The organism is Acetobacter persici (assembly GCF_018256955.1).
GTDB lineage: Bacteria > Pseudomonadota > Alphaproteobacteria > Acetobacterales > Acetobacteraceae > Acetobacter > Acetobacter persici.
The window spans coordinates 57672-115342 of record NZ_JAERKU010000009.1; the positions used below are offsets into that span (position 1 = coordinate 57672).

Genomic DNA, 57671 nt, shown 5'->3' on the forward strand with positions numbered 1-57671 from the left:
ATTGTCGCCCTTGCCATTGCCGCGGCAGGGCTGGCGGTGCTGGCCGTTATACTGGGCGGCTCTCTGGAGAGTGCGGCCCGTTCCGGCTCCCGTGAGGATGCTCTGGCCCGCGCCCGCTCCCGGCTGGAGGGTGCGCTGGTGCTGACGCGCCCCGTTATCGGGCGGCAGGAGGGCGCTGATCCGGACGGTTATCGCTGGCTGATGGAAACAAGGCAGATCGCAACGCTTCCATCCGGTAATGGTGCGCCGCTGGCCTTTTATGCAGTGGATGTTGAGGTGCTGTGGGGCAGCGGTGCGCGTGTGCATCTGACAGGGCGACGGTTTGGGCCGCCTGTTGCTCCATGAAAATGTTCATGCAGACCAGTCGTTTTGCCTGCGGAAAAAATGGTGTGCAGGCCGGGTTTACCCTTCTGGAAATGCTTGTGGTCACAGCGCTTCTGGGATTGCTGTTTCTCATGCTGTCCGGGGGTGTCACTTTCGGGTTGCGTGGCTGGGCACGTCAGCATGCCGAGCAGGACCGGATTGCGGAACGCGTGGAAACAGACGCGACTCTTCGGAAGCTGCTGGCTGCTGTTACGCCAGATGAAGGCGCCGTAACAGGGGCTGAGGACCGGCTGGCTCTGACCACGCTGACCCGCCTGCCTGACGGCAAGGAGCATGAGGTGAGCATTGGTCTGGGTGTGGACCGTAAGAGGCAACTGGTTCTGCGCTGGCAGATCCATCATCGTCCCGGCTGCGCGCCGGAGGAACGCCCGCATGAAGAAATTCTTGCCAGTGCCGTTTCCGCCCTGCACGTACGGTACTGGGGAGGATCTCCGGCGAGCTGGCACACCACATGGAGCGGCACGGCCCCGGTGCTGTTTGGGGTGAGGGTGGTGCCAGAGCGTGGCACGCTCTGGCCTGAGATAATAATCAAACCGTTCAGAATAGATGGAACTGCTGATGAGCCGTAACTATGGGACACGGGTGATGGTGGGAATAGGAGTTTTGCAAAGCGTGTGGGCCTGCACGCCTCCGGCTTTCTCGGCTTCTGCGCCCCCGGCAGAAAGGGTTGCATCTGAGGATTCGGTGAAAACGGTGCTGGGTCGGCCGCTATTCGCGCCGGACAGGCGGCCGGATGCGACGGCCGCACAGGCTGAGTCTTTGCCGGTGCTGACTGGTATTGTTCATTCTGCCGGGCAGGACGGCGCTTTGTTCCGGGGGGCGGGGAGTTCTGTCGGGCATCTGGTGCGGCAGGGGGAAAGTGTTGCGGGCTGGAGAGTTGTTGCTGTGACACGGGAGTCGGTCACGCTGGAGCGCGGCGGGCAGCAGATTGTCCAGCGGCCGGATTTTCAGCATCATCTGGATACGGAAATGGCCGATCATTCACCGGCGCCTGAGACGGCAGAATAAGCTAAGAAACGCGTTACATGGCATGTTAGTAATATTTATGAAGATCTTTCATTTTTCATAAGATTTTCTGACTCAACCCTACGCCTTACTTGTCCCCTGTTCTCAAATTTCTGAGAGTGGGTGAGAGATTTTAAGAACCATTCTTATTTACGCGGAGGCAATTGTTCCGTTGTCATAAGTTCTTCATGAAACAGTCACACATCAACTTGAAAACAAAGGCTATTGAGCGGGTGGTTTAGCAATTATGCGCTCTGTTAGAGGGTTTCGCAGCCATCAGTGTCCAGACCGGCCTCCTTTATCGGGTGCCGGTATTTTCATGGTGCGGCGGGTCCTGAACGGAGGCGGTACAATACGAAAGGTGACCTAACGGTGTTCGCCAGGCCCATGAAAGTCGCATTGTCGGCTCTTCTTTCGCTGTCTATTTCTCTGCCTGCCATGAGCAACGCTGCCGGTATCCGGGCCTCCCGGTCCGTGCATCTGCCGGCATCCAGCTTCGCCACCAAAACGCCCATCAAGCATCTCGTGGTGATTTATCAGGAAAACATCTCGTTCGATCACTATTTTGCAACCTACCCCAAGGCTGCAAACCCGAGTGGCGAACCCGCCTTTACGGCAGCCGCAGGCACGCCGCAGGTTAATAACCTGCAGAATGCCAACCTGCTGGACCAGAACCCCAACAGCAGCAGCGCAAACGGCAGCGCCGCCGCTCTGCCGTTCCGTCTGGACCGCACACAGGCTGCTACCGCTGACCAGAACCACGCCTACACGCCGGAACAGCAGGCAACGCATAACGGCGCAATGGATCTGTTCCCCAAATACACAGGTCGCGGCACCTCTGGTGGCGTTGGCGCTTTTGGTACTGCAGGTCAGGTTCTCGGCTATTATGACGGGAACACGGTCACCGCATACTGGAATTACGCTCAGCATTTTGCCATGAGCGACAATAACTATACGGACACGTACGGTCCCTCCACGCCGGGTGCTCTGGAAGTTGTCAGCGGCCAGACAAATGGTGTGCAGTCCATCGTGGGTTCCAAAACGTCTTCTTCCATCATTGCGGATGGTCAGGGCGGTTACACGATGATCAATGACGTGGACCCGGCGTATGACGTCTGCTCCTCCAAATCAAACGCCGTGCTGCTGAACGCAAAGAACATTGGTGATCTGCTCAACACCAAAAACATCCCCTGGGGCGGGTTTATGGGCGGGTTTGACCTGACAAGTGCCAACAGCGATGGCACCACAGGCTGCCAGCGCCGCACCTATTCTGATGTCGTGTCTCAGGATGTGACGGACTACATTCCGCATCACAACTGGTTCCAGTATTTCGCGACAACGTCCAACCCGCAGCACACGCGCCCCTCTTCCATGGCGGCAGTGGGCTACAGCACGGTTGCAAATTCTACGGCGGTTGAGCCTGCCAACCATCAGTACGATCTGAACGATTTCTATGCCTCACTGAAGTCTGGGAATTTCCCGGCAGTGTCTTACATCAAAATGCCTGCCTATCAGGACGGCCATGCCGGGTATTCTGACCCGCTGGACGAACAGGCTGGTGTTGTAAAGCTCGTCAACTTCATCCAGCAGCAGCCGGAATGGAGCAGCACGGCTGTTATTATCGCGTATGATGACTCTGACGGCTGGTATGATCACCAGTATGTCGCTCCGCAGCATGGGTCTTTTGATGCGACAGCGGATCAGGTGAACGGGAGTGGTGTTTGCGGCACGACCGGCAGCCAGCCTCTGGGTATCAGCGGTCAGCCGGTTAACGGGCGTTGCGGTCCGGGCACACGTCTGCCCTTTATCGTGATCTCTCCGTATGCCAAGGCAAACTCTGTCAGCCACACGCTCTCCACGGAAGCTTCTGTTGTGCGCTTCATTGAAGATAACTGGCTGAACGGTGCACGTCTGGGCGGTGGGTCTTTTGATGAAACATCCGGCAGCATTGAAGATCTGTTTGACTTCACGCATCAGCGTTCCGGCCAGCTTCTGCTTGACCCTGCAACGGGCAGCGTGCTGACCGATACAATCAGCAACTAAAGAGCCGCTTCAGGATGTAGCCGGAATGCTATAAGGCGACATTCTTAGATTTTAGATCAGATTTTTGGAGCAACCGGCGCGTTTTCTGGCGTCGGTTGCTTTTTTTTGTTTGGGGGCTGAGTGCCTGGAACGTCCTGTTTTTAAAGCGTTCCGTTTTCATAAAGACGTCATGGAAACGTCACACCAATTCGCCGCAAATCCTTTTAGAAGTTCCGGCAGAAAAATGTGCCTTTCGTGTGAAGGTGGCGGCTTGAGTGTGTCTTAGAGCGCTATCTGAGCCGATAAACAGAAGAGTTTTTTCTTTATGATGACAGGATTTTCAGTCTCTGACGTTGCCGCCAGCTTTGTGTTGCTGGAAGGAAAAAATTTTCGGATTTCAAAAGTCATTGTCAAAGAATTTTTACAAATTCAGAATTTTTGAAAATCTGATGTGATCTGATTTTTATAAGGCTCCCGAAAGGGTCGCTATCTCGACTGCGCCTACCAGACTTTGTCCCGTTTTTCCCCTGCGCCGCATGGCCTCGCACCCGGTATCGAAAGAAAAGAGCATGGATAACGTTACGTCACGGTCCACACAGACGGAAACCGATACAGCCGCGCAGTCCGGTGCGGTTGTGAACAACGGAGAAACCCTCGAGATTTCGGCTGGCGTCAGTTCGTCTTTTGTTACAGTCAACACCGGCGGTCTGGTGTCTCTCTCAGGCTCTCTGTCCGGTGCAACGGTTTCCGGTGGTGAAGTCGATGTGTATTCCGGTGGCGTCGCTTCCGCAGCCAGCCTGACAGATGGTGGCAGCCTGTTTGTAGAAGAGGGTGGCTCTGCGGTGTCGGCTTCTGTCGGTTCCGGCGGATATCTGGAAGTGGACGCAGGCGGGACGGCAAGCGGCACACAGGTCAGCAGTGCGGGCATCCTTGATCTTGCAGACGGGGCCGTGGTCTCTGGCACGACGCTGACGAACTCTGCCACGCTTTATGCCGGCTCCGGTGCAACGGCCGTTGGCACGGTTGTGCAGGATGGTGCGTCGCTTCAGGTGCAGCAGGGCGGCGTTGCCAGCGGGACGGTCCAGCAGGGCGGCAAGACGACGATTTTTGCGGGGGCTTCCGCAGCCGACACCACGGTCAACGGTGGTGAACTGGAACTGTTTGAGAGCGCCACTGCGACGAACACCACGGTGGCTGGCAGCGGCACTCTGACTGTATCCTCCGGCGCGGCCGCATCCGGCACGACAGTCAATACTGGCGGTCTGGTCTCCGCCTCTGGCACCCTGTCCGGTGCAACGGTCTCAGGCGGCGAAGTTGATGTCTATTCCGGGGGTGTGGCTTCCGCAGCCAGTCTGACGGACGGTGGCAGCCTGTTTGTGGAAGAGGGCGGCTCTGCGGTGTCGGCCTCTGTCGGTTCTGGCGGATATCTGGAAGTGGATGCAGGCGGCACGGCGAGCGGCACACAGGTCAGCAGTGCGGGTATCCTTGATCTGACAGATGGGGGCGTGGCGTCTGGCACAACCCTGACGAACTCTGCCACGCTTTATGCAGGCTCCGGTGCAACGGCCGCTGGCACGGTTGTGCAGGACGGTGCGTCGCTTCAGGTGCAGCAGGGCGGTGTTGCCAGCGGTACGGTGCAGCAGGGCGGCAAGACGACGATCTTTGCGGGGGCTTCCGCAGCCGATGCTACGGTGAACGGTGGTGAATTGGAACTCTTTGAGAGCGCCACTGCGACGAACACCACAGTGGCTGGCAGCGGCACGCTGACTGTATCCTCCGGTGCGACCGCATCCGGCACGACAGTCAACACCGGCGGTCTGGTTTCCGTGTCTGGAGCCCTGTCCGGCGCAACAGTCTCAGGCGGCGAAGTTGATGTCTATTCCGGGGGTGTGGCTTCCGCAGCCAGTCTGACGGACGGTGGCAGCCTGTTTGTGGAAGAGGGCGGCTCTGCGGTGTCGGCCTCTGTCGGTTCTGGCGGCTACCTTGAAGTGGATGCAGGCGGCACGGCGAGCGGCACACAGGTCAGCAGTGCGGGTATCCTTGATCTGACAGATGGGGGCGTGGCGTCTGGCACAACCCTGACGAACTCTGCCACGCTTTATGCAGGCTCCGGTGCAACGGCCGCTGGCACGGTTGTGCAGGACGGTGCGTCGCTTCAGGTGCAGCAGGGCGGTGTTGCCAGCGGTACGGTGCAGCAGGGCGGCAAGACGACGATTTTTGCGGGGGCTTCCGCAGCCGACACCACGGTCAACGGTGGTGAACTGGAACTGTTTGAGAGCGCCACTGCGACGAACACCACGGTGGCTGGCAGCGGCACTCTGACTGTATCCTCCGGCGCGGCCGCATCCGGCACGACAGTCAATACTGGCGGTCTGGTCTCCGCCTCTGGCACCCTGTCCGGTGCAACGGTCTCCGGCGGTGAAGTGGATGTCTATTCCGGTGGTGTGGCTTCCGCAGCCAGTCTGACGGATGGCGGCAGCCTGTTTGTGGAAGAGGGCGGCTCTGCGGTATCCGCGTCTGTCGGGTCTGGCGGATATCTGGAAGTGGATGCAGGCGGCACGGCAAGCGGCACACAGGTCAGCAGCGCGGGCATCGTTGATCTGACAGACGGGGCCGTGGCGTCTGGCACGACGCTGACGAACTCTGCCACGCTTTATGCTGGCTCCGGTGCGACAGCGGTTGGCACGGTTGTGCAGGATGGTGCGTCTTTTCAGGTGCAGCAGGGTGGCGTTGCCAGCGGGACGGTGCAGCAGGGCGGCAAGACGACGATCTTTGCGGGGGCTTCCGCGACCGATACGACTGTTAATGGTGGCGAACTGGATCTGGTGGAAGGCGCTACAGCGTCCAGCACTACCGTCAACAACGGCGGCACACTGACTGTGGAAGCTGGCAGCACGGCCTCAGGCGTGACGGTGCATAGCGGTGGGCAGATTGAAGTTTCGGGAACGCTGTCGGATGCCACGGTGGAAAGTGGGGCGGCTCTTTCAGTCACGTCCACAGCAAGCATTTCCGGCATGGTTGTCAGCAGTGGTGGCAGCGTGCAGGTTCAGTCCGGTGGTTCTCTGGCCGGTGTACATCTGAGTGCTGGCGGTTCTCTGGATCTCGGCTGGCTGGCATATGACAGCAGCAACACGGCCAGCATTGATGCAGGCCATACTCTTGATCTTTCCAGCGGAACAGGCACCAGCGCCATTGCAACGCTGGAAGGTGATTATAGCAATGACTTCTTCGTTCTTTCAGATGATGGGCACGGCGGCACGCTTCTGACGCTGGAAGAAGGCACGCCATGCTATTGCCCCGGCACGTTAATCCAGACGGAAACAGGGGAACGCCCTGTTGAAACGCTGGAAATTGGTGATCGTCTTGTCACGCGTGATGGCGCACTGCGCCCGATCCGCTGGATCGGCCGCCGGGCGTATGATGGTCGTTTTGCTGCCGGACGCACCGATATTATGCCGGTCAGAATTGCTGCGGGTGCGCTTGGAAACGGCCTGCCGAGGCGGGATCTGGTGATCTCGCCGCTGCATGCCATGTTCCTGCTCGGCGTGCTGGTTCCGGCTCATGCGCTGGTGAACGGGCAGACCATCACGCAGGCAGAAAATGTCAGCGTTATTGAATACATCCACATAGAGTTGGAAACGCACGACATTATTTTTGCAGAGGGGGCGCCCTCTGAAACTTTTGTGGATGATGGCAGCCGCGGCATGTTCCATAACGCGCATGAATTTGCGGAGCTTTACCCGGATGCAGAACCGGCGGCTCCGCGCTATTGCGCGCCGCGTGTGGAAGATGGCGAGGCGCTGGAAATTGTCCGCCGCTATCTTGCGCCAGCAGAACAGCCTGCCACGGCGTCCGCTGAGCTTTATGTGGATAAAGTGAGCCGCAGCCGTATTTCAGGCTGGGGCTGGGACCCTGCACAGCCGGATGGCAAACTGCGTCTGAAAATTTCTGCCAATGGTGTGGTGCTCTGCTATGCCATGGCAGACCAGTATCGTGCGGACCTGAAAGCCGCAGGCAAGGGCGACGGTTTCCATGCGTTTGAAGTCGATCTGCTTGGCGGTCTGACAGAAGAGCAGAGTGCAAATCTGTCTTTCACAGTGGTGGACGTTGTTCCGGCGTCTCGCGCTGTGGCCTGACGTAAAGCCGGACAGGCATGAAAGCACCTTATATTGTCCCGGCACACCGCTCGGTGTTGCCGGGATATCTGGACTTAGCGACACGGACCCGTATTGCAGGCTGGGCGCAGCCTGAAGCCGGGGGAGAGCCAGTCGCCCTGCAAATCCTGGATAACGGGAAACCTGTTGCACGGGTTATTGCCAATCAGGCCCGGCCCGACGTTGCGCGGGCCGGGTTTAGTGAGGTCCGGTGCGGGTTTGACCTGCTTATTCCCGCGTCCCTGCCTGTGCATGAGCGCCATGTTATTCAGGTTCGGCGGGAAAGCGACGGCTCTGAACTGAGTGGGTCTCCGGTGGTGATTGAAGCTGCCAGAGCATTAGATGAAGACTTGCAACGTCTTGTGCGTCAGGTTGCACAGGGTGCGCAAACAAATACCGAACGAGAAGATATTCTGGCCTTTCTGGCCGATGTTGCAGACAAACTCCTTGCCTCGCATGCCCGGACGGAAAGCGGGCAGGAGCAGAGGGAGCGTTACAGCCGCCTTGCGCGCCGTTATGGCCCGGCCATCCCGCAGAAAACCAGAACGCCCCGTGCCCTGATTATTGATGAAAACCTGCCGGTCTCGGGCCGTGATGCAGGGTCACAGGCTATTTTATCGCATGCCAGAAGCCTGAAAGAGCTGGGCTACAACGTCAGTTTTGTTGCGGCCAGTGATATGGACCCAGACAGGTCCGCCTGCATGCCTCTGGAGCAGGAGGGACTGACTGTCTGGCACGCGCCCCATTACACGTCTGTCGAGGATCTCTTACGCCGTCAGGCCGGAGCGTTTGACATAGTGTATCTGCACCGTATTGGTGTCGCGACCCGTTATCTGGCTCTGGCCCGGCATTATCAGTCCGGCGCGACAGTGCTGTATAGTGTTGCGGACCTCCACCATCAGCGGCTGAACGGGCAGGGTGTGCTTGAAAAACGGCCGGAACTGCTTGCGCTCAGCCGGTCTGTCCGTTTGCAGGAATGTACGGCGGCCTGGCAGGCAGACGGAGTGCTGACCCACTCACCGGAGGAAGAAGCATGGCTGAGCAAGGCTGTGCCGCAGGCGCGCATTGCCTGTGTTCCGTGGGCTATTCCTGTCCGATCTCCGGTAAAAGATTTTAAAAAACGGCGGGATATTGCTTTTATCGGGAATTACGCCCACGCGCCCAATCTTGATGGAGCGCGCTGGTTTGTTGAGACGATTTTGCCAGAGTTGCGTGCCAAATCTCTAGATCTGACTGTCTGGCTGGTGGGGGCGCATCTGCCTCCGCATCTGTGCTGGCCCGAAGGTGTGCGCGTTGTGGGGCATGTGGAGGATCTGGATAAAGAGGTTCTGGACCGCGTGCGTCTGACTGTCGCTCCGCTGAGATTTGGAGCCGGAATTAAAGGCAAAGTTCTGGAAAGTTTTGCCGCCGGTGTTCCCTGCGTCATGACGCAGACAGCGGCGGAAGGGCTGAAGCTGCCCCGTGCGCTGGCCTCGCTGGCGACGAAAGATGAAAAAGGACTGAAGGCCTGCATCCTCAGACTATACGCAGACCCGGAGCGCTGCCAGTCTCTGAGTGAGAAAGTACAGGCATACGTCGCTGCGACATTTAGTGAAAAGACAACGACGGACGCCCTGCACGCAGCGATTAAAATGGCTGCACAGAAAAGAAAAATTGCGGAACAGCCGGCTTAGAGACGCAGCGGCTTCCCGCAGAAACTCTCTCAGTGGTCAGGTTGTCATGCACTGTCATGACACAGGTACTGACCGGCCTCAGACTGGCGGCAGCCTCATGCCGGATCAGAGTGCTCACGATTATGCGTCTTATATGATATTGATTCTCAATTGCGTTTATGGAAAGGTTTCAGCCATGTAACGCGCACAGTCTCGCTGCGCTTCTAAAAGTGCTGGTTTTTCAGGCATTTTATAGGGTGGGGTCTTCATGTTTGTCGCTATGAACCGCTTTAAAGTCCATCCGGAAAAAGAATCCGCGTTCAAAAGCCGCTGGCTTGACCGGGACGTGCTGTTAAAGACTGCTCCGGGATTTTTAATGATCCAGTTTATGCGCGGCGAAACACGCCCGGACTACATCGCCTACGCCTCGCAGACGGTCTGGGCCTCACGGGAGGCGTATGAAGCATGGCGTCAGTCCGATATTTTTCAGACAGCACATAAAGGGATGGGGCAAGGCGAAGTTCTGACGCTCGAAAAACGCGAGTTTAGTGGATATGAGGTGCTGCGCACTGTCTCCGGGCAGGAGGAAGCAGCCTGATGACCACGCAGCAGATCCCGGCGAAACACCGTCTCCAGCTTTCGGCCGCGTCCCGGTATTCCCGCCGTGCTTTTGGAACCCTGCTGACTTTTGGTGTGGCCTCGGTCTGCCTGCCCCGTGTCGGGCTGGCTCAGCAGGCCACGGGGACAGAGGCTGGCCGCATTGTCACGGACTGTCGGGGGCGGCGCGTTACGCTTCACGGCGCAACAAAAATTGCCAGCATTGGCGGCACCATAACGGAAACGCTTTACGCGCTTGGCCGGTCACACGACATTCTGGCGGTGGATCAAACGTCCACATGGCCAGAGCAGGCACGAAAAGAGAAAAAAGACCTCGGCTATATGCGTGCCATTTCCTCCGAGGGGGTCTTGTCCCTGCGCCCGGATCTTGTGCTGGCTATGAACGATGCAGGCCCGCCTGCGGCGATGGATCAGCTTGTGGCATCTGGTGTCCCCCTTGTGTTTGTGGACGCCACGCCGTCCCCGGAGGCTATCGAGGGACGCACCCGTTTTCTGGCGGATATTGTTGGCGCGCAGGCGGAAGGAGACCGGCTTGGCCAGTCGATTGCCGCACAGTTTAAACAACTGGACGCATGGCGGGCGGAGCATCCCGCAAAGCCGCGTGCGTTGTTTATCATGCGCATGACCAATAATCGCCCGATGGCCGCCGGCACAGGTACTGCGGCAGATGCCATGATCCGGCTTGTCGGCGCGGTTAATGCGGGTGGTGGCATGCAGGGCTATAAAATTGTGGATCAGGAAAATCTGGTCGCTCTCAAGCCTGATATCATTCTCCTTATGGATCAGACTGCGGCGGCTATTCGCGCCGATCTTCTGGCAGACCCCGGCTTCCGCCTGACGCCTGCGGGCCGGAATAATGCGTTTGTCAGTATGGAGGGGGAGCGTTTGCTGGGCTTTGGCCCGCGCACACCGCAGGCCGCCCTTGATCTGGCAAAAATGATGGCTGCGGCAGGCCATCCCGCATGAGTCTGGCGCGGCGGCGTGCTGTTCTGTTTCTGTGCGCGTTATGTCCCGTCCTGATTGTGGCTGTCGGCATATCGCTTAATGTCGGCGCAACCGGCGTGCATCTGACGGCTTTGTGGCACGGCGGGCTGCAAGGCGGGATAGAGGCCGGGAACAGTGCGGACCGCGTGGTGCTGACCCAGATCCGTGGCCCGCGTGTTGTGATGGCGGCCCTTACGGGTGCGGCTCTGGCTGTCGCAGGGGCTGTGATGCAGGGGCTTTTCAGAAATCCGCTGGCGGACCCGGGGTTAATCGGGGTGTCTTCCGGTGCGGCTCTGGCGACGGCCTGTGTGCTCGTTCTTGGCGGAGCATGGCTTGATCTGGGGGCTGGTGGCGGGCATGTCGCGCTCCTCAGCACAGCGTGGGCTGTGCCTCTGGCAGGGATGCTCGGGAGTTTTGTTGCCGCGTGTGCGCTCTATCTGTTTGCAACACGCGGCGGCGCGACGTCTGTCAGCATGATCCTGCTGGCCGGGGTGGCTTTTAGTGCGTTTTCTGGCGCGCTGACGGGAATCCTTATTTTCCGTGCGAATGACACAGCCTTACGGGATCTGACCTTCTGGACCATGGGCAGTTTTGCGGGCGCCACATGGCCGCGCATTGGTCTGCTATGTCCGTTTTTGCTGGTGGCCGGGTGGGTTGCCGCCTGTCTTGCATTACCTCTGAACGCCTTGTTGCTGGGGGAGAGTGATGCGCGCCTGATGGGCTACCCTGTTGAGCGTATCAAGCGGCTTGCCATGTTTGCGGTTGCGTGTGCTGTGGGGCCTGCGGTTTCTTTTGTCGGGGCGATTGGCTTTGTGGGGGTTGTTGTGCCGCATCTGGTGCGTCTGGTCACCGGGCCGGATCATCGGCTGGTGTTGCCCGGCAGCGCCTTGCTGGGGGCAATTTTACTCATAGCGGCTGATACGCTGGCGCGCGTTATCGCCATGCCCGCGGATGTGCCTGTGGGGATTGTGACAGCGGTTTTAGGAACGCCTGTTTTTGTCTGGCTGCTGACGCGCGTGCATGACCGGGAGAGGCTGGCATGACGCTTTCTCTGCGCAATGTCGGCTGGGGCATCCGGGGTAATGCCATTGTGCATGACGCGTCTCTGGATTTTGAAGGAGGGCAGCTTACAGCGCTTATCGGCCCGAACGGCGCGGGAAAAAGCACGCTGCTTCGCCTGGCCAGCGGCCTTCTGCCAGCAACCAGTGGCACTGTGTCTCTCGGTGGTGCGCCTGTGGCGACACTATCAGCCCCCGGACTGGCGGCCAGCCGGGCGATGCTGATGCAGGATTCCCCCCTGCGGGCCCAGTTTACATTGCGGGAACTGGTGGCGATGGGAAGCCATATTTCAGCACCCTCCCTGAGCCACGCGACGCGCATGGCCCTTGCGGAAGCCTTGCTTGAGCGGGTGGGTCTGGCGGCCTTTGCCGGGCGGGATGTTATGGGCTTATCCGGAGGCGAGCGTCAGCGTGTTCATCTGGCACGGGTGCTGATGCAGCTTGAAGCCGCCGTGCACGATACTGGCAAAGCACCCGGCTTTTTACTGCTGGACGAACCAATTTCAGCGCAGGACCTTTCCCGGCAGCATCTGGTGCTTAACCTTGCGCGGGCCCATGCGCAAAAGGGGGGAGGCGTTGTGCTGGTGCTGCATGACCTGAACTGGGCCGCAGCCTGTGCTGACCGTATTGTTGTGGTGCATGAAGGAACGATCCATGCGCAGGGGCCACCGGAACAGGTGTTAACCAATAAACTCGCCTGCCATGTCTTCGGGCTGGAGGAGGGGCGCGTGCGTCAACATGCGGTGTCAGGAAAGCCGTATATTCTACCGCACGATATGATGTGCGGGTCTTTATCATAAGGAAAGAAAAAGAGTATGTCTCAGTATATCGCCATGAACCGCTTTCTGGTTGCTCCTGAAAATGAAGAGGCTTTTCAGAAACGCTGGCTGGACCGCGAGGTTTTGCTCAAGACGGTTCCCGGATTTATCAGCTTCCAGTTTCTTCAGGGGCCGGAAAAAGAGGGCGTAAGGCTTTATGCGTCTCACACAGTCTGGGAGTCTTATGATGCCTTTGTCGGCTGGACGCAGTCTGAGCAGTTCCGTCAGGCCCATGCCGGGGCAGGGCAGGGGCGTGCTCTGACGGCTGGCCCCCCAGTGTTTGAAGGCTTTACCGTTATGCAGGACGTAACGGTCTGATTTTTATAATCTGGTTTGTCTGATGTAAAATGGCCTGAAACTTTATAGACTTTCAGGCCATTTTTTATGCGTGTGCTTAGGTCGAAACCGCGCTGAGGGAGCCGGGTGCTGTCATATAGTTTTTGACACGCAGGAAGCCTGCCCGCGCGCCGGTTGCCGCAAGAACAGGGTCAAACCCGGCGTGGTCAATAGCGCTTTTAAAGGCGTTCCAGGAGGCTCCTCTGCCGCCGGGATCAGCCGCCAGATGCCGCGCTCCAAAATTCTCGGTAAAGCCTAGATTTTCTACCAGCTTCATAAGGAAGTTCGCTCCCAGCTTTGAGCCTTCCGCTACATACAGCCATCCCGCAGCAGTCGACGCATCAGGGATATCCAGAGTGGTTTCCTCATCAGGGAAGGGCAGGCCAAGATCCTGCATGTCCTGACAGACATGGGCAAAGCGGTTTCTGGCTGCCAGATCAGGAATAATTTCTACCAGCTGAACATGATTATACGCGGCGTTCACGTCTCTGTGAAACAGATACTGGAGTTTTACAAAATTCCTGTACTTTTCAGAGCTTGAGAAGAGACCATGCGCCATGATGCCTTTATCGAGGTCTTCATGCAGCGTGTGCGTGGCATCTTTAAGCCGGAGAGACAGGGAGAGCTGGTCAGACGTTCTGGTCATGAGGCGTGTCCTTTACGACAGAAATGCATTCAGAAAAGCGCGACGGTGTGGCTAATTTAACGCAAATGAGAATCATGCGCAATAAGCGCTTGATGGGGCACACTCTGCCGTGCATCATAAATTAATAATGATTCTCATTAACCGCATTTATGGATGTAGAATGACACCGCTGCCTCTTTTTCGCCGGGCCGTGCGTTACCGGATGCTGGCAACAACCGCTCTGGCCTATGCCTGCATAACTCCCGCTTTTGCCGCGGCACCTGATGCCACTCCCCCCAGATCAGAAACCGCTGTGAAGGCTGGCACTGGAGAAAAAACATCACAAAAAAAGACCGCCAGCCCTCAGACAGTCATTCTGGGGCCAGTCAGAGTACGTGGCAAAGCGGATATTCTGGACTCCATGAAGTTTGATCCTGACAAGGATCACAGCGCAGTGGGGAAGGCAGGGGTGCTGACCACCACCACAACGCTCAAAACACTTCGTGACCGGCAGATTGACAGTCTGGAAGACTTTTCCCGCCGTGTGGATGCCTCGGTGAATTACAGTAGTGGCAATTCCAGCATCAACATCCGTGGGCTTGATCAGAACCGGATTCTGACCACCATCGACGGTGTCCGTATGCCCTGGGCAAATGATGGGGCTTATGCAGGGTCTTTCAATTCTGCGCAGGGGGGCGTGAGTAATTTTGACTTCAACTCCCTTGGTGCGATTGACGTTGTTAAAAGTGCTGATTCCAGCTTTTTTGGTACCGGGGCGCTGGGCGGCGTCATTGCGTTGCGCACGCTGGACCCGGAGGATCTGCTTAAGCCGGGTAAAACCTTTGGTGGCCTGACCAAGCTGACCTACAACGGCGCAAGCGAGGCGGCTTTGCTGAATCAGGCCTTTGCTGCCCGCTATAAAAATACGGTTTTCCTGCTTCAGGGTGGCTATCAGAATGGCAGCCAGATCGGCAACCACGGTGATATTTATGGGTATGGCCGGACGCGTACGGCAAAAGATCCCTCCTCCTATGATCAGGGCAGTTTTCTGGGCAAGATCCGGCATTATTTTGCCGGTGGGCACAGAGTTGGTCTGACCGGGGAGTGGTTTGACCGGAATACGGATGAACACACCAGAACATCCGAGACAACGGCCACAAACGTGTATCGTACCCGCAGTGAGAACCAGCGGTCTCGCGTATCAGCCAATTATGATTATCAGGCCAAAAGCCCGACAGCATTATTTAGTGAAGCGCATTTTCTGGCTTACTGGCAGAGTATCCAGACGGATACGGATATTACAAACCGTGACCCTGCCAGACCGCGCGCCTATGTTCATCAGCATCTGACACTGCCTGTAGAGTCCTATGGTGTCACGGGTTCGGCCACAAACAATATTTTCACCGGCCCGTTGCATCATGTGCTGACCTATGGCGGAGAGGTATTCCTGACGGACACCTACCAGACGCAGACAGGCCAGCGGGCCGTTTCAAGCGCTTATACGCATGATAATTTTTCCGATATGCCTAAAGTGCATGGCACAGATATGGGTGCTATTGTGCAGGACCGCATTGGCATTGGTCGTGGTGAATGGCTGCATATTACTCCGGGTTTCCGGTTTGATTATTTCCAGCGTGACCCGCAGAATACAGCGTCTTACAGGGCCAATGCCGGATATGCGGGCTTGCCTCACGGGGCGCATGGTTCGCATTTCTCACCCAAAGTTCTGGTGGAAGCCCGCGTGGCAAAAGATGTTGTTCTGTATGGACAATATTCCGAGGCCTATCGTGCTCCGTCTGCCACTGAGGAATATCTGAACTACAGCACGCCACCGGTTTATCAGGTTGTCGGGAACCCTGATCTCAAGCCCGAAACCAGCAGAGGCTGGGAAGTCGGGATGAAATACGGGAACTCCGAGAGGGGAGCTAAAATTTCTTTCTATGACAATCACTATCATAACTTTATAGATATGATGGGGATAAGCGGCTGTAACGGATATATGCTGTGCTATGGCTATACCAACCTCGCACATGTCCGGATTTATGGTGTGGAAGCCAGCGGAAACTGGGCGTTTGATGATCACTGGCATGTCTGGGGCTCTCTGGCCTATGCCGATGGGCGGGATCAGGATAAAAACTTCCACCTGAGTTCGGTTGCGCCGTTCCGTGGCATTATTGGGTTTGGCTATAAAACCCAGCGCTGGGGGGCGGATCTGTCCGGAACTTTTGCGGCAGGCCGGGATAATGCCAAATATCTGACGTCGACTGGTGGTTTGAGTAACCAGTGGAAAACACCGGGTTATGTTATTTTTGATCTGACTGGTTGGTATAGCCCGGCATTTTATAAACCCCTGCGCATTCAGGCCGGGATGTATAACATGTTTGATAAAGCCTATTACAATGCGGCCTCTCTCCCGTATGGCCAGTCTTCCACCTCGCTTTCTGAGCGGTATTACACACAGCCCGGTCGCTCTTTTAAAGTCACGGCCCGGATTGAGCTCTGACGCTGCTACCCTCTGATGAAGGTGAAGCCTCATTTTTTGAGGGCTGTCTGAGTCAGGATAACCCACTGGCTGCCGGTCTGGCGGCCAGTGGGCAACCGCTATCCGGTGGTCTCGAGAGTTAACTCCGGCGCTTACAAAACGGTTTGTGCTGATGTGTCTGCCAGTCTGAGAAGAGCCTGCGTGTTGAGTAAGCCTGGCGGGACGACCAAGTGGCAGTCCGCCAGCCAGCAAGACTAATGGATATCAAATTCAACCGGCACCGTTAAAGTAATGGGCTCTCCCGGTACGCTTTCAGGCGGGGCGGGTAAAGGCTGGGCGCGTTTGGGAAGCGCAAGGGCTTCGGCGTCCAGAAGAGGATGCCCAGAGCTTTTGCTTAATCTGACAGACAAGACATGGCCCGCGCGGTCCATGGAAAAGGTAACTGTCGGGACACCTTCTTCATGCTCAGCCATCGCCGTTTGCGGGTAGCGTTTAAATTTTTCAAGCTGAGCCAGCAAAGCGCCCTGCCATGTTACAGGATCATGCGCCGCGTTTGGTGAGGAGACGCCTGAGACCGGTGCTGCCTGAGGAGAGGAGGCGGGTGTTGCAGCAGAAGGAAGAGAGGCTGCCGCTGCGTCTATCTGCTGGCTGTTCTCAGGCGACGTTTTTTTTAAGTTTGGAACTGCTTTGTGCTTTTTAACAATCTTATAAAGTTTCTCCGGCTTCGGGACGGGAACTGGCGGAGAGGGAGTTGGTGATGGAGGTGCCGTTATTTTGGGTGGTTCGACAGGTGTGGGCACCGGTACGGGCCGGACGTGCTGGGGTGGCATGGGTACGTCTTGCCGGGATGTGGCAGCCGGGACTGGTGCAGGGACCATATCAATAGCAATTGCGGCCGCCGGGGCTGCTGCAACAGGGGTAACAGGGTGCGGGGCGCTGGTGATCCACGCGGTCACTCCTGCGGTGGCGACAAGCACGCTCATGAATGAGAGACCCCATCTTAAAGTCTCTTCCCGCCTTTCCCGCTGTGTTTTTGAAGAATGCCATTCTGTGAAAGACGCCGCCATTGGTCCGATCTGGCCGGATGCTCTGCTCATCGTGGGGTGTCCGTACTGCCTGATTGAGCAGGATGGGCTTCCTGACCTTCCTCCAGCCCCTGAAGATTGACCAGCGCGACTTTCAGAAAGCCTGCTGTGCGCAATTTATCCATCACGCTCATCAATGTGCCGTAATCCACAGTCTTGTCTGCTCTCAGGAAAATGCGCTGTTCCTTGTTGCCTTTGGTGGCGCTGTTCAGAGCAGTGGCCAGAGTCTCCGTCGCGATTGTTTCCTCTCCCAGCGCCAGACTGTGGTCAGCTTTTACAGTCAGAAAAACAGGATCATCTGGGCGGGGAGCTGGTTTTTCACTGGAGGACGGGAGATCGACCGGCACGTTGACAGTTGTGAGCGGGGCCGTGACCATAAAGATCACCAGCAGGACCAGCATGACATCAATAAATGGGGTGACGTTTATCTCACTCGCTTCATGCGGGTTTTCATCAGTGTGACGAATACGGAGCATGAGCGGTTATTCTCCCGCCAGACGCGGAAGATCAAAACGCACAACCTGTCCGGTTTTTGTTAAAGCCTGCATACGGCCCAGATCGCGAGAGACAAGGCGCATCACAAGAGCGGTGAGGTCAGCAACCTGTGCCCGGCAGGCGGCACTCTGGCGGGCAAGGTGATTATAAATCACCACGGCAGGGATAGCGGCAACCAGCCCCAGCGCCGTGGCAAGCAGGGCCTCCGCAATGCCCGGTGCGACAACGGCCAGACTGGTGGCTTTGCTGGCGGCAATGCCGGTAAAAGATGTCATGATACCCCAGACGGTACCGAATAGCCCGATGAAAGGGGAGGTAGCGCCAATGGTGGCAAGCAGGCCTGTCCCACGCATCAGTCTGCGGCCTTCAGCGGCTTCCAGCCGTTCAAGGTGCAGGACGATACGCTCTTTCAGCCCGTCATTATCATCAACAATATCCTGAGAGCGTGTCCGTTCCTGCTCGGCCGCCATGACGAGGGTGTGGGCTATGCCGCTCTGCCGCGTGCTTTCTTCCCCCCAGTCGAGAGTATTCGCGTTTTCCAGCGCCAGTTCTGCTTTGCGCAATTGGCGGCGAATTTTAAAAAACTCAATGGATTTCGCAATAAAAATGGTCCATGTCAGGATACTGGCCACAGCGAGGAGCATCATGACACAGCGCACAAGCGGGCCTGCATTGATAAACATATCCCATGGGGAGAACGATAATGCAGAGGGCGAGAGCGTTGGCATGAGCGGTAAACCTCCAGAAAACAGCGCGTGGCGCGTCACAAGGCCAGAAGAAGCACCAGACGAACATTTATGAGTACTATTTGCTATATAAGCAACTAAGAATCATTCTCATATATAAGATGGCGTCGCTTTGGAAGTGAATAACATCACGGTGATCCGGAGCAGGGAGAAGACTCTTTGTTTCTCGGCAAGACCTCAAAGTGCTCTGTAACAGCGTGGACTGACGCCGGTTGTTTTGCGAAAAATCTGCGCAAAGTGGCTCGGGCTCTCATAGCCGACAGCCAGGGCGATCTCTATGACAGGCAAATCTGTCTGGAGCAGCAGATGGGCGGCCTGTTCCATCCGGACCTGTATGAACCAGCGCGACGGGCTTTGCCCCATAGTGTTGTGAAAAGAGCGGCTGAAATGAAAGCGGCTCATGCCACACAGCGCCGCCAGCACGTCCAGATCAAACGGTTCGGCAAGATGGGCTTTCATATATGTCAGCACTTTGCGGAGTTTCCACGCCGGGAGTTGCGCGGCCCTGCGCTGAGGCCCGGTGTTTGTATCGGCATACTGCCGAAGCAGATGAACGGTCAGACTTTCGAGAAGGCCGTTCACCAGTAAAAGGTTTGCCGAAGGCTGAGAAAGCATTTCTGCTGTCAGGCCATTCAAAAGCCCCGTGAGAAATGCATCCTGTGCGCCGGAGATATCCCGCATCCGGCACCGGGATGGATTTAATCCCAGAGAACGTGCCGCACGGCCGACAAGGTCAGACCCCAGATAGAGATGAAGAACCTGAAACGGATATTCGGACAGGGTCTTCCATCGCATCAGGTAGGGAGAGCCTGCCTGTGTCAGGAAAAAAGAGCCGGTTTGAGCGTCAGTCCGCGTCCATTCTCCCGCCAGTTCCCGCTCTTCAATCTGTGCTTCTCCTGACATGACCCAGACGAGCAGAGGCTCTGCTACGGCTGGAACCAGAAGATCTTCCTCCTGTGGTGGCCGGTTAAAGATCTGAGCTTCAGCGTCTTTCCACGCGTCTCCGTCGCTTTGTACGATTTTGCGACCGGGAATATGCTGTTCCAGCATCTGGCTGGTGAAGCGCAGCGGGGATTGGTGGCGTAGAGGCATCAGGCTTTGCTGGTGTGGTGTCACGTAAAAATGCAGAAAAAAGCAAAATCACAATAGTTCAGGCAAAACGTCAAGCGAACGGGTCTGGTCCTTTTTCTATAGAAGTTTCCTCAAAACTGTGCCGGTTTTTGGCACGTTATAAGGATATGACTATGGAACATTCGGGCAAAGTAGCACTTGTAACCGGCGCATCTAGCGGGATTGGGGCTGCTACAGCACGCAAACTTGCGGCAGAAGGTCTGATTGTGGGGCTTGCGGCGCGGCGCGTAGAGCGTCTGGAGGCTCTGGTTGCGGACATTGCGCAGGCTGGCGGGAGAGCCGTTGCGCTGCAAACCGATGTGACGGATCTGGGCTCCTGCAAAGCGGCTGTTCAGACTGTAGTGGAGCAATTTGGCCGGCTGGATGTATTAGTGAATAATGCGGGGGTGATGCCTCTGTCGGATGTTGACAGCCTGAAGGTTGCGGAATGGCAGCGTATGGTAGATGTGAACATCTCCGGTGTTTTTAATGCTACGGCGGCTGCCCTGCCGCAGATGATCGCGCAGCATTCCGGCCATATCTTCAACATGTCCTCAATTGCTGGCCGTAAGGTTTTTAAGGGGCTTGCCGTGTATTGCGCGACCAAGGCCGCCATTACAGCGTTTTCTGACGGGTTGAGAATGGAGGTTGGGCCAAAGCATGCCATCCGCGTGACCTGTATTCAGCCCGGAGCCGTTAAATCCGAGCTTTATGAACAGATTACAGATGCGGGCTATCGTAAACAGATGGACGATCTGGCGGCATCCATGACGTTTCTTGAGGGGGAGGATATTGCGGAAAGCATTCTCTTTGCCCTGAAATCACCAGAGCGCATGGATGTTGCCGAGTTGTTTGTGCTCCCGACTGAGCAGGGATGGTAACGCGCACCTGCCGGTCTGATAGGGGGGCTGCATGAGGGCAGCCTCCGCGTGTTTGCGCTGGAGCAGGCAGGGTAAAATTACGATGGTGGGGCGTATTCATCCTCACTGGCCTTTAACTGCTGGCCTGCTTTGGGGTATCATACCTTACGGATACGCAACAGTCAGCGCAGTAAGGCCGGATTTGTATGAGGTTTGATCTCAAAGTTAACGGCACTCCGCGTGAAGTGGACGTGCCAGCGGATATGCCCGTCCTCTGGATTTTGCGGGATATTCTGGGGCTGACCGGCACTAAGTATGGCTGTGGGGTTGCTCAGTGCGGGGCGTGCACCGTGCATCTTGACGGGCAGCCTGTCAGGGCGTGTCTGCTGACAGTTTCAGCGGCCGCCGGGCGCGATATTCTTACCATTGAAGCGATTGAACACACACAGGCAGGGGCGAAGGTGCAGCAGGCCTGGCTGGATGAAGAGGTGATCCAGTGTGGCTACTGCCAGTCCGGGCAGATTATGGCGGCCACCGCATTGTTGCAGCAAAATCCGCACCCGACGGATGCCGAGATAGATGAAGCAATGGCTGGCAATATCTGCCGGTGCGGGACGTATGTGCGTATCCGTAAAGCCATTCATAAAGCTGCGTCCGATGAGGTATAAGCGCCCTGAAACGCAGAGCGGCCTTCTGCCAGCCTCCCGCCGGGCTTTGCTGGGTGCTGCGGTTAAGGGGGGCGGCGGGCTGCTTCTGTCCGCCTTTCTGCCCGGCCTGCCGCTTTTGCAGGCTGCGAGAGCGCAGGATACCGCGACAGGGGTCGTTTTCCGGCCAAACGCATTTATCCGGATTACGCCACAGGGCGTTGTGACGTTTATCATGCGCTATGCGGAGATGGGGCAGGGGATTTACACCGGCATTTCCATGCTGCTGGCCGAGGAGCTGGGCGTTACGCTTGATCAGGTGACTGTTGAAGCCGCACCGGCTGATCCGGCTTACGTGGATAGCGTGGCGGGTGAGGAAGAGACGGGTGGGTCATCCTCCACGCGGGATAGCTGGGTGCCCTTGCGGGAGGCCGGGGCCGCGGCACGCATGATGCTGGTGGCCGCAGCCGCGCAGATCTGGGGTGTGCCGGAAGCTGCCTGCCAGACACGGAACGGGCAGGTTTTCCATCCTGATAGCGGGCGGAGCCTGTCCTATGGCGCTCTGGCGGAGGCTGCGGCGCGTCAGCCTGTTCCGGCAAAAATTGTCCTCAAGTCCCCTTCTGATTTTTCGGTGATTGGCACAAATCCCCGCAGGCTGGACACAAAAGCCAAAACCAACGGCAGTGCGCAGTTCGGGATAGATGTGCAGGTTCCGGGGATGAAGATCGGGCGTATAATGGCCTGCCCGGTTAAGGGCGGACATCTGACAGGGTATGACCGTGCGGCCGCTCTTGCTGTTCCGGGCGTGGTGGATGTGGTGACGCTCCCGGATGCGCTTGCCGTCATTGGTGAACACATGTGGGCCGCGATCAAAGGGCTGGATGCGGCAGCCCCGCAGTGGGACTTTGGCCCGAATGCCGCGACCTCCAGCAGTGACATTATTGCCCGCATGAAAGCGGCCTCAGACCAGTCCGGCATTGTGGCGCTGAAGGCCGGAAACGCGGAGTATGCCCTGAAGCAGGCGCACACGCGCATTGACGCTGTGTATGAACTGCCTTTTCTGGCGCATGCGGCGCTGGAGCCGATTAATACAACCTTGCATATTCGCCCGGACGGAGCGGATGTGTGGGTTGGTACGCAGGTGCCCGGTCGGGCGCGGCAGGAAGTGGCAGACGCTACCGGTTTGAAGCCTGAAACAATAGCGGTGCATAATCATCTGATTGGCGGCGGGTTCGGGCGCAGGCTTGATTCAAATTCCATTGGTCAGGCAGCCCGTTTTGCAAAACAGGTGCCTTATCCGGTCAAGCTGATCTGGACACGGAAGGAGGACATCACGCATGATCAGTTCCGCCCATATTATTATGACCGCGTTTCTGCTGGCCTGACGCAGGACGGTGCTATTAGCGGCTGGCATCATCGCACAACCGGGTCTGCTGTCACGGCGCGCTGGTATCCGGAAGGAATGCAGGGCGGGCTGGACCCTGATGCCGTGGAAGGCGCGACCCAGACACCTTATAACCTGCCTGACCATCTGGTTGAATTTGTGCGGGATGAACCCGCGGCGGTTACAACGCTCTGGTGGCGCGGTGTCGGCCCGACGCACAATGTGTTTGTTGTGGAAAGCATGATTGACGAACTTGCGCATCAGGCCGCGCAGGACCCGCTGGCGTTCCGCAAGACGCTGGCAGCCCACCAGCCGCGTGCGCTGAAAGTTCTGAATGAGGTTGAAAAACAGTCTGGCTGGGGCAAGAGCCTTCCACCGGGGCACGGGATGGGGGTTGCGCTCCATTACTCTTTTCAGACATGGGCGGCGACGGTGCTGGAGGTTGCCGTGGAGGCTGATGGGCAAATCAGGCTTATTCAGGCGCATAACGCTGTGGATTGCGGCCCGGTGGTGTTCCCGGACGGCATTGTTGCGCAGATTCAGGGCGGCCTGATTTTTGGCCTGACAATGGCGCTTTATAATGAAATCACGTTGAAAAATGGGCGTGTTGAGCAAACAAATTTTCATAATTACCGGATGATGCGTCTGAATGAGGCCCCGGATATTCAGGTGCATCTTGTGTCAGACCCGGACGCTGAAATTGGCGGAATTGGTGAGGTTGGCACTGTAGCGGCAGCTCCCGTGCTGGCGAATGCCCTGTTTGCAGCAACCGGGAAGCGTCTGCGTCGTATTCCGTTCGCCAGACAGATGGGAGGAGGCAAGGTATGACGCTCTTCCGTTCTTTTAAAAATATGCTGTATGCCACGGGATTTGCGTCTTCCATCTGGTGCAGTGCGGCGGCTCTGGCGGAGAGTGTTCCTGCGTCAGCCGATAGCCAGCAGCCGGAGCAGGTAAGGCGTGGGGCGTATCTTTTCCGTGCCGCGGACTGTGCCGCCTGCCATACCGCGCCGGACGGTGCTGGTCTGACGGGAGGCCGCCCGTTTACCCTGCCATTTGGCACGGTTTTTGCGGTCAACATTACGCCGGATAAGCAGACAGGTATTGGAAATTATACCGATACTGAATGGCTCAGAATGTTGCGGGACGGCGTGGGCCGTGGCGGGAAACATCTCTATCCCGTTATGCCCTATACGGCCTACACGTTGCTGAGCGATGCTGATGCACTGGCAATCCGGGCATATCTGTTCAGTTTGAAGCCTCAGCAGGCCCCGGCACGGCAGAACCAGCTCAGCTTTCCCTTTAATCAGCGCTGGGGGCTGATATTCTGGAACTGGCTGAACAATCCGGACAAGCGGTTTCAGCCAGACCCGGCCCAGTCCGGTGCATGGAACCGCGGGGCTTATCTGACGGAAGCTCTGGGGCATTGCAGCCAGTGCCACACGCCCAGAACCCTGACATATGGGCTGAGTCGCAAAGCCTATGCGGGTGCGATGCAGATGGGCTGGAGGGCCTATAATCTGACATCGGACAGGCAGCATGGTCTGGGGAACTGGTCGGAAGACCAGCTTGCGTCCTATCTCTCGACGGGCGTTGCCAGCGGAAAAGGACCAGCGTCAGGGCCAATGGCGGAAGCCGTTGAGCATGGCCTGCGTTATATGACGCAGGAAGACATTGCCGCCATGGTGACATATCTGCGCAGTCTGCCCCCCATTGCGGAAGGACCGGTTGCGCACCCGATGCCTTCCGGGGATGCCGGTGCGCTGAATGCTGTTGCGCGGCGCGGGGAGGGGCTGTTTGCTCAGGCCTGTGCCGGGTGCCATCTGCCAGACGGTCAGGGGCGGCAGTCGGCGTGGGCTGCGCTGGGGGGAGCGCATAGTGTGTCGGATCCGGCGGGGGATAATCTGGTGCAGGTTTTACGCACGGGCACAGCGCTGGAAACAGCGCAGGGGCGCGTTTTTATGCCCGGCTTTTCAAAGGCCTATACGGCGGAAGAACTGGCGGCCATTACGGCCTATGTGACGGCCCATTTTGGCAACACACAGACAGCTATTAAAGCTTCTGCCTTTAAAAACTAGGAGGCGTTGCCGCACTGACGATGTGGCAGGGTTCCTTGCCGATATTGCGGAAGCGATGCGGCAGGTGGCTGTCAAAGTAATAGGCATCTCCGGGGCCGAGAAGGGTCCGCTGCTCAGCAACGGTAATTTCAATCTCCCCGCTGATGACCACGCCGCCTTCTTCCCCGGTATGTTGCAGCATGGCTTTGCCGGTATCGGTGCGCGGCGCGTAGACTTCATTCAGGATTTGCAGGGCGCGGCCGTTCAGATTTGTCCCGATCTGGCGGTAGGAAATCCCTTTGCCGCCGATTTCCCGCAGTTCATGCGCGCGGTAGAACAGTCTGCGTTCATCCTGCTGCTCAAATGCAAAAAACTCTGACAAATTCATGGGCAGGGCATGAACAATCTGCCGGAGCAACCCGACTGACGGGTTGATGGCGTTGGATTCAATCAGCGATATCGTGCCATTGGCCACCCCGCACCGCCGTGCCAGTTCACGCTGGGACAGGCCGCGTTGTGTGCGTAGAGCATAAAGTGTGCCGCCAACATCCATAATGTCAGCCTTGTTCTCTGATGACATTTTTTAATCGTAATGAAGAAACAGGGCGGCTGGCAAGAGGCGGGTTTGAAAAAGCGAACGCTGATCGCCCCGGAATGTCGCTGTTTAAAGTGTTTTTGATGCTGAACACATAGCCCGCTGCGCGGGTGAAGGCTGCGGGCATAGAAAAAACGTATAAAACTGTTGCGATGTAGTATTGTTCTCCATATCATAACATCAGTGAAACGTTTTTGCGGGGTCTGTAAGGAGCCCCCTGCGCCCCGTCTGTTTTGTATCTGTGTAAGGCCAGTCTCACGGCGGGAGAGGGCAGGCAGATGCTCCGTGGCGCAAGGAAAAGCGTTTTTCATTCTCGCCTTTGCTGGCATTCAAATGTGGAAGAACCAGACGTGAGCAGAAAATCCAGCCCTGCAGACAGGGTGACGTCCCGCCGTAAACTGCCCCGTCGATGTGCCGTGTCGGTTTCCGCTTTGACAATGCCCGCGCTGCTTGCAGCGGATATTGCAAAAGCTGCCGCGGGCAATACTCCTGCGCCGGTTTCATCATCCCTCTCATCGTCCGGTGCTTCACAGGCGCATCATATCCCCCGCGCCAGGTCCTCCGTGCATAAAAGGACAGCTGCCTCTCGTGCCCCTGCGGGGGGGAGGGTGGTTCCTGTTGCCCGGCATCGGGATCATGGTCCTGTGCAGGGCGGGAGCGAGGCTCTGGACGTGAGTTCTCACCGGAGTGTCTCCCGTGGGGCGGATAATGTGGTTTCCAAAGCGGTGATGGAGCAGTTTACGCCCGGCACCTCTGTGCTGAAAGCGGCTGACCGGCTGCCGGGGGTCAGTTTCAGTTCAACAGACCCGCTGGGGATCGACCTCTGGGGGGCCAGCATTTACGTGCGCGGCTTCTTTATGGACCAGCTTGGCGTCACGCTGGATGGGATTCCGCTGAATGACCAGACCTATGAGAGCAATAACGGCCTGAATATCATTCAGGCAGCTATTTCTGACGATATTGATCGCAGCATCATCTCGGAAGGGCCGGGTGGGGTGAATGTGCCTTCCACCTCCACACTGGGCGGCACAATGCAGTTTGAAACGGGAGACCCGAAGGACCAGCTTGGCGGCAAAGTCTCTCAGGGCTTTGGCAGCTACAGTTCTTTCCGCACCTATGCCCGGCTGGACAGTGGCAAGCTTAACAGCACCGGCACCAAGTTCATGACGGCCTATTCCCGTTCAGACGAGGGGATGTGGGCGGGCGGCGGCTCCCAGTTCCAGCAGCAGGTGGACGCCAAGCTGGTGCAGCCTATCGGGCATGAGAGCGTCATGAAGGCGTTTTTCAACTGGAGTGATCTAGCCGAATGGAATTATTGGGATACATCTCTGGCAATGCTGGACGGGCTGGGCTGGCGCACGCCGCATCTGTACCCCAATTACGCAAAAGCTTATAATTATGTGGCAGGGAACATTTCCCTTCCAACCACGGACGCCATTGAGGCTAACGGAGATTCTCCTTACCTGTATGATGGCGGCCAGCATGAGATTAATTACACCGGCGGCCTGAATTTTGATCTGGCTCTCACGGAGCGTCTGCGCTGGCGCTCCACTCTGTATGGCACCAGCCAGACCGGGTATTATACGTATTCTGATACCTCCACCCCCTCGGCGGATACGGAGGCCCCGTTCTCTCAGGAGGTCTGGCAGAACCGGCAGGAGCGGTACGGGTTTACAACAAGCTTTTTATATAAAATTGCTAATCATAGTCTTGATGCTGGCGTCTGGTATGAAAACAACAATCAGGAAGCCGGATTATTCTGGTATAACGAGCCGACATTGGGGCAGGGCGCTCCGCTTAAAACTGTTGGCCCGTATGATACCTATGGCAAAGCGTTCCAGCAGGGATACGGGTTTAACTGGAGAACCAACAACTTCGCGTTCCATTTGCAGGATACCTGGCGGCCGATTGAAAATTTGCGTGTTACGGCAGGTTTCAAGTCCATGCTGGCGACCACTGCGGGCGGGGCGTCTTACAACAATCCCGATTACACCGGCGCGGATGCACTGCCTAATGGCACCATGACGGCATCCAGCGCATTTTTGCCGCATGTTGGTGCAAGTTATTATTTTTTGAAAAATCATGAGTTCTATTTTGATCTTGCGGAAAATATGCGCACCTATCAGGTGCTGCCGAACGGGGTTGGAAATTCACCATGGTCCGTGCAGGATCAGACTGCGTTCAAAAAACTCCAGAACGGTGTTTCCCCTGAAAAAGACTGGGTTTATGCCGTTGGATACCGGTATACGGATAAGCTGATACAGGCCAGTCTGGCCGGATATCATGTGGATGCCAGAAACCGCCTTCAGGCAGCAACGGAGGGGACTATTCTGGCTCCTGTCTCCACTGTTGTGCCAACCAGCGTGCATACAAATGGTGTTGATGCCGCAGTAACGCTGACGCCAATTAAAGGGTTGGCCCTGTATAACAGTGTCAGTTACAACCACTCGACCTATGGCGGTAATATTTCCACCTCTGATGGCGTTTACTACACAAAAGGCAAAAAAATCGTCAATTTCCCGCAGTTTATGTATAAGGCCAACCTGTCTTATCGCTGGAAAGGGCTGGAAACGCATTTTGACGTGCATTATTATTCCAAACGCTACTATAGCTACGTGAATGATACGTCTGTGCCGGGGTACTGGCTGGCCAGCACGGGGGGGCGGTATAATTTCGGGAAGGTTGGGTTTGCGAAAAATCTGTCAGTCGATTTCAATGTCTACAACCTGTTTAACTCGAAATATATTTCCATGATGGGGCAGAACGGAAACCCGATGTCAGGAGATTATCAGTCTCTGGAACGCGGTGCTGTGCGTGAATTTTTTGGCACGGTCAGTGCGGAATTCTGATGCCGCTTTTGTCTTTCCTGCGCGGCACAGCTGTGCTTCCATCCGCTTTCTCAGCCAAAGGGTTTGATTTTATGCGCTATTCCACAGCTCTCCGGGCCAGCACCGCGGCCTTTGCACTGGGCCTTGTGGCGCTGGGCGCCTTTTCCGCAGCACCGGGAAAAGCCCGGGCGGATGAGCCGGTGGTGCAGGAGGAAGAAAGCGATATTATCAAGCTCTCTCCGGTCACACCTCACCGTATTCTGGTGCAGGATACGGCAGGCACCCATGCCAAGGATGGCCGCATTTATGTGGTGGATGCGGATAAAGGCAAATTGCTGGGCATGGTGCAGGCTGCCTATAACGGGAATGTTGTGCAGGACCCGAAAGGGCGGGCTTTTTACGTGGCGGAAACGGTGTGGTCACGCGGCAACCGGGGCGACCGTCTTGACCTTTTGCCTGCCTATGACCCACAGACCCTGACCATTACGAATGATGAAGTTCTTCCCGGCAGGGCGCTCGTGACACCCAAGAAAAATGATCTCGCCATCAGTCAGGATGGCAGCCGGGTTTACGTCTTTTCCATGGTGCCAACAAACGCGGTGCATGTTGTGGAGACTGCCACACATACGGTAAGTCAGACGGTGGATCTGCCCGGTTGTGCTCTGGCCTACCCCTGGGGGAATGACGGATTTACGTCAATCTGTGCGGATGGTGGCCTTGCCAATGTCAGCCTGAAGGCTGGCAAAGCAGACGTGACACACACAAAGCCATTTTTTGATCCTGAAAAAGATGCTGTTTTTGAGCACAGCCCCACCCGGCGGCCAGATGGCAAAACATGGTTTATTTCCTACAGCGGTCTTGTGTACCCCACCAGCCTCTCTGCCGAAAGTAAAGTGGAAGCCCCATGGTCTATTCAGGAAGCGGCCGGCCTGAAAAAAGCACCCGCTGCTGAAGCGCCTTTTGCAAAAACATGGCGTCCGGGCGGGTGGCAGTTATCTGCTTTGCATTATGCCAGCGGGCATCTGTTCGTGCTGATGCATGAGGGGACGTTCTGGACTCATAAAAAGCCCGGAACGGAAATCTGGGAGCTGGATACAGCGACTCATAAACTGGTGCGCCGCATCAAGCTGCCTGTGCCTGCAAGCATGGTGGGAGTTACGCAGGACGAAAAGCCGCTGCTGTTTACCAATGACAGCACCGGAGACCTGTTGATCTGGGATATGAAGACCGGAAAGCAACTGCGTAAAATGCAGCATCTGGGTGATGATTTGTACTTTACCATCGCACTGGGCGAATAAGGGTGCCGACGCTTGTGCTGCATATGCTCGGCGCGTTGGGAAGTGGGGCGTTTGGCGCGCTGTTTCTCTTCACGGGCATTGGGAAAGCTACAGACAGCGCCCGCTTTGCATCTGACATCGCAGCTTATCGCCTTCTGCCTCTGGATGCGGCCTTTCCCGCGGCCTATGCGATTATCGTGACGGAAACGCTTCTTGGTCTCTGGCTGTTTTCGGGGGCGGTGACGGCTGTTGCGGGGGTGGTGTCTGCCGCACTCTTGCTGGTCTTTGCTGTGGCCATGGGGGTCAATGTTGCGCGGGGCCGCACGCATCTGTCCTGCGGCTGTATTCCGGGGGTGGATGTGCGCCTGTCCTGGGCGTCTGTCTGGCGGAATGTGGCGCTGGCGGTGCTGGTTTTTCTGACGGGTTTATGCGGCCAGCCAGACTTTGGCCTGCTGTGTGTTGAAGGTTTGCTGATGGGTGTGTCTCTCCTGTTGTTGTGCATGGCCACGGCATCTCTCACCAGAGCGGAGGTTGTGGGCTGATGCTAATTATTCTTACAGTCTCCACAGTGCTCCTGACACTTTTTACGCTGGCTCTGGCGCTTGGTGTGTTTGTGCTGGCCCGCCAGATTGGCGTGTTGCATGAGCGTCTGGCCCCCATCGGCGTGCAGCCGGTTCTTTCCGGTTTGCAGGCGGGGCAGGCTTTGCCGCAAGTCACAGCGCGCACGCTGGCGGATGCTCCAGTTGCAATCGGGGGAGCCAGTGCGGCTGGCCGCGCCATGATGCTGATGTTTGTCTCTGCGGATTGCCCGGTGTGCAAACGCGCCCTTCCCATCGCCCGGACCGTGGCGCAGGCGAATGGTCTTGATCTGGTGCTGATAGGCGAGGGGGATGTGGCGGCCCTTTCCGCCATGGCGCGCCAGACCCCGCTGGAGGGGGTGCCTTTGCTGGTGAGTATGGAACTGCTTTTGCTGATGCAGATTGGCCGTCTGCCAACCTTGGTGGTGCTTGACCCCCGTGGCGTGATTACGGCGCGGGATGTTGCGGGCAGCCGCCGCGAAATTGAAGCTCTGGTTGCCACGTTGCCGCAGGCACGTCCGGCCCTGAAAGAAGAGGTCTCTCATGTCGCAGTCTGATATGCCTGTGCGTTCCGGGGGGCGTGCTGAACACAATGGTGCGGTCCGGAGCCTGCTGGACCGCACGGTTGAACGCCTGACCCGGCACGTGGCGGGGCACAGTTCCCGGCGCGGTCTGCTGGGGCGGGTCGGGGCGTGGGCCACGTTTGGCGCGCTGATCCCGATGCTGCCGGTCGAGCGCGCATCCGCCGCCCAGACGGCAAAACCCAAATTCAAGGCACCCACACCTTTTGCCGCCAGCGCCCAGACAACAGACCCTACGGCCTGTAATTACTGGCGCTATTGTGCGATTGATGGCTTTCTGTGTGCCTCTTGCGGTGGTGGGGTGCATAGCTGCCCGCCGGGCACAAGTCCCTCACCAACCTCATGGATTGGCACGTGCTTTAACCCGGGTGACGGGCAGTCTTACCTTGTTGCGTATCGTGACTGTTGCGGTCAGGATGCCTGTAGCCAGCCCATGTGTGTTGGCACGGAAGGTGACCAGCCAAGCTATCGGCCTCAGGCCAATAATGATATTATCTGGTGTTTCGGTACGGGCGCACTGATCTATAATTGTTCTACTTCTGTTATTGTTGGGAATGCATCATGATTAAGCACGGTTTACGTTTTCTGGCAGGCGTTGTTCTGGCCGCTCCGGTTGTGGCGGGTTCCGCGTATGCGGCCGATGGTCTGACAGTTTACAACACCAACTGTTCCGTATGCCATCAGGCAGGCGGCGCAGGGATGCCGGGCCAGTTTCCTGTTCTGAAAAACCGGATTGATAAAATTGCCAGCACGCCGGAAGGCAAAAAATATCTGGCGGACGTTGTGCTGAATGGTCTGCATGGCCCCATTCAGGCGGGGGGTGCGTCTTATGCCGGTTTCATGCCGTCCCTCAAGGCGCTGTCTGACGAGGATATTGCGGCTGTGCTGAGCTATGTGGCCTCACTGGGGGATACCAAGCCTGCGCCGACGCTCACGGCGGATGATATCAAGGCAGCGCGCGCAACCCCCAAGAAGGGGCCGGAAGTTCAGGCTGAACGGAGCGCCCTGAATGCCGCACACCCTATCCCGTAAGGCGGCAGGGTTCTGTATGACGCCACGCGCCATGCGTTCCCCTGCCAGAGCCGTCTGGCTTCTGGCAGGGGCGGTGTTCGCGCTTCTCGCCGGTGTCGGGGCACCGCTTTCCACACGGGCCGCGGTGCTGGACCACGCAACCACCAATTATCTGACACATTGTGGCGGCTGCCACGGGATTGAGGGCGTTTCTGCCCGCACGTTTGTGCCGGTGCTGCGGGACCATGTGGGCACCTTTCTCTGCTCGGCAGAGGGGCGCGCGTATATCGGGCGGGTTCCCGGTGTTTCCATGTCCCTGATCCGGGATGATCAGGAACTGGCGGATGTTATGAATTTTGTGCTGTTTCGTCTGGGCGGAGCCAGCACACCAGCGGGCACAAAGCCGTTTACGGCTGCAGAAATCCATATCGCGCGTGCGCAGCCCATAGCCTCGACTGACCTGCTGGCGTTGCGGGCTGAGGTTCTGGCCCGCGCGGCGGCGCAATGCCCCCGTTAAGAGGCTGAAAGCGCGCGCGGATTGGCATCCAGAAAAGACTGGATGGAGCTGTAGCCTGTTGCCCGCACGCTCAGCAGGCTTTCCAGATGTTCCCGGTTATTGACCAGCCCGCGGGCTTCCACCGCGCCATCCGGGGCAAGCAGCACGGCAAACGGAACACGGTCCACACCCAGCAGGCGGCCCAGCGTGGCGGAATTGACCATCTCGCTTTGTGTCAGGCCCAGAGTGAGAAGGGCGGCCTGCTGCGCCTGTGGGGTATCATCCCCGCAAAACAGCAGATCCAGATTTTCCCGCCCGCAGAAATCACGTGTGATAGAAATCATTTTTTGCGAGACAGGGCAGGAGCCGGATACAAATAACAGCAGCGTCTGTCTGCCGTTCTGATGGTATCCACCGATGGTGACACTCTGACCGTCCATCGTGGACAGGTGCTGAGGGGGCAGCGTGTTAGTTGCCGGGCTGACGGGGGCCAGAGCACCAAGGGGTGCAATCTTGCGATAAAGAGCTTTAATCTGCCTGAGCAGTAGCAGGGAGACCGCTGCTGTCAGCAGCAGGATGCCCCATAATGTTCCCTGCGCCAGTATCAGAGCGTTCATATCAACCAGTCCATGCTATTTGCTGCACTATTGCAACAAATGGCGGCAGGGTCGATCAAAATATCTGTCCTGATCAGGTTGCGGCCCGGATGCAGATGTCCCCCCCGGCTGCCTTGAAAAAGCCGGACGGATTGACTAGGGGAGGGACGGTTCTCAGGGCGTGCTTTCTTGGGGGCGAGGGACGTCACATGATGCAGACGCATCCGCTTTAATCAGGACGACAATGCCTGTTTCACTTCTCGCCTGTATGATTGCCAGCGCCACCCACTATCACATTCCCCCGCGCGTTCTGCCCGTCATTCAGAAAGTGGAAGGGGGTGCAACCGGCATGGTGCATCCGAATGGAGATGGCTCGGCGGATTTAGGGCTAATGCAGATTAACACGCGCTGGGTGCGCCCGCTTGCGGATGTAAAGCATCTTCCGGTGCCACAGACGGCGCAGCGTCTGGTCTCGGACCCCTGTTTTAATGTGGAAGCCTCAGCCCTGATTATGAGAACGTACATTAATGAAGCGCATGGCGATGTGATACGGGCTATTGGCTATTATCATTCCCACACGGCAACCCTTAGTGCGGCCTACAGGGAAAAAGTGCTGGATATGGCCACGGCCATGTTTGCCAGAAAAAAATAGCAGTCTGTTTCCGGCCATTGGTTCCTCACACAGCGACGTTTTCAAAAACCTTTCGCGAAACCCGGAAAAGTGTTTCCCGCAGCCAGCGATGCACCGGGTCTGTATCCCGCCGGGGGTGCCACGCCTGAAAGGCTTCAATGCTTGGTAGGGAGAACGGGAATTCAAAAGAGGTCAGCCCCAGAGCGTCCTGAGAAATATGATTGATAACAAGCCCCGGCAGGGGCAGGATCAGGTCCGTCCCTTTCATACTTTCAATCATGCAGTGATAGTTGGGGACGACCATGGCAATACGGCGGGTCAGGCCATACTGGTTTTGCAGCATCCAGTCGATCGGGCCGCGCGCCCGGCCCCGGCGCGACACGCTGATATAATCATAAAGCACCAGACTCTCCGGTGTGACAGGGGCAGCCAGAATGGGGTGCCCTTTGCGCACAAGCCCGCGCATATGGTCCCGCAGGACCGTCTGGCGGCGGATTTCAGGCTTCATCAGGTCCGTTGCGCCGATATAGAGGTCAACACCGCCATCCCGCAGCGGGTCTGACGCAGCCGCGTCCAGCTCCGGTGCCCAGATCACCTCGCAGCGCGGGCACTCCTGCTTGAGGGCTTCCAGCAGCGGCAGGGCGAGAGCAGCAATGACCAGATCATTCGCGCGGATGGTAAAAGTCGGGGCCATGCTGGCAAGATTGGCAAGGGCGCGTGTGGCGAGCAGGCTGTCCGCCTGACGGACCAGATCCTGCACCTGACTAAGAATACCGGAGGCAAAGGCCGACGGGAGCATCCGCCGCCCGGCCTGCACCAGAATAGGGTCTGCAAAGGCCCTGCGGAGCTTGGCCAGCTGGCGGCTCATGGCCGGTTCACTCATCTTCATGCGGCGGGCCGCACGGGAGACGCTTTCCTCTTCAGTCAGCACCTGAAGGGAGCGGAGCAGGTCGAGATCATACCCTTTCATCGTTCCAGAAATAGATTTTGTCTGGCGCATTGACCAGATTTTATTCTTCCGGAAATCGAAGTCGTCGCTTTCCATTAATGAGGGTTGTCGGTCGCCGGAGGCTCAGGATGATTGGTGCTCATGAAGACCATAGTCCCACCTCAGGCTGCGGGTGCGCCCGTTATCCACGCCTCGCCCCCGCTGCCATCCTATATCCCGCCTTTTGGTCTGCGGACTGTTATTGGCTGTCTGGGCATGCTGCTGGCTGTGCATGTTGCGGGCTTTAATGAGCATGTGACCGAAATTGGCTTCTCCGATATTCGGGGCGCGATGCATATCGGGCACGATGAGGGAAGCTGGCTGATCTCGGTTTACGAGGCATTCAATATTGCCGCTATGGCGTTTACGCCGTGGTTTTACATGACGTTTTCAATCTACCGGTTTTCTATTTTCATGACCGTTGTCATGGCGCTGCTCTCCATTCCGGCCCCTTTCATGCCGGACGTGACATCCCTGTGCATTCTGCGGGCCTTTCAGGGGCTGGCAGGGGGCTGCCTGCCGCCCGTGCTGATGACGGTCATGCTCAAATATCTGCCGCCGCCACTCCGTGTGTTCGGCATTGGCGGCTATGCCATGAGTGCAACCTTTGGCCCCAACCTCGGCCTGCCGCTGGAGGCTTTCTGGTTTGAAGCGGTGGGCTGGCACTGGCTGTATTGGGAAATTATTCCGCTTGCCGCCATTGCCGTGGGGATGATGGCGTATGGCCTGCCGCGTGACCCGATGCATTTTGAACGGTTTGAAAAGTTCAACTGGCTGGGGCTGAGTGTGGGCCTGCCTGCCATCTGTTCGCTCGTAACCGTGCTGTATCAGGGGGACCGGCTGGACTGGTTCCGTTCCCCTCTGATCACCAGCCTGACCTTTTGGGGCATGGCGGCCTTTATTGTGTTTGTCATTAACGAGGCCTTTCACCCCAGCCCGTATTTCCGCATCCAGTACTGGCGGTCCCGCAATATTCAGGCGGCATTGCTCTCACTTGTGGGTATTCTGGCGATCTGCTCCATCATGGCGGAAATTCCTGCCACCTATCTGGAGGCCGTGCGGGGCTACCGGCCTGTGCAGGCGGCGCCGGTCTCACTGGTGGTTGCCCTGCCGCAGCTTATCATGCTGCCGCTGATTGCCGCCCTGTGTAACAGCCGCAAGGTCGACTGCCGGTTTGTGCTGGCCGGGGGCATGCTCTGCCTTGCGGCATCGGCCTGGCTTGGCACATGGCTGACGGTGGACTGGGTGCGCGACAATTTCTATCCGCTCCAGATCCTTCAGGTCTTTGGTCAGCCAATGACTGTTATTCCAACCCTGATGCTTGCGACCATGGCGATGGGGCCAGCAGACGGCCCGTTTATTTCCGGCATGGTGAATATGCTCAAGGGGCTGGCCAATGCCGTGGCGTATGCCCTGTTTGCCGCGCTCAGCCGCAGGCGGGAGCAGTACCATTCCACTATGCTGCTGGACCACCACGGCACACACGCGCTGGCTTTGCAGGGGATGGGCAACCCCATTGCGCACCAGCTTTCCGGCACATCGCCCGATGCGGGGCATGTGGCCCGGAACAGCCTGCAAGTTTTTCATACCTATGTGCATGAGCAGTCTCTCGTGCTGGCGCTGAACGATATTTACGCCGTGCTGGTCTGCGTTTGTCTTGGCTACGCGGTGATGAATCTGCTGCTGCCGCACCGCGTCTATCCGCCTCGTGCGCCGTCCCCCAACACTCCTGCTCGTTAATTCGGAACTCTGACCATGATTTATAAAAAACCTCTGCTCTATGCAGGCTGTGCAGCAGGTGTTCTTGCCATTCTTGCGTGGGGCGGAACACGACTGGTGAATGGTGATGGCGTCAACCAGTATACCAATGATGCGTATGTCACGGCGGATTTCCCGACGGTTGCTCCAAAAGTTGCCGGGCGTATTGACCGCGTGCGCGCGCAGGATAACGAGCAGGTCCGTGCGGGAGAGGAACTCGCCCATATTGAGGATGAGGATTACAGGGCTGCGCTGGACGTGGCCCGTGGGAACAGGCAGGCCGCGCAGGGGGATGTCAGCAACCTTGAAGCCGAACTGGCCCGGCAGGACGCTGTTATTGCGCAGGCGCGCGCAGCCGTGCAGGCGGATCAGGCCCGCCTGATGTTCGCCCGGCAGAATGCGGTGCGATACCGCAATCTGTCCTCCGGTGGGGCCGGGACGATTGAGCAGAAGCAGTCCTCCGAAGCGCATGAAAAAGAGGCGGACGCCGCGATTGCCCTTGATCAGGCCGGAGTGGAGGCGGCGATCCGGCAGGTGGCGGTGCTGAAAGGCCAGCTTGAGCGTGCCCGGGGTCTGCTGGTGCGCGCGCAGGGGGATGAAAAACAGGCGGAACTCAACCTGTCTTATTGCACCATTCCTGCGCCGGTTGATGGCGTTGTTGGGGAACGTGGGGTGCGTGTGGGCAACTACGTGCAGCCGGGCACAGGTATTCTGGCGGTTGTGCCGGTGCATGAGGCCTATGTGCTGGCCAATTTTCAGGAAACCCAGCTCACAAAAGTGCAGGCGGGGCAGCAGGCGACAATCCGGGTGGATACCTTCCCCGGTCAGCGTTTGAAGGCGCATGTGGACTCACTGGCTCCGGCTACGGGGGTGGCCTTCGCCCCCATCCAGCCAGACAATGCCACCGGCAATTTTACCAAGGTGGTCCAGCGCGTACCAGTCAAGCTGACATTTGACCCCGGCCAGCCGCTGGCGGCCAGAGTGCGGGTCGGGATGTCTGTGGAAGTGAGCGTTGATACGTCCTCAAAGCCGGAAGGGCCGCATGCCAATGATGCTCGCTATGTCTGGCAGTAACGCCATGAAGCGCGTCCTGTTTGCAGGCCTTTCTACTGTGGCGCTCGCGGGGTGCACGGTGGGGCCGACGTATCACGCCCCGCAGGTCACGGCTCCGGCCACATGGCGGCAGACGCAGCCGCCGGCGGCCAGCCGAATCACAACAGCCTCGGCCGATCCGCAGTGGTGGACGCTGTTTCATGATCCTGCACTGACAAAGCTGGAGCAGGAGGTCGCGGACTCCAATCTGGACCTGAAAGCGGCGAGCCTGCGCCTGATGCAAAGTCAGGCGGAGCGGCGCATTGCCAGCGCGGCCCAGATGCCGCATGTGGAGGCCAATGCGTCCTACGGGCGGGAGCGCGCCAGCACCAACGGCGTTCTGGGGTTGCTCGGCACGATGGAGCGTGAGCAGGCAGGCACCATTGCCTCCGGCATGCCGGGGTTTGGGCCTACGGCTTTGCCCGGGAGTGTCGGCAATCCGTCGTTCAATCTGCCGCAATACGGCATGAATGCCTCGTGGGAGGTGGATTTCTGGGGGCATGTGCGGCGGCAGGTGGAAGCGGCTACCGCCGCCACGCAGGAAACCGAAGATATGCGGCGCAATACGCTTGTTTCACTCATGGCGGAAACGGCGCAGGACTATATTGACCTGCGGGCGACCCAGACGCAGGTGGGGATTCTTGAGCATAATATTGCTGTGGCGCGGGACAGCGTCCGGCTGACGAGATTGCGGTTTGAACAAGGGGCGGCAACGCGGCTGGATGTGGCGGAGGCAACGGGCCAGTGGCACAGTTTTACCTCCCGCCTTGCGCCGCTTAAGGCGCAGGAAACCCATTTGCTGAATGCTCTGAGTTTTCTGGTCGCGCGGGAGCCGGGGGCGCTGGATGCTGAACTGGGCAGGCCTGCCGGTATTCCTTCCGTGCCTGCGCTGGTGCCTGCTGGCCTGCCGTCTCAGCTTGCAGAGCAGAGGCCGGATATCCGTATGGCTGCGGACCGTCTGCATGCGGCAACAGCCGCCATTGGCGTGGCGATTGCCGATTTCTTTCCGCGCGTTACGCTCTCGGGCAGTCTGGATATTCAGGCGCTTCAGTTCAGCGGGCTGGGGTCATGGGCTTCCCGCCAGTATGGCTTTGGCCCGACGGCCACTTTGCCCCTGTTTGAAGGTGGCCGTCTGACAGGCCAGTTGCACCTGCGCAAGGCCCAGCAGAAGGAAGCCGCAACTCTTTTCCAGCGCACGGTGCTGAAGGCCTGGCAGGAAATAGATGATGCCATGGCGGACTTTACCGCAGCCCAGAGCCGGCGGGACGAACTGGCCGAGGCGGTGCATGAGAACGAGATTGCGGTAGAAACCGCCAGGGCACAGTATGTGCAGGGAGCATCAGACTTCCTGAATGTGCTGACCTTGCAGAATGCGCTCCTTGCGTCTCAAAGCGCGCTGGCAGTGGCGACGGCGCAGGTGGCGGGCTCTGTGACGCATCTCTATCGGGCTGTTGGCGGCGGGTGGCAGGCGGTTTACCCGGCACAGCCTGTGGCCAGAACACCGGCCTGAGGGGGGGGGAGGATGATCACTGTCAGACGGGCGGACCGCCTCGGTTTAGTGCGATCAGATAGCCTTGCTCTGCGTTGCCATTTTGCATTTGCGACGTATCGGGACCCGGCATATCAGCATGAAGGGCGCCTGCGGGCTCTCAATCTTGGGGCGCTCTCTCCTTTCGGGACATATTCTCTGGGGCCGGAAGCAGAGGTTGATATTCTGACATGGATGCAGGCCGGGAGCCTGACAGCGCAGGTGGATGATTTTGCGCCGGAGAGCCTTCAGGCTGAAGGGCTGCATCTGATCAGCGCCGGGTCAGGCTGCCAGATGCTGACATGGCAGGCGGGGACGGAGGGCGCGTCTTTTCTTCAGTTCTGGTTTTTGCCTGATACGGAAGCAGGTATGCCCCGGCAGGAAAGCCGCGCGGGTTTTTCGCAAACGGAAGACGGCGGGTTCAGAATTCTCGCCTCCGGCTTTCCGGAGGATGATCCGGAAGAGAGTGAAACCGTGACCGATGGCGCGCCTGTGGCGCTGAGTGCCGGGGCTCGCCTTTTGCACGCGGCCATACCGGCGGGTGAGGGGGCGGCCTATCGCACCAGCCCTGCCCGTGATCTGTATCTGGTGGTGGTATCCGGCGTGGTGCGGGTGCAAGAGGCTGTTTTGAAAGCGGGCGATGCCGTTGCCGCGCAGGGGGTAACCACCCTGACAGTCATGGCGCTGGAGCAGGCCGAGTTGCTGCTGACAGATGTGGCTGCGGTGTGACTCAACAGAACACACCCCACTCTGAAGGTCTGACTATAACTGTGAGGCCTCTGTCAGGAGGCCCCGGAATGGACTCCATGCCGTGCGCTCTTCCGTGACCCGGCAAGGCTGATGATCAGGAAGAGGGCTGTCTCACAGAGCGCCAGTTCCCATAATGGAAGTGCCTGCCCGGCAAAGCCGACCAGAAGAAGGAGCGCCACACCGATAATCTGGCTGCTGGCCAGCCGCCGCGTGGCGACCCAGCGATATGCGGTGCTGGCCAGCAGGTAGAGTGCCGGGCCGAGCGTCATGACCAGAGCCGGGGCACCGCGCGCTTCTTCTACCGGGTTTTCCAGCAGGAGATCCATCGCGACGGCGGTGACGATAATTCCGGCGATCAGAATAACATGCAGATAGTGGAAATAAGCCCCCATCCGGCCCGGATCGGGCGAGCTGCTTATGGCGTGTTCCGCTTCCTCACTGGAGGTTTCAAAATACAGCCACCACATGGCCAGCGTGCAGAGAAAGCTGGTGCCAAATCCGCCCAGTTCAATCCATGACCAGTGCGCGCTTTCCGCAAGGGAAAGGCCGGATGCCATGATGGTTTCCCCAAGAGCGACAATCACAAACAACTGGCAGCGTTCCACAATATGCTTGCCCGAGATTGTCCAGTCCGATGTGTGAGACCGGCCCAGCCCCGGCAGCCAGAAGCCGAACATGGGGGAGAGATATTCACACACCACCCCGGCGGCCCATAACGGAACACGTGCCTCCGGTGTTGCAAGGCCGCCTGCAATCCAGAAACACGCGGCAATAACACCCCAGCCCAGAATACGGCGGTAGTTTGGAGCAAGCGGGTGTGTGGCCGGCAGGCTGAAGACGATAAAGGCCGACCGCCCGACCTGCATGGCCGCGTAGCAGACCGCAAAGGCCAGCCCCCGCGGGCCAAAGGCTTCTGGCGCTGCCGCACCACAGACAAGGGCGAGCGCCATGGTGAGAAACAGCACCCCGCGCAGGGCGGGCACGCGCGGGTCAAACCAGTTTGTCACCCAGCCGGTATATTGCCACCCCAGCCATGCCGCGAACCACAGGATGAGGGTCTGCACGCCGCCAAGAACTGTCAGATGGTGCAGGAGGCCATGACTGATCTGTGTCACGAGGAACACGTAAACCAGATCAAAAAACAGTTCCTCGTTCATCACACGGGCATTGTCTGCCCCCGGCTTACGCATGAGGCGATGCATTGAGGTGTCCTGTTCTGTCATGAAGGGCTCCGTTGGAAAGGGGGCGCTTTAAACGCTTCCGCTGCAAACCCGCGTTGCGTAGCACATTCCTGCGCCAGAAAGTCGAGAAGAGCCCGGACGGCGGGCACAAGCCCGCGCCGGGACGGAAAAACGGCATGAATAATCCCTGCGCGCGGGTGCCAGCCGGGCAGAACCTGCACAAGGCGGCCTGCCTCAATATCCTGCCAGATCATCATGGTGGGAAGTTGCACAATACCGCCGCCGATCAGCGCGGTTTCCCGCAGAACAGCCATATCATCCGTTGCCAGACGGGGTTCATGAAACACGGTGGCTGTCTGCCCCTGCTGGTTTTCCAGCAGCCATGAGTGGGTGCCGGGATGGGTTTTGAAGTCCAGACTGGGCAGGCCGTTGAGATCCGCCGGGGAGGTCAGCGGTTGCGGCACCAGAGAGGGGGCCGCAACAAGGCACTGGGTGCTGGTGTCCAGCGTGCGCATCACGAGGTCCGAGGGGGCAAGGGGTGGGAAGCGCACACGAATGGCGAGGTCAAACCCTTCCTTTAAAACATCAACCTGCCGGTTGGTGCTTTCCAGTTGCAGGGTGACGGCGGGGTAGAGCAGCATAAAGCGGGCCAGCAGGGCACCAAACTGAAAGGTGAGCAGGGCAACCGGGCAACTCAGCCGGATCTGCCCGCAGGGTTCAGCCTGAAGACGGGCGACGGAGTGTTCCGCAGCATCCGCCGCCGCCAGCATGGCCTGACAATGCTCATAAAACCGGTGCCCGGTTTCCGTGACGCTGAAATGGCGGGAGGAACGCTGGATAAGGCGCGTGTGCAGCCGGTCTTCCAGCAGGCGGACGCGGCGGCTGAGGAGGGATTTCTGGAGGCCGGTTGCCCGCGCAGCCGCAGAAAACCCGCCATGTTTGACGACCTGTGCAAAATATTCAAAGTCGTTGAGGTCTCTCATCGTCCTGCCTGTAGAACGCATTGTTCGATCCTGCGCTCTTCCTGCGACAATAGGGGAAACCCATAGTTCTTATCAAGCAAAGAGGCACAGGCTTCAGGCCTTTGAAAAAGGATAAGACCATGCAGAAGAAAATTCTTGGCACTTACGGCAATGACCGGGGCCACTGGGTGGGGGACGGGTTTCCTGTCCGCTCCCTGTTTTCCTACACCCAGTTTGGCAAGCATCTCAGCCCGTTTCTGCTGATGGATTATGCCGGACCGCACGCTTTTGAACCCACCGACGCGCGGCGGGGTGTTGGTGAACATCCGCATAAAGGGTTTGAGACGGTGACCATCGTCTATGACGGCGAGGTTGAACACCGGGATTCCTCGGGCGGGGGCGGTATTATCGGGCCGGGTGATGTACAGTGGATGACAGCAGGGAACGGCATTCAGCATGAAGAATTTCATTCTCCGGCTTACGCGAAAACCGGCGGAAATTTTCGGATGGTCCAGTTGTGGGTCAATCTGCCCGCAAAAGATAAAACGGTTCCGGCGGGGTACCAGACCTTGCTAGCAAACCAGATCCCGACCGTGGCCTTGCCGGATAACGCCGGGCATCTGCGGGTGATTGCAGGAGAATATGACGGGGCCCGTGGTCCGGCCCGCATTTTCTCGCCGCTGAACGTGTGGGATGGGGTGCTGCATGAAGGAGCGCAGGTGAGGCTGAGCGTGCCTGCAGGACACAACGCGGCCATTGTCTCTCTGGAAGGGCGGCTGATTTTAAACGGGACGCAGGAACTCGGTGCTGCTCAGTTTGCGTTACTAGACCATGAGGGCGCGACGGTGACGGTACAGGCCGCCAGAGAAAGCAGCTTTCTGGTGCTGACGGGAGAACCGCTGAACGAGCCGATTGCGGGATACGGACCCTTTGTCATGAACACGCAGGATGAAATCCGGCAGGCGATTGAAGATTTCAATAACGGACGGTTTGGCGGCATTCACGCCTGACCTGTCTGCAAACGAACAACAGGAGAAAATCCATGTCTCAGACTAAGCCTCTTCACTTCGTCACCCTGCTGGGCAGCCTGCGAAAAGGGTCCCTGAATGCGATTGTCGCCCGGACCCTGCCGGAACTGGCCCCGGAGGGAATAACCATCACGCATCTGGGGTCAGTCGGAGATTTCCCGCATTATGATCAGGATGTGCAGGAGCAGGGTTTTCCGGCACCTGTGCTGGCCATGGCGGAGCAGATCCGGGCGGCGGACGGGCTGATTATTGTAACGCCTGAGTATAATTACTCTATCCCCGGTGTGCTGAAAAATGCGCTGGACTGGCTCTCCCGCGTGGCTCCTCAGCCACTGGCAGGCAAGCCGGTGGCGTTGCAGACTGTTTCTCCCGGTGCGATTGGCGGGGCGCGGGCACAGTACCACCTGCGGCAAACTCTGGTGTTTCTGGACGCATTTGTGCTGAACAAGCCGGAGGTGATGATCGGGCAGGCCATGAGCAAGTTTGACGCAGAGAATTTGCACCTGACAGACGAGCCAACCCGTGCCTACCTCACACGCCAGATTGCATCCCTCGGCGCGCTGGCAAGGCAGGTCTCCCCGCATACGCCAGATGCGGGTTAAACTGGCCGCGTCAGGAGGGTTCAGGAAAGCTGGGAGATAAAGAGCTTTCCTATGACTGGGTGCCATCATCCTTCTGACGGATGATGGCGCAGAGGGAGTTCACCCTAAAGAGGCGTCTGCGCGAACTTCTATCGGTTGTAAAAAACCGGGGAGGATCGCGGACGGCTTAAATGGTTGTTTTGGAATAGAAAAATTTTCACACCCCGAGATCGGACAGCGCGAAAAGCCGCCTGAGTATCAGGTTCGCGCAAAGCCCCCGATTTTTCTTGTGAGCGTCAGGTGATATGCTCACGCGGTCGCCTCCCGTGCGGGGGCGTGGATAGAAACTCCTGCACGACCTTGGGGGCTGTTGATTGCCCAAGTCGCCTCCCGTGCGGGGGCGTGGATAGAAACTGCTGGCTCTGAATGTCAGCAACGGCAGCCGTCGGTCGCCTCCCGTGCGGGGGCGTGGATAGAAACATCAAAGAGCACCCGGACCTTGTCTCCGGCATAGGTCGCCTCCCGTGCGGGGGCGTGGATAGAAACTTTTATCTTCTCGCGCAGGATACGGAACGCATCCAGTCGCCTCCCGTGCGGGGGCGTGGATAGAAACTCCAGCATGGACCCGACGCAGGCCAATAGCTGGGGGTCGCCTCCCGTGCGGGGGCGTGGATAGAAACATTGCTCAGGCGGCTGGCGGCAAGCCCCCGCGCGGCGTCGCCTCCCGTGCGGGGGCGTGGATAGAAACTCTTCCTCTGCACGCCTTGCGGCCTCGACCTTTTGTCGCCTCCCGTGCGGGGGCGTGGATAGAAACATTTCGAGCTGCGGCAATCCAGTAGCACGCCGAAGTCGCCTCCCGTGCGGGGGCGTGGATAGAAACTCGTGACCGCGGAAGAGGCATCGCGGCGAGACGGGTCGCCTCCCGTGCGGGGGCGTGGATAGAAACCAACGCCTCATTGTAGGCCTGCTGGTAGTTTGTGGTCGCCTCCCGTGCGGGGGCGTGGATAGAAACCCAGCCGAGCGCGTCGAGGATTTGAGGGCGCGACCAGACGTCGCCTCCCGTGCGGGGGCGTGGATAGAAACCCAGCCAGACGGCGCAGTGACGACGGAGTGCGTGGTCGCCTCCCGTGCGGGGGCGTGGATAGAAACAGCAGCTCAAATTCGGTGTCATAAGCCATTAGCCGTCGCCTCCCGTGCGGGGGCGTGGATAGAAACCTGCGTGATATCTCCCGCGTTCAGCAGCGCCTGCGTCGCCTCCCGTGTGGGGGCGTGGATAGAAACCATGATGAGGGGCTTCCACGCCAAGCCCTGCGTAGTCGCCTCCCGTGCGGGGGCGTGGATAGAAACCAGCGATGGAAGAGCGGCGAGACCTCACCAACTAGTCGCCTCCCGTGCGGGGGCGTGGATAGAAACCTGCGTGATCATCGCTTGTGGCGGGATCGCTGCTGGTCGCCTCCCGTGCGGGGGCGTGGATAGAAACTGGTAAGACGCTGCCGTGCGCGTGCGGTAGCCAGGTCGCCTCCCGTGCGGGGGCGTGGATAGAAACCAGGATAACTGGGGGAGTTGTCTCGGGGAGACCTACAGTCGCCTCCCGTGCAGAGGCGTGGATAAAGATAAAAGAGAGCGCGCTTTTTTGCGTCCCCGGGACGTTCTCGGGGGCACAGCAGGCTGGGTGCAGGGTGGCATCCAGCCTGAGTGGTTTCAGGAAGTTAGTGAGACGCGGGCTGAGGCAGAGGTGTGCCGGTTTCAGGGTCAAGCAGAAGAGGGGTGAGGCGCGGGGGGCTGGTGAAGTCAAACAGGTCGGTCAGATCATGCGCGACAGCATCAAAGGAGCCGCCACCAAGACGCTGGCCGTTCAGCCAGTTATCTTCGATAAAGCGCGGGATCGAGCTTTGCGTGATCTGAACATGGCTGACTGCGTTGGTGCGCGCCCATGGGGAGATCAGAATAAACGGGATACGGGTGCCCGGTCCGCAGCGCCCGTTGACAGGCTTGCCACCAACCCCGGCAAAGGCTGTGCCCGTGCCACAGCGGCCCGGAGCATTCAACTGATCAACTTCCGGATCAAATGACCCATGCTGAGGCGGGATAAAAGCGTGGTCATACCAGCCGTCTGAATCATCATAGGCAATCAGGATTGCGGTATCGCGCCATTCGGGCCGCTGTTGCAGCATGTTAACAAGCGGGACAATGCCCTGCTGCTCATCCAGCGGGTCAGAATAGCCGCCATGCCCGTCCTGAAATGCGGGCAGCTTGATGAATGACACAGCCGGAAGACGACCCGCCGCAACAACGGCTTTGAAATCTTCCAGATCATATTCATGATTTGCAGGATCGCGTGTTTTACCATCCGCGCTCAGGGTATGGCCGATAGCGGCAAGCGAGCTCGGGCGCGCATGCGTCGGGTTAGCGGTGCTGGCGTAATACTGAAACCAGTTATGGTGGGAAATATAGTCGGTAATGACTTCATGCACCACGGGAGAATATGTGGCGCGCTGGCAGCCGGTTGAACCATCGCTGTTTTTGGTTTGCAGGTTGAAACCGCCCATAAACCCGCCCCATGAGACATTCCCGGCGGTCAGCAGGTCTCCGATGTTTTTGCCGGTCATCATGACCTGATTCCCTTTGACGGAGCAGACGTCTCCCGCCGGATCAATGTCATTGATCATCGTCCAGCCGCCCTGACCATCCGCAATAAAGGGCGAGGTAATCTCTTTTGTGGCGGGTTTCTGCGTGGTGGCAATAATTTTCATGCCGTTGGTCTGGCCGGAGACAGCCTCCAGCGCGCCGGGGGTGGAGGGGCCGTAGGTGTCCGTATAAGCGGCATCACTCATGGCAAAGCGCTGCGCATAGTTCCATAGGGCCGTGACGGTATTGCCGTCAAAATACCCCATGACCTGCCCGCGTGTGCCAAAGGCCCCCGCACCGCCGGACGTGCCGCGCCCTGTATAACGTGGGAAGAGGTCCGCCTTGCCATCATGATAGGCCATCTGCTCGGCGGTATAGAGGTGGTTCTGGTCTGCCGTGCTGGCCTGAGTGCGGTCCAGCCGGAACGGGAGGGCGGCGTTTTTGCCGTTGTCGGGGTTGGTATTCGGGTTTGTTTCCAGCAAATGCGCGCTGAGCAGGGTGTTGGCGGCAGGCGTTTGCGGAGACGCTTTAAAAACAGGTTCGCCCGCCGGATTGCTGGCAACGGGGTAGGTGCCGAAATAATGGTCGAACGCGACGTTTTCCTGATAAATGACAACCAGATGCTTGATGGGTGTTCGGGGTGTTGTATCAGGCTCTGCTGCCCATGCGGAGGGGAGAACTGTCAGCATTGACGTGCTGAGGCACACAATGCTGCAAAAAGTTTTAAACATGGGCATCCCTGCAAAATAAACGTCAAAGCTGATCTTATACCATAAGCCCTCTTTCATGCCGAAGAGCAGAAAGAGGGCTCAGGATGTATAAAATTTCAGGTTTTTGCAGGGGTAGGAGGTCTTTATGGAGAGGCAGGTTATGCGGGGGCGTGGATACTGAAACGTCAGTAAAAACACGCCCCTTTCAGAGAGGGATTTCCCGGTCTTGCACGCTCAGCCCTGAGCGTGCAGCAGTTCCTTCCCGGCAAGGTAGATGGCGGAAAAACCACAGAACAGGCCTTCATACCCGGCAATCGTGCCGAAAATCGGCAGACCGGTAAATTCCCCAGCCGCCAGAAGCAGGAAGAGAATAACAAGGGTTGAAAAAATAACCTGAAGCTCCTTGGAGGCTTTCAGCGTCGCGACAAAAAGAATGGCGGTGAAAAGCCCCCAGATGGTCAGATAGCTGCCAATAAGAGCGGGGGAAGAGGCCGGAATAACGCCAAAATGCGGAAGAACAATGAGCAGAACAAAAGAAATCCAGAATGCGCCGTAAGAGGTAAAGGCTGTCAGGCCAAACGTATTGCCTTTAAAAAATTCCAGTATGCCTGCAAAAATCTGGGCGGTGCCGCCAAAAATAATGCCCATGGCGAGAATGGCTGACCCCATGGAGACCAGTCCGGCATTGTGAAGGTTGAGGAGAACCGTCGTCATGCCAAAACCCATCAGGCCCAGAGGGCCCGGATTAGCGTAGGATTTTTCGCTCGTCACCGTATTTATTCCTGTTTCTTATGATTGTTATTCCTTACCTTATGGCCGGGCTGCGGGGGAAAGATATTAAAATCGGAATTAACGCTGATCACATTCATGATTGCTCACAAACCCGTCAGAGTCAGCAAGAATCAAAATACGGTCGCACGGCACCGTTCAGGAAACGCGGCGTTTCATGATTTAAAGAGGCGACTAAATTTTGAGAGGAAAAGAAAGTGAAAAGGCAGGCCCCGGTGAGGGAGCCTGCCGGTAAGCGTGATCAGGCCGGAGCGTCGATATCAACAACGTTAATCAGCTTGTGATTAACAAATTCCTTGATGCCAAGACCAACCAGTTCGCGTCCGAAGCCGGAGCGGGCCACGCCGCCGAAGGGCAGGTCTGCCTTGGGGATCAGCGGATGGTTGATGTTCACCATGCCAGTGCGGATCTTGCTGGCAACGCGAACGCCGCGTGCTTCGTCTTTCGTGAAGACAGCGCCACCAAGACCATACGGAGAATCATTGGCGATACGGATGGCGTCCGCTTCATCCTTGGCGCGGTAAAGCTGCGTCACCGGGCCAAAGAATTCCCAGTGGCGGGCTTCATTTTCACCGTCCAGACCCGTCATCAGCAGCGGACGGAAGAACGTGCCTTTTTCCGGCACTTCCTGACCAATCACCTCAACTTTTGCCCCGTGCTTGACCGCTTCTTCAACCTGACGGTGCAGGTCGTCCACTGCGGCGCGGGAAGACAGGGGAGCCAGTGTGGTGGACGGGTCCATCGGGTCACCCGCTTTAAGCTCGGCAACGCCTTTTTTGTAAAGCTCTACAAAGCGGTCATAGATCGTGTCATCCACAATCAGACGCTTGGCGGACACACAGACCTGACCAGCATTCCAGTGGCGGCCCATGACGGCCCATTTGACGGCTTTTTCAACATCCGCGTCATCCAGAACCAGGAAGGCATCTGCGCCACCCAGTTCCATCATGGATTTTTTCAGCGCCTTGCCTGCAACCCCGGCAATAATGGAGCCAGCACCTTCTGACCCGGTGAGCGCCACGCCGCAGACGCGAGGGTCATTCAGGATCAGGGCTGTGTGAGAACGCGCGGCATACAGGTTCCGGAACAGGCCTTTGGGCAGCCCGGCCTCGTTCATCAGTTCTTCACAGGAGGCAGCGCACTGCGGCAGGTTGGATGCGTGCTTGAGCAGCACGGCATTCCCTGCGGAAAGCTGCGGCGCAATGATGCGGACAACCTGATAGAACGGGAAGTTCCACGGCTCGACAGCAAACACGATGCCAAGAGGTTCATGCACCAGTGTGGCTTTGCCGGTTGCCGGGTCTGCCACGGGCAGGGATTCAGGCTTCAGAAGGTCTTCTGAATATTTACCGTAATATTCAAAAATTTCGGCGGAGAGAATAACTTCGCCTTTAGCTTCAGCAAATGTCTTGCCCATTTCAAGCGTCGCAAGACGGGCATATTTGTCAATATCACGCCGCAGAATAGCGGCGGCGGCATTCATAATACGCGCACGTTCAGCAAAAGATGTATCACGCCATTTTTCAAATGCGGCGTGGGCTTCAGAGAGTGCAGTCTGGACTTCCTGATCTGTAGCCTCAGGGAAAGTGGCAACCACCTCCTCCGTGTAAGGGTTTGTCGTCGCGTAAGCCATCGTTACCTCATAAAAACTCAAAAACAGGAAAAGGAGAGCGATCCCGCATCCGCGGTATCCGATCAGGAAGAGCAGAGTGTCTCATTCTGCTTTATCGCCAACCCTTGCACCGTGACTAAATATAGACCGGCGACTTTCTGGCAGAAAGGGGGTGTGCCTTGCGGGCATATAGGAGAGATGGATAAAAAATGAAGTCTGATGGGGCGGGAATGATCTGGTATCCGGGAGTTTATTGTATTTTTTCAGATATCGATGATAGTCTAAAAACACAAATTTAGATGTAATAAAAACATAAATATTAATAAAAAATTTAATAAAAATTATTATTGGATTATTTTTTCAGTATTTATTGATTTTTATTTTTATAAAATGATATATAACTGAGTATTTTTATGATATGTAATTATTTTAATCTGAATTTATTTATAAAAACCTATTTTTTAATTTTCATATATTATTTTGTATTCTTACCATGGAATATTTAGAGCAAATTTCATCCGAAGTGGCTGCTAGTAAAAATAATGTGATCTATTCATTTTTTTTATCTAACGAGCCGCTCAAATATGTCGATTTTTTTCTCTTAAGGGACAGAAATGCGAAGATTTTCCTTCTGGAAAGATATTCTGTGTCGTCTTCCTGCGCAGTCAGTGGGCTTACGGAGCCATTATCTATGTTTCGTGCAATATGGTGAATGCTGAAAATCGAGGACGCTGTGTTGTGTGTATAACCGGCGCAGGCCCGATGATTGAACCAGTCTCCTGTCGGTGCTTCATGCTCAGTGTTCTGGGGGCGGGTTGCATAGAAACGCTATGGCCCCGCGGACATTCCCGGCCGCCATACTGCCAGACAGGCCGGAAATCTGCTCAATATCCAGCAGAGGGTTCCGTGCCATGTAGAGCAGGGATTCCAGCCCCATGGTCAAAAGCGTGGCGGCAATAAAGCTCAGCCGGTCCGGAGAAATGCTCTCAACGGGCATCAGGCGCAGAATGTTCTGTTTAAGGTCTTCCAGCATGTCCCGCGTCTCCTTCATGGTGAACAGCCGGGCGCGAATATGGTGCTGGTTCAGTTCAAAAAAACGGGGTGCTCCGTTGATGCTGATCAGTTCCCGTAAAACGGCCTGATTGCTTCTGGTCAGCATCATGTCCAGATTGTCAGTCGGGCAGCGGGATTGCTGGACAACGGTCCTGACGCGATCAGCAACTTTGATCAGCAGAATGTCAAAAATCTTTTCTTTGGTTTTGTAATAATTGTAGAAACTGCCGGGAGAAACAGCGCTCAGAGAGACAATGTCCCGCACGGTTGCCGCATCCAGCCCGAGGGTTGAAAACACAGTCCATGCCGCCCGCTCAAAAGCCTCTTCCTTAAAGGCTCTTGTCATTTCTCTCTTCCGGGAGGTCCGGTAGGCTTTGCGTCTCGCGGGTGCATCTGTGGGGGCATCCGGGGGAGAAAGCTGCGGGTTTGTCTTCAACGCTCGTCGGGCTCCTTCAGGCCTTTTCAGGCAGGGCGGGCGGCATTTTGCCCAAAACAGGAAATGATCACAGAATAATCTTTGTGTTCCAATGTCATACGGAAAGCAAGCGGGTCAGCAGTGTCTCAGGCGCGCGTGGTGGTGCGGACCAGAGGTGACTTTCGGATTAGGATGGCGGCTGGTTGCTCCACCCTCCGCCCAGAGCGCGGGCAAGCTGCACGGTGGCGAGAGCCTGCCGTGTCTGCGCAGTGGCCAGATCATCCTGTGCCGCAATCTTTTTGATGCGTGTTGTCAGCACGTCCTGCATGGTAAAACGCCCGCCTTCATACAGTCCGCGCGCCTGCATGGCGGCCTGAGAAAGGGCGCTGACTTCCGCCGTCAGACTGGTGATGGACTGGTCCGCGCTGCTCCGGTTTTCATACGCATCTTCCACTTCCGCCAGTGCTGTCAGCACCGTCTGATCATAGGTGGCGAGTGCCTGATGGAGTTGCGCATCGGACGCATGGATTTTGGCCTGTATCCGGCCCGCATTGAAGAGGGGCAGATAGGCGTTGACTGCCATCAGGCCGCCAGAGCCGGACACGCCGGGAATCCCATCAAACCGCAGGCGGCCATCGCCGCCAAAAAACTCCAGCCCGAAGCGGGGCAGGAGGTCGGTTTTGGTGCTGATAAGCCGTTGCAGACTGGCGTCCAGCAGGTGTTTTTCCAGCCGGACATCCGGCCTGCGCTCCAGAACTGTGGAGGGCAGCTCAGTCATCGGGGGCGCCGGGACACGATACTGCGCCGGAGCGGAAAGATTAGGCGCGTGTTCGGGCGGCTGGCCGGACAGAATGGCCAGCCGGTGGCGGCACGCGTCGAGTGCAGCGACCAGCAACGGCCGTTGTGCCTGCGCTGCGGCAATCTGGCCCCGGATGGTTTCCAGATCCGCCTGCGTGGTCTGCCCGGCATCAAAACGCGCGCTGGCATAATGCAGCAGGGACTGAAGCGTGCTGACGGACTGGTCCAGCAGGGCAATCCGCTGTTGCAAGCCGCGCGCTGTGACGTAATTGGCCGCGACATCTGCCGCAATGGCCATATGGGTGTCGTGCAGAACGTCTTCCGATGCCAGAGCCATCTGCCTTGCCCCTCGCGCTCTTGCCCGGTTACCTCCCCAGATATCTGGCTCCCATGCCATGGTAATGCTCGCCAGATGGCCATCCGTCGCAGGGTCCTGAATATTGGGTTCCGCCATTTTCAGCAGAGGCGGCACAGGATGCCGCCAGTCCATTCCGCCACCCATCATGCCTGCTGTTGCGCCAAGCGTGGGATACAGGGCCGATTTTGCCATTGTGGTGTAGGTGCGGGATTCCTGCACACGGGCCTGCGCTACCCGGATTTCCGGGTTGGCGGCCAGAGCCTGCTGGATCAGACGGGTCAGTAGCGGGTCCTGCCATGCCGTCCACCATGTCGTGAGGTCTGTTGCCTCTGTGCTGGCCGGAGCTGCTGTAAACTGTGCGGGCAGAGTGACCTGCGAGGGAGGCATCTCGGTTTTAAAGGGGGAGCAGGCCACAGCGCCTGAGCACAGGAGCGTGGTCAGCAGCAGGCGGGCGGTAGGGGCTGAAAAAGACATCGGCAGTCAGTCCTGACGGGCAAGCATGGAGCGAAAGCGGAGCAGCGCCATGGCAAGAAAAAGAGTGGAGGAAAACACAATGGCCAGCAGCGAGGGCCAGATACTTTCAAAGCCTGCGCCGCGATACAGAATGGATTGTGAGATTTTCACGAACTGGGTAGTGGGGAAAAACCGCACCAGAGACTGCACAAGGTCCGGCATGCTCTCCACCGGGGTCGCGGCTCCGGAGAGCAGATAGGCCACGGCATAGACAGGCACCACCAGCAGCCCGAACTGCGGCATGGTCGGCGCAATGGTGGCCAGCATGATGCCCAGAGAGGTGACGGAGAACAGGTACAGCACAAGGCAGGCGGTAAACAGAAACAGATTGCCGACAATGGGCACACCGAGCCACAGATGCACCGTCAGCCAGAGGGACAGCAGGCTGGCCACCAGAATGACCGCCCCGTTGGCCAGAATTTTCCCGACGGCGATCTGGCTGGCGGAGACCGGCAGCACCAGCAGATGCTCTATGGTGCCGTGTTCGCGCTCACGGATAACCGCGGCCCCGACCAGAACGATGGAGAGAACTGTCGCGTTGGTGACAACCTGCATGACAGAGGTAAACCATGCGGACTCACTGTTCGGGTTAAAGCGGATACGGCTTTCCCCGTGGAAGGGCATCAGGGCGTTCAGATCAGGCGTATGGAGTTGCGCCTGTGCCTCCGCCATAAAAATCTGTTGCAGATAGACAGCCCCCAGCCCGGCCTGTGTCATGGCGGTGGCGTCAATCAGCTCCTGAACGTCCGGCGTTCGGCCTGCTAGTGTGTCGGCCTCAAAACGGGGCGGGATATCAATCACAAAGTTATAGGTGCCGTTATCCATCCCGGCTTTGCTGTGAACGCGGTCTGTCAGTGTTGGCGGCTTGAAATACGGCGGCAGCACGACGGAGCGGAGCTGGCGGGAAAGGGCGGAATGGTCTTCATCAATAAACGCCACAGTGGCGTTGGAGACATCAATCCGCACGCCATGCGCCACCAGCACAACGGCAAAAGAGAAGGAAAAGACAATCAGCCCCATCAGGACAAAGTCCCGCATCAGGCTGTAAAATTCCTTGCGGCACAGCAGGCCGACATTCATGACCCAGCGCAGCATCAGCTATCCTGCTTTTTAAGGAAAAGGCGCGCCCCGAGCATGTAGACGGCAGCAAAAGCGGCCAGTGCGGCATACATGGACAAAAAAGACCCGACCCCAAGCCCCTTGGTAAAGCTGCCCAGACAGATAAGCTGGAACCATGAGGCCGGAAATGTCTCTGCCAGATAGTAGGTCGCACCCGTCAGGGTGGAAATGGGGTAAAGCAGGCCGGAAAAATTGGCGGACATGATCAGGCAGATAATAGCCGTGCCGAAAATAGCTGCCACCTGAGAGCTGACAAAGGTTGAAATCAGCAGGCCCAGCCCCGTGCAGGCCAGAATATACAGCACAGCCCCCACCGTCAGGCCAAGGAATGACCCTTTGAGTGGCACCCCCAGCACCGTGACGGACAGGACAACCAGCACCAGATAGGCAAGGATGGCCAGCCCGACATAAGGTAACTGCTTGCCCACCAGATATTGCCCGGAACTGGCCGGGGAGGCGTAGAGGTTCATGATGGAGCCAATTTCTTTCTCCCGCACCACGCCAAGGGCTGTCAGCATGGTGGGGATCAGGATAAGGGCCAGCATGATGGTGCCCGGCGTCATGGCGTAAATGCTGCGGAATTCCTGATTATAGGCAAAGCGCGGCACAATATTGATGGGCATCAGACCGGCGGTAGTGGAGGCGGGCAGGGCTTTTTGCAGACTGGCTGCGTATGTCAGCAGCACGGCATCCACATAGGCGCGGACATTGGCGCTCAGGAACGGCATTGCGCCGTCAATCACCACCCCTACAGTAGGGTTGCGGCCTGCCGCCAGATCCCGCCCGAAGCCATCCGGAATATCCAGCCCGAGTGCGACTTGCCCCTGCCGGATACGGGTTTCCAGTGTTGCGCGGTCCGGGGAGTAGGCCGTCTCATGAAAATAGCGGGAGCCACGGAACTGCTCGGCCAGTTCCCGGCTGGCGTGGGTATGGTCATAATCCGCGACGGTATAGCGGATGGTATTGATATCGAACGAGACGCTGTAGGCGGAAATCAGCAGCAGGATGGTCGGGCCAAGAATGGCGAACATCAGGCGCAGCCGGTCCCGCGTCAGTTCCACGGCTTCTCGCCGCGCAAAGGCCCAGCAGCGGGAAAACCAGCGGAGCCACGCGGGAATTTCCCGCGCAGGTGCTGTGCTGGTCTGAGCCTGCTGGGGTGTGCTGGCCGCTGAGACGCTGTTTCCCGCATGTTCAAGAAACGTGATGAACGCATCTTCCAGTGTTGCGGCGTGGGCGTCCTGAATGATCTCCTCCGGAGTGCCCATTGCCAGAACCTTCCCTTTGTCCATCAGGGAAATACGGTCACAGCGGGCGGCTTCATTCATAAAATGCGTGGAGACAAAAATCGTCACATGCTGCTCACGGGACAGTGCGACAAGATGTTTCCAGAACATATCCCGCGCGGCGGGGTCCACGCCGGAGGTGGGTTCATCCAGAATGAGGATGTCCGGAGCATTGATACAGGCCGCCGCCAGTTGCAGCCTTTGCCGGATGCCTAGTGGCAGGCCGGTCGGGCGGGCGTCTGCCTGTTCTTCCAGCCGGAAGTCTGACAGCATTTTAGCAACGCGGCGTCTGGCTTCCGCGCCGGAGAGCCGGAACAGTTCCGCCTGAAGCATGAGGTTCTGCCGGACTGTCAGTTCTTCATACAGCGAGAAGCCCTGAGACATATAGCCAATGCGCATCCGTGTGGACATGTCCCCCGGCGTCACCTTGCGGCCAAACAGGGTCGCGGTGCCGCTGGTAATGTCCAGCAGGCCGGTCAGCATCTTCATGGTCGTGGATTTGCCGCAGCCGTTGGAGCCGAGGAAGCCGAAAATCTCACCCCGCCGGATGCGGAAACTGACGTTATCAACGGCTTTAAACGTGCCAAACTGGCGGGTCAGGTTTTCAGCATCAATAACGGGCGGGCCGCCATCATCCTGGTAGGGCGGAATGGTGAAGTCAGAAATTTCTTTCTGGTCCGCCTCTGGCAGCAGGGAGGTATAGGCGGCCTCGACTGTTGTGGTGCCGGTCTGTTTTTTAACGTCCGCCGTCGGGGCGGAGGCCAGAATACGACCGTCATTCATGGCGACAAGCCATGAAAACCGTTCGGCTTCATCCATATAGGCCGTGGAGACAATGACGGTCATGGATGGCCGCTCGGCCCGCATTTGGTCCACCAGTGCCCAGAACTGGCGGCGGGAGAGCGGGTCCACCCCTGTTGTCGGTTCATCCAGAATCAGCAGGTCCGGGTTATGGACCAGTGCGCAGCACAGGCTGACTTTCTGTTTCATGCCGCCGGAGAGCTGCCCCGCTGGCCGGTTGGGGAAGGGGGCCAGCCCGGTCGCCTCCAGCAGGTGCGTAATGCGGCTGGCGCGTGTGGGGGCATCCAGCGCAAACAGCCTGCCGAAGAAATCAATATTCTCGCGCACGGACAGGGTGGGGTAGAGGTTTTTCCCGAGCCCCTGTGGCATGAAGGCAAGGCGCGTCAGAAACGCTTCGCGCTCTTTTTTGTTACGGATATCCACGCCCAGCGTGTGGATGGTGCCGGTTTGCAGGTGTCGCACCCCGGCAATCAGCCCCAGCAGAGTGGATTTTCCCACCCCATCCGGCCCGACAAAGGCAATGGTCTGGCCTGCGGGAAGGGTGAGGGAGACGTCATGCAGAACATCATGCCCGCCATAGGCGTGGCAGACGCCTTCCACACGGATTTCAGATGGAGGGGGGGGCATTACCCGGCATTGCTCCGCAGGGCGGTTTTGGGCCATGCGGCGTCCGGGCGCTGCCTGATATAGCCTTCACCCGTCATGCCAGCTTTGAGAAGCGCGCCAAGATGCTGTTGTTCTTCCGGCGTGACGCGGAGTTTGACACGATAGACAAGCTGCTCCCGCTCTGTCGCAGTCTCCACATATTTAGGCGTGAACTGGGCCTGACTATCAATAAAGGAAACGGTCGCCAGAACGGGGGTGTCGATGCCATCAAACTTGATACGCGCGTCATCTCCCACTTTCAGGCTGTTCACGGCGGCTGTCGGGAAAAACAGCGTCATATACGGGTCAACCGGGTCCAGCATGGAAAAAACGCGGCCTCCCGGTGCCACCACGCTGCCTGTTTCCACAATACGGTATTCAATCCGGCCTGCTACAGGGGCCCGCAGGGTCATGTCCTCCAGCACGGTCTGGATCTGGCGGACCTGTGCCGCGGCACCGTCCTTTGCGTGCCGGGCTTCCTGCACGGCCTGCGCCGCAGCGGCCACGGCAGCCTGAGCAGACTCAACCTGTGTGCGGCGCTGTGTGACTTCCATGTCTGAAACAAGGTTTTGGCGGCGCATGGTCTGGGCATGCCGCAGTTCATCCTGCGCAAGGCGCAAAGACGCCTGATGCGCTGAAAGTTCCGCACCGGCCCGCTCTGCGGCACTGGCTGCCCGGTTCTGCTGGGCGGTCGCCTGATCATACTGGCTCTGTATGGTGGCAGTATCTTCCTGCGCCAGAACCTGATTGGCGGTAACGCTATCCCCTTCATGAACCAGAAGCTTTGTGATCCTGCCCGGATATTTTGCCGCAACGTCTATGCGCGTTAATTCCAGACGCCCGTTTCCGTAAAGAATGCCATCCGGCACCCGTTCCGCCTGCTGATGCTGGTGCCATGCAAAGGCTCCTCCTGCAACAACAAGGAGAGACGCAGCAATAATCGTGATTTTTACAGGAGCTTTCACAATGGACCTTGTCTGGCAAAAAACGGATGAAGGTGGAGGTGGTGTGCGTTAAAGACGCGGCACTATGCTTAATTCATGACGGAATCGTCAAGTTATTAATGCGTCATTTATATGACGCTATACAGAACCGTTCAGGTCTTGATTAAAGGCGGTTTTGTTAAGGTATTTTCGCGTTGCCCGCCAAATTGACCTAAATCAATGAACCCATAAAAAATCTTCATTTTTCATAAATTTGTAAAGTTGACAGATCGTTCGTGTTTTATATGGTGTGCTGCAACATGACGTGTCGGGCGTACCTGCTGCCTGTTTTGCTCAGAGCCTTAAAATTCGTGCCGCACGTGACGGGAGAACGATAATGCCGATGAAGCTCCACGATATGACGCAGATTATGCAGGACACTGCGCGGCGCGGCGTAGGAAGCCGAAGATGGCAGCGCCCTGTTTACGAACATTTTCTGCCCCCCTGTAATCAGGCCTGCCCGGCCGGGGAGGATATTCAGGGCTGGCTGGCTCACGCGCAGGCCGGCGCATATGAGCAGGCATGGCAGGCGCTTGTAGCCAATAACCCGATGCCCGCCGTGCATGGTCGCGCCTGTTATCATCCCTGTGAGAGCGGTTGTAACCGCGGGGCGCTGGATGAATCCGTGTCTATCCATGCGGTAGAGCGGTTTCTGGGGGATGAAGCCCTGAAAAATGGCTGGGCGTTTGAAACAGCACCGGCCAGCGGCAAGAAAGTGCTGATTGTCGGCGCAGGACCTGCCGGGCTTTCCTGTGCTTACCATTTGGCGCGGCAGGGTCATGCTGTTGAAATCCGTGACGCAGCAACCGAGCCGGGCGGCATGATGATGCACGGGATTCCGGCCTATCGCCTGCCTCGCGCGGAACTCCAGCAGGAAATTGCCCGGATTGCCACTATGCCCGGCGTCACCCTGACATGCGGCGTCAAGGTGGATGATCTTGCAAAAGCCAAAGCCGAGGGCGGGTTTGATGCGGTTTTTGTGGCGGT

General features: G+C 57.8%; 49 protein-coding genes and 1 CRISPR repeat array (2 of these 50 cut by a window edge). Of the genes, 31 read left to right on the plus strand and 18 right to left on the minus strand.

The features are described 5' to 3' along the window. From JK199_RS10865 to JK199_RS10915, 11 genes are all read left to right on the plus strand, one after another. Window positions 1–345, plus strand: partial view of a prepilin-type N-terminal cleavage/methylation domain-containing protein gene (locus tag JK199_RS10865; RefSeq protein WP_212375837.1) — the 3' portion only. The gene continues 54 nt to the left of window position 1, outside the view; only the last 345 of its 399 coding nucleotides appear in the window; its start codon lies off the left edge, out of view; the stop codon is at window positions 343–345. Between the two features lie 8 nt (window positions 346–353). Next, window positions 354–953: a prepilin-type N-terminal cleavage/methylation domain-containing protein gene (locus tag JK199_RS10870; RefSeq protein ID WP_212375840.1), complete on the plus strand. Its 600-nt coding sequence runs from the start codon at window positions 354–356 to the stop codon at window positions 951–953. Further along, window positions 943–1392 (plus strand): hypothetical protein, encoded by a 450-nt coding sequence (locus JK199_RS10875; protein ID WP_212375843.1) that lies wholly within the window; start codon window positions 943–945, stop codon window positions 1390–1392. The genes JK199_RS10870 and JK199_RS10875 overlap by 11 nt, the downstream gene beginning before the upstream one ends. Window positions 1393–1776: 384 nt before the next feature. Then, window positions 1777–3432, plus strand: coding sequence for a phospholipase C (locus tag JK199_RS10880; RefSeq protein ID WP_212375960.1), 1656 nt, complete (start codon window positions 1777–1779; stop codon window positions 3430–3432). A gap of 548 nt (window positions 3433–3980) precedes the next feature. Beyond that, window positions 3981–7547 (plus strand): AIDA repeat-containing protein, encoded by a 3567-nt coding sequence (locus tag JK199_RS10885; protein WP_212375846.1) that lies wholly within the window; start codon window positions 3981–3983, stop codon window positions 7545–7547. 17 nt (window positions 7548–7564) lie between these two features. After that, window positions 7565–9238 carry a glycosyltransferase family 4 protein gene (locus JK199_RS10890; protein ID WP_212375849.1) on the plus strand — a complete coding sequence of 558 codons (1674 nt, stop codon included), beginning with the start codon at window positions 7565–7567 and terminating at the stop codon, window positions 9236–9238. Between the two features lie 247 nt (window positions 9239–9485). Continuing rightward, a complete protein-coding gene (locus JK199_RS10895) occupies window positions 9486–9815 on the plus strand; it encodes an antibiotic biosynthesis monooxygenase family protein (RefSeq protein ID WP_212355370.1) in 330 nt (109 codons plus the stop codon). Continuing rightward, on the plus strand, window positions 9815–10801 hold the full coding sequence (locus tag JK199_RS10900; protein ID WP_212375853.1) for a heme/hemin ABC transporter substrate-binding protein: 987 nt from the start codon (window positions 9815–9817) through the stop codon (window positions 10799–10801). Before JK199_RS10895 ends, JK199_RS10900 begins: the two co-directional genes overlap by 1 nt. After that, on the plus strand, window positions 10798–11862 hold the full coding sequence (locus JK199_RS10905; RefSeq protein WP_212375856.1) for a FecCD family ABC transporter permease: 1065 nt from the start codon (window positions 10798–10800) through the stop codon (window positions 11860–11862). The genes JK199_RS10900 and JK199_RS10905 overlap by 4 nt, the downstream gene beginning before the upstream one ends. After that, complete coding sequence (locus tag JK199_RS10910) at window positions 11859–12677, plus strand: ATP-binding cassette domain-containing protein (protein WP_212375859.1); 819 nt, start codon at window positions 11859–11861, stop codon at window positions 12675–12677. The genes JK199_RS10905 and JK199_RS10910 overlap by 4 nt, the downstream gene beginning before the upstream one ends. 15 nt (window positions 12678–12692) lie before the next feature. Beyond that, window positions 12693–13013 (plus strand): antibiotic biosynthesis monooxygenase family protein, encoded by a 321-nt coding sequence (locus JK199_RS10915; RefSeq protein ID WP_025826683.1) that lies wholly within the window; start codon window positions 12693–12695, stop codon window positions 13011–13013. Between the two features lie 76 nt (window positions 13014–13089). Here the strand turns inward: JK199_RS10915 and JK199_RS10920 are convergent, their stop codons facing one another. Continuing rightward, window positions 13090–13677 (minus strand): biliverdin-producing heme oxygenase, encoded by a 588-nt coding sequence (locus JK199_RS10920; RefSeq protein WP_212375862.1) that lies wholly within the window; start codon window positions 13675–13677, stop codon window positions 13090–13092. 160 nt (window positions 13678–13837) lie between these two features. Between JK199_RS10920 and JK199_RS10925 the strand changes: the two genes are divergently transcribed. Further along, window positions 13838–16159 carry a TonB-dependent hemoglobin/transferrin/lactoferrin family receptor gene (locus JK199_RS10925; RefSeq protein ID WP_212375865.1) on the plus strand — a complete coding sequence of 774 codons (2322 nt, stop codon included), beginning with the start codon at window positions 13838–13840 and terminating at the stop codon, window positions 16157–16159. 233 nt (window positions 16160–16392) lie between these two features. Here JK199_RS10925 and JK199_RS10930 read toward each other — a convergent pair whose 3' ends face one another. The 4 genes from JK199_RS10930 to JK199_RS10945 all read right to left on the minus strand — a co-directional run bounded on the left by JK199_RS10930 (window position 16393) and on the right by JK199_RS10945 (window position 19556). Then, window positions 16393–17235, minus strand: coding sequence for an energy transducer TonB (locus JK199_RS10930; protein ID WP_244985085.1), 843 nt, complete (start codon window positions 17233–17235; stop codon window positions 16393–16395). Next, on the minus strand, window positions 17232–17699 hold the full coding sequence (gene exbD, locus JK199_RS10935) for a TonB system transport protein ExbD (RefSeq protein ID WP_212375868.1): 468 nt from the start codon (window positions 17697–17699) through the stop codon (window positions 17232–17234). The genes JK199_RS10930 and exbD overlap by 4 nt, the downstream gene beginning before the upstream one ends. Window positions 17700–17705: 6 nt before the next feature. After that, a complete protein-coding gene (gene exbB, locus JK199_RS10940; RefSeq protein WP_212375871.1) occupies window positions 17706–18446 on the minus strand; it encodes a tonB-system energizer ExbB in 741 nt (246 codons plus the stop codon). Window positions 18447–18641: 195 nt separating this feature from the next. Then, window positions 18642–19556: a helix-turn-helix domain-containing protein gene (locus JK199_RS10945; RefSeq protein WP_212375874.1), complete on the minus strand. Its 915-nt coding sequence runs from the start codon at window positions 19554–19556 to the stop codon at window positions 18642–18644. 152 nt (window positions 19557–19708) lie between these two features. Here JK199_RS10945 and JK199_RS10950 point away from each other — a divergent pair, with 152 nt between their 5' ends. From JK199_RS10950 to JK199_RS10965, 4 genes are all read left to right on the plus strand, one after another. Continuing rightward, the gene (locus JK199_RS10950) at window positions 19709–20455 is read left to right on the plus strand and encodes an SDR family oxidoreductase (RefSeq protein ID WP_212375877.1); all 747 of its coding nucleotides are present in this window, start codon (window positions 19709–19711) and stop codon (window positions 20453–20455) included. A gap of 185 nt (window positions 20456–20640) precedes the next feature. Continuing rightward, window positions 20641–21102 (plus strand): (2Fe-2S)-binding protein, encoded by a 462-nt coding sequence (locus JK199_RS10955; protein ID WP_212375880.1) that lies wholly within the window; start codon window positions 20641–20643, stop codon window positions 21100–21102. Then, on the plus strand, window positions 21092–23290 hold the full coding sequence (locus JK199_RS10960) for a xanthine dehydrogenase family protein molybdopterin-binding subunit (RefSeq protein WP_244985086.1): 2199 nt from the start codon (window positions 21092–21094) through the stop codon (window positions 23288–23290). Before JK199_RS10955 ends, JK199_RS10960 begins: the two co-directional genes overlap by 11 nt. Next, entirely contained in the window at window positions 23287–24537 is a 1251-nt protein-coding gene (locus JK199_RS10965; protein WP_244985087.1) for a cytochrome c, read from the plus strand. Before JK199_RS10960 ends, JK199_RS10965 begins: the two co-directional genes overlap by 4 nt. Here the strand turns inward: JK199_RS10965 and JK199_RS10970 are convergent. Continuing rightward, window positions 24527–25096 carry a cupin domain-containing protein gene (locus tag JK199_RS10970; protein ID WP_415454966.1) on the minus strand — a complete coding sequence of 190 codons (570 nt, stop codon included), beginning with the start codon at window positions 25094–25096 and terminating at the stop codon, window positions 24527–24529. The genes JK199_RS10965 and JK199_RS10970 overlap by 11 nt on opposite strands. Window positions 25097–25389: 293 nt before the next feature. Here JK199_RS10970 and JK199_RS10975 point away from each other — a divergent pair, with 293 nt between their 5' ends. The 7 genes from JK199_RS10975 to JK199_RS11005 are packed head-to-tail and all read left to right on the plus strand — an operon-like array spanning window position 25390 to window position 31903. Further along, window positions 25390–27960 (plus strand): TonB-dependent receptor, encoded by a 2571-nt coding sequence (locus JK199_RS10975; RefSeq protein ID WP_456304280.1) that lies wholly within the window; start codon window positions 25390–25392, stop codon window positions 27958–27960. After that, window positions 27960–29237 carry an amine dehydrogenase large subunit gene (locus JK199_RS10980; protein ID WP_212375886.1) on the plus strand — a complete coding sequence of 426 codons (1278 nt, stop codon included), beginning with the start codon at window positions 27960–27962 and terminating at the stop codon, window positions 29235–29237. Before JK199_RS10975 ends, JK199_RS10980 begins: the two co-directional genes overlap by 1 nt. A gap of 2 nt (window positions 29238–29239) precedes the next feature. Further along, window positions 29240–29758, plus strand: a complete 519-nt coding sequence (locus JK199_RS10985) for a MauE/DoxX family redox-associated membrane protein (protein WP_212375890.1) — start codon at window positions 29240–29242, stop codon at window positions 29756–29758. Beyond that, entirely contained in the window at window positions 29758–30351 is a 594-nt protein-coding gene (locus JK199_RS10990) for a redoxin family protein (protein WP_086654724.1), read from the plus strand. Before JK199_RS10985 ends, JK199_RS10990 begins: the two co-directional genes overlap by 1 nt. A gap of 1 nt (window position 30352) precedes the next feature. Then, window positions 30353–30940 (plus strand): methylamine dehydrogenase (amicyanin) small subunit, encoded by a 588-nt coding sequence (mauA, locus tag JK199_RS10995; RefSeq protein ID WP_244985100.1) that lies wholly within the window; start codon window positions 30353–30355, stop codon window positions 30938–30940. Further along, entirely contained in the window at window positions 30937–31407 is a 471-nt protein-coding gene (locus JK199_RS11000) for a c-type cytochrome (protein WP_025828988.1), read from the plus strand. Before mauA ends, JK199_RS11000 begins: the two co-directional genes overlap by 4 nt. A 31-nt stretch (window positions 31408–31438) precedes the next feature. Further along, window positions 31439–31903: a cystathionine beta-lyase gene (locus tag JK199_RS11005; protein ID WP_408742373.1), complete on the plus strand. Its 465-nt coding sequence runs from the start codon at window positions 31439–31441 to the stop codon at window positions 31901–31903. Here JK199_RS11005 and JK199_RS11010 read toward each other — a convergent pair. Beyond that, window positions 31900–32499: a thioredoxin domain-containing protein gene (locus JK199_RS11010; RefSeq protein WP_212375896.1), complete on the minus strand. Its 600-nt coding sequence runs from the start codon at window positions 32497–32499 to the stop codon at window positions 31900–31902. The two genes, JK199_RS11005 and JK199_RS11010, sit on opposite strands and share 4 nt — an antisense overlap. A gap of 223 nt (window positions 32500–32722) precedes the next feature. On the opposite strand from JK199_RS11010, the gene JK199_RS11015 reads away from it, so the two are divergent. After that, window positions 32723–33130: a lytic transglycosylase domain-containing protein gene (locus JK199_RS11015; protein ID WP_212355395.1), complete on the plus strand. Its 408-nt coding sequence runs from the start codon at window positions 32723–32725 to the stop codon at window positions 33128–33130. Between the two features lie 25 nt (window positions 33131–33155). On the opposite strand, the gene JK199_RS11020 is transcribed toward JK199_RS11015, so the two are convergent. Further along, window positions 33156–34079: a LysR family transcriptional regulator gene (locus JK199_RS11020; RefSeq protein WP_212375975.1), complete on the minus strand. Its 924-nt coding sequence runs from the start codon at window positions 34077–34079 to the stop codon at window positions 33156–33158. 120 nt (window positions 34080–34199) lie between these two features. Here JK199_RS11020 and JK199_RS11025 point away from each other — a divergent pair, with 120 nt between their 5' ends. From JK199_RS11025 to JK199_RS11040, 4 genes are read left to right on the plus strand one after another with little or no spacing between them, the layout of a single operon-like run. After that, window positions 34200–35837, plus strand: coding sequence for an MFS transporter (locus JK199_RS11025; RefSeq protein ID WP_212375899.1), 1638 nt, complete (start codon window positions 34200–34202; stop codon window positions 35835–35837). A gap of 15 nt (window positions 35838–35852) precedes the next feature. After that, window positions 35853–36929, plus strand: coding sequence for an HlyD family secretion protein (locus tag JK199_RS11030; protein WP_212375902.1), 1077 nt, complete (start codon window positions 35853–35855; stop codon window positions 36927–36929). 4 nt (window positions 36930–36933) lie between these two features. Beyond that, window positions 36934–38457 (plus strand): efflux transporter outer membrane subunit, encoded by a 1524-nt coding sequence (locus JK199_RS11035; protein ID WP_212375978.1) that lies wholly within the window; start codon window positions 36934–36936, stop codon window positions 38455–38457. A gap of 12 nt (window positions 38458–38469) precedes the next feature. After that, entirely contained in the window at window positions 38470–39204 is a 735-nt protein-coding gene (locus JK199_RS11040) for a pirin family protein (RefSeq protein ID WP_212375905.1), read from the plus strand. A gap of 53 nt (window positions 39205–39257) precedes the next feature. On the opposite strand, the gene JK199_RS11045 is transcribed toward JK199_RS11040, so the two are convergent. Next, window positions 39258–40448 (minus strand): low temperature requirement protein A, encoded by a 1191-nt coding sequence (locus JK199_RS11045; RefSeq protein ID WP_212375908.1) that lies wholly within the window; start codon window positions 40446–40448, stop codon window positions 39258–39260. Next, window positions 40445–41389: a LysR substrate-binding domain-containing protein gene (locus tag JK199_RS11050; RefSeq protein ID WP_212375912.1), complete on the minus strand. Its 945-nt coding sequence runs from the start codon at window positions 41387–41389 to the stop codon at window positions 40445–40447. The genes JK199_RS11045 and JK199_RS11050 overlap by 4 nt, the downstream gene beginning before the upstream one ends. Before the next feature lie 119 nt (window positions 41390–41508). Here JK199_RS11050 and JK199_RS11055 point away from each other — a divergent pair, with 119 nt between their 5' ends. Continuing rightward, a complete protein-coding gene (locus JK199_RS11055; protein WP_212375915.1) occupies window positions 41509–42378 on the plus strand; it encodes a pirin family protein in 870 nt (289 codons plus the stop codon). Window positions 42379–42410: 32 nt separating this feature from the next. Further along, window positions 42411–42998, plus strand: coding sequence for an NADPH-dependent FMN reductase (locus JK199_RS11060; RefSeq protein WP_212375917.1), 588 nt, complete (start codon window positions 42411–42413; stop codon window positions 42996–42998). 295 nt (window positions 42999–43293) lie between these two features. Further along, window positions 43294–44592: a CRISPR direct-repeat array (repeat unit 32 nt; unit sequence GTCGCCTCCCGTGCGGGGGCGTGGATAGAAAC). 94 nt (window positions 44593–44686) lie between these two features. Here the strand turns inward: JK199_RS11060 and JK199_RS11065 are convergent. From JK199_RS11065 to JK199_RS11100, 8 genes are all read right to left on the minus strand, one after another. Beyond that, window positions 44687–46336 carry a phospholipase C gene (locus JK199_RS11065; RefSeq protein ID WP_212375920.1) on the minus strand — a complete coding sequence of 550 codons (1650 nt, stop codon included), beginning with the start codon at window positions 46334–46336 and terminating at the stop codon, window positions 44687–44689. A 213-nt stretch (window positions 46337–46549) separates the two neighbouring features. Next, window positions 46550–47086, minus strand: a complete 537-nt coding sequence (locus JK199_RS11070; RefSeq protein WP_256940517.1) for an acetate uptake transporter — start codon at window positions 47084–47086, stop codon at window positions 46550–46552. Window positions 47087–47345: 259 nt separating this feature from the next. Then, window positions 47346–48737 carry an NAD-dependent succinate-semialdehyde dehydrogenase gene (locus tag JK199_RS11075; RefSeq protein ID WP_212375922.1) on the minus strand — a complete coding sequence of 464 codons (1392 nt, stop codon included), beginning with the start codon at window positions 48735–48737 and terminating at the stop codon, window positions 47346–47348. Between the two features lie 775 nt (window positions 48738–49512). Then, entirely contained in the window at window positions 49513–50205 is a 693-nt protein-coding gene (locus JK199_RS11080; RefSeq protein WP_244985089.1) for a TetR/AcrR family transcriptional regulator, read from the minus strand. A 166-nt stretch (window positions 50206–50371) separates the two neighbouring features. Beyond that, a complete protein-coding gene (locus JK199_RS11085; RefSeq protein WP_408742372.1) occupies window positions 50372–51814 on the minus strand; it encodes a TolC family protein in 1443 nt (480 codons plus the stop codon). A 6-nt stretch (window positions 51815–51820) separates the two neighbouring features. Further along, on the minus strand, window positions 51821–52948 hold the full coding sequence (locus JK199_RS11090) for an ABC transporter permease (RefSeq protein ID WP_086654710.1): 1128 nt from the start codon (window positions 52946–52948) through the stop codon (window positions 51821–51823). After that, a complete protein-coding gene (gene rbbA, locus JK199_RS11095) occupies window positions 52948–55719 on the minus strand; it encodes a ribosome-associated ATPase/putative transporter RbbA (RefSeq protein WP_244985090.1) in 2772 nt (923 codons plus the stop codon). Before rbbA ends, JK199_RS11090 begins: the two co-directional genes overlap by 1 nt. Continuing rightward, entirely contained in the window at window positions 55683–56666 is a 984-nt protein-coding gene (locus JK199_RS11100; RefSeq protein ID WP_212375925.1) for an HlyD family secretion protein, read from the minus strand. Before JK199_RS11100 ends, rbbA begins: the two co-directional genes overlap by 37 nt. A 355-nt stretch (window positions 56667–57021) precedes the next feature. Between JK199_RS11100 and JK199_RS11105 the strand changes: the two genes are divergently transcribed. Next, on the plus strand, window positions 57022–57671 hold the beginning of the coding sequence (locus JK199_RS11105; protein ID WP_212375928.1) for an NAD(P)-binding protein. Its footprint extends 1048 nt past the window's final position; 650 of the gene's 1698 nt are visible here — the first part of the coding sequence; it begins with the start codon at window positions 57022–57024; its stop codon lies off the right edge, out of view.

Coding starts and splice junctions, on each gene's coding strand:
- JK199_RS10960 (WP_244985086.1), top strand. CDS start 21,092: ATGAGGTATAAGCGCCCTGAAACGCAGAGCGGCCTTCTGCCAGCCTCC.
- JK199_RS10870 (WP_212375840.1), top strand. CDS start 354: ATGCAGACCAGTCGTTTTGCCTGCGGAAAAAATGGTGTGCAGGCCGGG.
- JK199_RS11055 (WP_212375915.1), top strand. CDS start 41,509: ATGCAGAAGAAAATTCTTGGCACTTACGGCAATGACCGGGGCCACTGG.
- JK199_RS11020 (WP_212375975.1), bottom strand. CDS start 34,079: ATGAAAGGGTATGATCTCGACCTGCTCCGCTCCCTTCAGGTGCTGACT.
- JK199_RS11050 (WP_212375912.1), bottom strand. CDS start 41,389: ATGAGAGACCTCAACGACTTTGAATATTTTGCACAGGTCGTCAAACAT.
- JK199_RS10885 (WP_212375846.1), top strand. CDS start 3,981: ATGGATAACGTTACGTCACGGTCCACACAGACGGAAACCGATACAGCC.
- JK199_RS10875 (WP_212375843.1), top strand. CDS start 943: ATGAGCCGTAACTATGGGACACGGGTGATGGTGGGAATAGGAGTTTTG.
- JK199_RS11045 (WP_212375908.1), bottom strand. CDS start 40,448: ATGACAGAACAGGACACCTCAATGCATCGCCTCATGCGTAAGCCGGGG.
- JK199_RS10920 (WP_212375862.1), bottom strand. CDS start 13,677: ATGACCAGAACGTCTGACCAGCTCTCCCTGTCTCTCCGGCTTAAAGAT.
- JK199_RS11000 (WP_025828988.1), top strand. CDS start 30,937: ATGATTAAGCACGGTTTACGTTTTCTGGCAGGCGTTGTTCTGGCCGCT.
- JK199_RS10970 (WP_415454966.1), bottom strand. CDS start 25,096: ATGTCATCAGAGAACAAGGCTGACATTATGGATGTTGGCGGCACACTT.
- JK199_RS10980 (WP_212375886.1), top strand. CDS start 27,960: ATGCCGCTTTTGTCTTTCCTGCGCGGCACAGCTGTGCTTCCATCCGCT.
- JK199_RS11085 (WP_408742372.1), bottom strand. CDS start 51,814: ATGTCTTTTTCAGCCCCTACCGCCCGCCTGCTGCTGACCACGCTCCTG.
- JK199_RS11065 (WP_212375920.1), bottom strand. CDS start 46,336: ATGTTTAAAACTTTTTGCAGCATTGTGTGCCTCAGCACGTCAATGCTG.
- rbbA (WP_244985090.1), bottom strand. CDS start 55,719: ATGGCCCAAAACCGCCCTGCGGAGCAATGCCGGGTAATGCCCCCCCCT.
- JK199_RS11030 (WP_212375902.1), top strand. CDS start 35,853: ATGATTTATAAAAAACCTCTGCTCTATGCAGGCTGTGCAGCAGGTGTT.
- exbD (WP_212375868.1), bottom strand. CDS start 17,699: ATGCTCCGTATTCGTCACACTGATGAAAACCCGCATGAAGCGAGTGAG.
- JK199_RS10975 (WP_456304280.1), top strand. CDS start 25,390: ATGCTCCGTGGCGCAAGGAAAAGCGTTTTTCATTCTCGCCTTTGCTGG.
- JK199_RS10925 (WP_212375865.1), top strand. CDS start 13,838: ATGACACCGCTGCCTCTTTTTCGCCGGGCCGTGCGTTACCGGATGCTG.
- JK199_RS11040 (WP_212375905.1), top strand. CDS start 38,470: ATGATCACTGTCAGACGGGCGGACCGCCTCGGTTTAGTGCGATCAGAT.
- JK199_RS10990 (WP_086654724.1), top strand. CDS start 29,758: ATGCTAATTATTCTTACAGTCTCCACAGTGCTCCTGACACTTTTTACG.
- JK199_RS11025 (WP_212375899.1), top strand. CDS start 34,200: ATGAAGACCATAGTCCCACCTCAGGCTGCGGGTGCGCCCGTTATCCAC.
- JK199_RS10930 (WP_244985085.1), bottom strand. CDS start 17,235: ATGAGCAGAGCATCCGGCCAGATCGGACCAATGGCGGCGTCTTTCACA.
- JK199_RS11090 (WP_086654710.1), bottom strand. CDS start 52,948: ATGCTGCGCTGGGTCATGAATGTCGGCCTGCTGTGCCGCAAGGAATTT.
- JK199_RS10905 (WP_212375856.1), top strand. CDS start 10,798: ATGAGTCTGGCGCGGCGGCGTGCTGTTCTGTTTCTGTGCGCGTTATGT.
- JK199_RS10915 (WP_025826683.1), top strand. CDS start 12,693: ATGTCTCAGTATATCGCCATGAACCGCTTTCTGGTTGCTCCTGAAAAT.
- JK199_RS11035 (WP_212375978.1), top strand. CDS start 36,934: ATGAAGCGCGTCCTGTTTGCAGGCCTTTCTACTGTGGCGCTCGCGGGG.
- JK199_RS10895 (WP_212355370.1), top strand. CDS start 9,486: ATGTTTGTCGCTATGAACCGCTTTAAAGTCCATCCGGAAAAAGAATCC.
- JK199_RS10910 (WP_212375859.1), top strand. CDS start 11,859: ATGACGCTTTCTCTGCGCAATGTCGGCTGGGGCATCCGGGGTAATGCC.
- JK199_RS10880 (WP_212375960.1), top strand. CDS start 1,777: ATGAAAGTCGCATTGTCGGCTCTTCTTTCGCTGTCTATTTCTCTGCCT.
- JK199_RS11075 (WP_212375922.1), bottom strand. CDS start 48,737: ATGGCTTACGCGACGACAAACCCTTACACGGAGGAGGTGGTTGCCACT.
- JK199_RS10945 (WP_212375874.1), bottom strand. CDS start 19,556: ATGCCTCTACGCCACCAATCCCCGCTGCGCTTCACCAGCCAGATGCTG.
- JK199_RS11060 (WP_212375917.1), top strand. CDS start 42,411: ATGTCTCAGACTAAGCCTCTTCACTTCGTCACCCTGCTGGGCAGCCTG.
- mauA (WP_244985100.1), top strand. CDS start 30,353: ATGCCTGTGCGTTCCGGGGGGCGTGCTGAACACAATGGTGCGGTCCGG.
- JK199_RS10900 (WP_212375853.1), top strand. CDS start 9,815: ATGACCACGCAGCAGATCCCGGCGAAACACCGTCTCCAGCTTTCGGCC.
- JK199_RS11010 (WP_212375896.1), bottom strand. CDS start 32,499: ATGAACGCTCTGATACTGGCGCAGGGAACATTATGGGGCATCCTGCTG.
- JK199_RS10890 (WP_212375849.1), top strand. CDS start 7,565: ATGAAAGCACCTTATATTGTCCCGGCACACCGCTCGGTGTTGCCGGGA.
- JK199_RS11005 (WP_408742373.1), top strand. CDS start 31,439: ATGCGTTCCCCTGCCAGAGCCGTCTGGCTTCTGGCAGGGGCGGTGTTC.
- JK199_RS10950 (WP_212375877.1), top strand. CDS start 19,709: ATGGAACATTCGGGCAAAGTAGCACTTGTAACCGGCGCATCTAGCGGG.
- exbB (WP_212375871.1), bottom strand. CDS start 18,446: ATGCCAACGCTCTCGCCCTCTGCATTATCGTTCTCCCCATGGGATATG.
- JK199_RS11015 (WP_212355395.1), top strand. CDS start 32,723: ATGCCTGTTTCACTTCTCGCCTGTATGATTGCCAGCGCCACCCACTAT.
- JK199_RS10965 (WP_244985087.1), top strand. CDS start 23,287: ATGACGCTCTTCCGTTCTTTTAAAAATATGCTGTATGCCACGGGATTT.
- JK199_RS10955 (WP_212375880.1), top strand. CDS start 20,641: ATGAGGTTTGATCTCAAAGTTAACGGCACTCCGCGTGAAGTGGACGTG.